Source organism: Pseudonocardia sp. EV170527-09 (genome assembly GCF_008369905.1).
Lineage (GTDB): Bacteria > Actinomycetota > Actinomycetes > Mycobacteriales > Pseudonocardiaceae > Pseudonocardia.
The window spans coordinates 1-44,596 of the sequence record NZ_VRMC01000050.1 but is presented as its reverse complement, the minus strand read 5'-3'; the positions used below and the strand labels follow the sequence as shown (position 1 = coordinate 44,596).

Genomic DNA, 44,596 nt, shown 5'->3' with positions numbered 1-44,596 from the left:
ACCGCGTGCACGGTCGAGGCGGCCATGCCCAGGCGCCCGGCGATCTGGACCGGGCCCAGCCGGTGCCGCCAGCGCAGCCGTACGATTCGCCGCACCAGACCGACACGGGTCTTCGTCGGTGAGGACCTCGGCCGTGAGCTGCGGTCGGCCATCCCCGCCGGCCCCTCGGCCCGGTAGCGGTCGGACCACTTCTTGGCGGTCCGCGCGGAGACCATGAACATTGTCGCGGCCGCGGTGTGGGTCCAGCCGTGCTCGACGACGAGTTGAGCGAGCCGCAGCCGGGCGCGCGGGGTCAGAGCGGCGTTAGCGTGGGACACGAAGGCCTCCGGTGGGTGAAGCGGTTCCTCGACAGCTCCACTTCACAACCGGAGGCCTTCGTCTGTCAGCCAGACTCACCGCCCCCGGACGGGACAACCTCCCTGGACATCACACGTAGGCGGTCTCCTCCAGGAACACGAGCAGCTCGCGCATGCCCTGGCCCGCACCGCCGTAGGCCTCCGGGGCCGCGATGCCGACCCAGCCCAGCTCGGCCATCTTCCGGTACAGCTCGTCGGAGTGGGCGTGCCGGCCGCCGTCGGTCAGCTCGTCCCGGCGCTCCTTGGAGCCGACCTCCCGGCGGCAGAACTCGCCGATCGCGGTGGCCAGGGCGGTCTGCTCCTCGGTCAGGGTGACGGGCATCAGATGACTCCTTCGTCGTGGTGGGTCCACATTCCCGTGCGGTCCAGGTGTGCGAGCAGCAGGTCGCGGCCGTCGAGGACGTGTCGGCGCATCGCAGCCCGTGCCGCGTCCGGGTCGGCGGCGCCCAGTGCGTCCAGCAGGACGACGTGCGCGTCGACCGCGCCGGTCCGCCAGGCGGGCGAACCGGTGTAGAAGTGCGCCGGCAGGTAGTGCGACGAGCGCCCCACCAGCCAGGCGAGCTTGCGCGACCCCGCCGACCGGTTGATCTCGGCGTGCAGCCGGTGCTCGGCGGACACGAGCGGGTCCAGCTCGGCCGGGTCGTGGGTCTCGGGGGTGCGTTCGCACAGCCGGGCGATCCGGTCGGCGAGCTCGCGCAGCGGTGCGAGGTCGGCGGGGGACAGTCGCTGCGCGGCACGCGCGGCCAGCGTCCCGGTCAGGTCGGCCTGCACCTCGAACAGGTCCGCGACGTCGTCGCGGGTCAGCTCGGCGACGACGAACCCGCGCCGCGGCACCGCGTGGACCATGTCCTCGGCGCGCAGCGACTGGAGCGCCTCGCGGACCGGGGTGTGGCTGACGCCGAGGTCGGCGGCGATCCGGTCCATCCGCAGGAAGGTGCCCGGTCGGAGCTCGCCGGACAGGATGCGGTCCCGCAGGACGAGCGCGATCCGGTCGGGCAGCTGGGGGGTGCGACCCGGTGAGAGGTCGAGCACGGAGTCGGCCGTCGACACGACGACTATCATATACGATTCTGTCGAACCTGCGTCACCGACGACCGAGGGAGAACGACGTGCCAGGTCAGAGCTCTGCCGAGGACTTCCGGCTCACCGACATCCTGGCCGATCCGGCCCGTGCGGACCTCGTCGCGCTGTCGGTCGACGGCGTCGCCACGACCTACGGCGAGCTGGAGCAGCGGGCCGGGCGGACCGCGGCGGCGCTGCGCGACCTCGGCCTCGGCGCGGGGGACCGCGTCGTGTGGATCGGGAAGAACCGGCCGGAGTTCCTGGAGCTGCTCTTCGCCGCCCCGCGGATCGGCGCCGTGTCGGTCCCGCTCAACACCCGGCTCACGGAGGCCGACCTGCTGGCGCTGGTCGACGACGCCCGCGCCGGGCTGGTGGTGCTCGGCCCGGACTTCGCAGGGCTGCGCGGGGCGTTCGGGGAGCGGCCGGTCGTCGTCGTGGGGGAGGACCACGCGGCCTGGCGCGATGCCGCGACCACCGTCCTGCCACCGTCGCCGCCCGCCGGATCCGGCCCGGACGACACGGTGCTGCAGCTCTACACGTCCGGCACCACCGGCCTGCCCAAGGGTGTGCTGCTCGCGCACCGGCAGTTCAGCGCGCTGCTGCTCGCCGCCGGGCACTGGTCGATCGACCACACGTCGTCGGCGCTGGTCGCGATGCCGCTGTTCCACATCGGCGGGGTCGGCTACGCCCTGGTGTGCCTGGCCGCCGGCGCGCGCTGTGTGCTGGTCGCCGACATCGTCCCCGGCCCGCTGCTCGACACGATGACCGACGAGCGTGTCACGAACGCCTTCCTCGTCCCCGCCGTGCTGCAGATGCTGTCCGCGGTGCCCGGTGCCGCCGACCGGGACTGGTCGGCGCTGCGGTCGATCGCCTACGGTGCCTCGCCGATCACGGTCGGCGCGCTGCGTGCGGTCGTCGAGACCTTCCGGGCGCCGCTGTTCCAGGTCTACGGCGCGACCGAGACCACCGGTGCGATCACCCAGCTCGATCCGGCCGACCACGACCCGGACGGCCCACGGGCACACCTCATGCGCTCGGCCGGGCGGCCCTACCCGTGGGTCGAGCTGACGATCGTCGACCCGGCGACCGGCCGTGTACTCGGACCGGGCGAGGTGGGAGAGGTGCGGATCCGCTCCGACCAGGTCACAGCCGGCTACTGGAACCGGCCCGAGGACACCGCGGCCGCACTCGGCGACGACGCCACGCTGCGCACCGGCGACGGCGGCTACCTCGACGCCGAGGGCTATCTGTTCCTCACCGACCGGATCAAGGACATGATCGTCACCGGCGCGGAGAACGTGTATCCGATCGAGGTGGAGAACGTGCTGTCCGATCACCCCGACGTCGCCGACGTCGCGGTGATCGGGGTGCCCGACGAGCGCTGGGGCGAGGCGGTGAAGGCCGTCGTCGTGCCGCGGCCGGGGGCGACGGTCGATCCGCAGGCGCTCATCGAGTGGTTGCGGCCACGGATCGCCGGCTTCAAGCGGCCCCGTTCGGTCGACGTCGTGGAGGCGTTGCCGCGCAACCCCAGCGGCAAGATCCTCAAGCGCGAGCTGCGCGAGACCTACCGCAAGGCCTTCACCTGACCGAGATCATCGGTTAGCCTCGCCTCAGTACCGGTGAGGGAGGGCTTCCATGTCTCTGCGTCTGCCGACCGGCAGCATCACGGTGCTGCTCGGACCGTCGGTGCAGCGTCGCCGCACGATGAACCGGCTCGACGACGCGAGTGGTCGGTGCGCGGACGGGCACGATGCCGTGGTGCGCAGGCTCGGCGCGCGGGCGACCGAGTCGGCGGCCGACCGGTTGGCGTCGGTGGAGGCGGTCCGTCGGGGCCCCACCGCGATGGTCCTCGCCGACCGCCTGACCGACGGTCTCGACGCGCACGACCGCAGCACGGTGCTCTTCGCGCTGCGGTCGGTCGCCGCGGACGGGGTCGCCGTCCTCGTCGACGACATCGACCCCGTCGCGGCCCTCGCCGTGGCCGACGGCGCGTTGCGCGTCGACGAGCGCGGTGAGGTCCGGATGGAGGAGCTGGCCTACTTGGCCTCGTAGGTGAGGCAGTCGGCGGCGTCGGCGCCCGCGCCGATGTTCACCGACGACGCGGTGCACTCGAGCTTCTCGTTGAACCGACAGTCCGAGCGGTGGCAGGCCCCGACGAGACCGTTGCCGCTGCCACCGCGGAACGAGATCTCGACGAAGGTGCCGCAGTGGGCGTGCTCACCGGAGATCGTGATCGCCCCCGCACCGCAGCTGGAGTCGGAGTTGTAGGAGCAGCTGGTGGCGGCGCACTGCTGAACCTGGGGCATGTCCTGAGCCGTGGTCATGGCGGTCAGGTTGTCGGGGTCGCGTGCCGCGCGCCAGGCAACAGAGGCTCGCCTGACCGGCGGTGCGGGCCGCCTCACTTGCGCCCCCGACCTGGGCGTTCGCTGCGGCACACCTCTCAGTCGAGTGATGCGAATCACATTGCGCGCCCGTCGGATGGGTGATCCGCGGGGGTCGTGGAGATGGCCGGACGATGGCTGGCACCTGACGGCCGGCCTGCGCCGATCCACGGACGCGAACCGTGGCGCGGTGACGCCCGTGGTCAGGCTGTCGCCGGGCGTGGAGCGGTCCGTCCGGCGCCGTAGGTGAGGCGGCGCAGCAGGGCCTCGGCCGGGCCCCGTCGGCCGGCGCGGTCCAGGGCGGCGGCGATGACCACGGTGGCCACCCACGTGGCGACGGCGACGGCGGCGGCCGTGGCGGCGCCGAGTCGGCCGCCGAGGTCGAGCAGCGCCGGCTCGGTGGCGACGAACCACACCGGCGACTGCGCGATGTAGAAGGTCATCGACCGGCGACCGCAGGCGACCAGCGCGTTCGTGACCGGTCCGCGCCGCTGACCGAGCCGGTCCGCGACGAGGGCGATCGCGGCCATGTAGGCCAGCCCCCCGGCGACCCTGGTCGCCGCGAACGTCGCCTCGGCCAGTGCGCCGGCTGTGGCCGAGCCCGGGGTCCACACACCCACCGCCTGCAGCGCGACCGGCTGTGCGCCCAGCACCGCGATCGGGAAGCCCACCAGCACGACCCGGGTCAGGAGCCGCCGGAAGCGGGCGGGCTGCTCGAGCAGCCGCATCCGGCCGGCCCAGACCCCGATCAGTACCGCGGGCGCGACGCTCAACCCGGCCAGGGGCAACACGGCGAGTGCGGACGTGCGCAGCACCATGCTGTCGAGCAGGGTCGGCCCGACTGCGAGCGGAGCATCCGCGGTGACCAGCTGGAGGGCGGTGGCTGCGGCGATCCCGAATGCGAGCGTGACCGCGAACACCGTCCACAGTCGGCCGCCCGACCAGGTCACCACCCCGGCGAACAGCAGGGCGAACACGCCGTAGGAGCCGATGATGTCACCGCTGTAGAGCAGGACGACGTGGGCGATGCCGAACACGATCAGCCAGGCACCGCGCCGGCGGATCAGTCGTCGTGCGTTGGCCGGGTCTCCGCCGGGGCCGGTCTGTCGCCGGGTCATCTGCACGAGGCCGTAGCCGAACAGGAGTCCGAACAGGGGTGCGGCCCGCCCGTCGACGACGGAGGTCAGGAGCCACTGGACGGCGATGTCCACCGGTCCGCCACCGGCAGGCCTGGCGAGCAGGTTGCCGCCCGCGTGCAGCATCCGGGAGTGGGCGAGGGCGATGAGCAGCAACATCACCCCCCGCGCCAGGTCCGGCGCCAGCAGGCGCTCGGAGACCGGTGTCGGCGAGACCCCACCGACCGCGGGCCGACCACGTCGCGACATGGAACGGAACGGTATGGACCCAGCCGGTGCCGCACATCGGTCCGCAGGAGGGCTCCGCTCCTCCGGAGGGCGGAGTGTGCGTCGCCGTTCGACCCGTCCTCCGGAGGACGGAGCCGTGCGCGACGGTCGAGCGGCGGTGGGCGATGATCCAGTCTCCGGACCCGGTGGACCGTGCCCGGAGAGGGAGGCGACGTGGACGAGGACCTGATGGGCCGGCTGATCCGGTTCGCCGACCTGACCGCCTGGCCGGCGTTCGCGGCGCTCGGGGTGCAGGAGGAGTCGATCGACCGGCTGCTCGCGACGACCGCGGGCCTGGACCCGTCGGCCGTCGCCGGGGTGCGTGCCGGGCTCGCCGCACGAGTCCGGTCCGCGGCGCGGGCACTGCGGAACGAGCCGCCGGTCGCCGACGGGCTGCACCGGATGGGGCTGCGTCCGGGCGAGCGGGTCGTGGTCGTCGGCGACTCCCTGTCCGCCGACCGGCTGAGCTGGGCACGGCTGCTCGCCGAGCTGGTCCCGATGGTCGAACCGGAGACGACGGTCGAGGTGCTCGCGCTGTCCGGCCGGACCAGCTCCGAGGCGCTCGCGCTCGGCCCGGTCCTGGTCTCCCGGGTGCCGACCCGGGTGCTGGTCATGCTGGGCACCAACGACATCCGCCGGGAGGGTACGACCACCGGGATCCGGATGGTGTCGATCAGCGAGACGGCACGGAACCTGCGGGCGCTGCGCCTGCTGCTGGAGACCGAGAGCGGCGCCCGGGTGCGGTTCGTCGTCCCGCCGCCGGTCGACCCACGTCGGGTGGCCGCCACCCGCGAGCTCACCGGCGAGTGGTGGGACCCGGCCGACGTCCCCGGGCTCGTCGCGACGGTCCTGGAGGTCGACCCGGATGCGGTCGACCTGTCCGGGATGCCGGTGCGGCCCGACTTCTGGGAGGACGACGGTCTGCACCCCAGCCCGATCGGCCAGGTCGCGATCCTGCGGGCGGTGCTCGCCCGGATCTGACCGGAGCGCCCGTTCCCGCCCCCCCCGGCCGGACCTCGGTGTCCGGTCGGGTCGGGTGCGCCGTCGGATCAGCCGCGCAGCGCGGCGACGGCGGCGCGGGCCGCGGCGGCGACGGCGTCCTCGCCGCGCTGCTCGTCGGCCGGGTCGGCCGGGAGGGTGAACACCGTCAGGACCAGCGGTGCGCCGTCCGGCGGGTAGAGCACCCCGGAGTCGTTGCGCTCCCCGAGCGGTCCGGAGCCGGTCTTGTCGCCCACGCCCCAGTCCGCCGGGACCGCCGCGCGGATCTGCCGGTCGCCGGTGGTGTTCGCGCGCAGCCAGCCGGCCAGTCGGTCGCGCTGCGGGGCCGGGAGCGCGTCGCCGAGGACGAGGGTGCGCAGCGTGGACGCCAGCGCGGCCGGGGTCGAGGTGTCGCGCTCGCCGTCGCGGTCGTTCAGCGCGGTCTCGGCCCGGTCGGAGCGGGTGACCGTGTCGCCGGTGGTGCGGAGCCAGGCGGTCAGCTCGGCGGGGGAGCCGACCTCGCGCAGCAGCAGGTTGTGGGCGGTGTTGTCCGAGACGGTGACGGCGGCCTCGCACAGCTGGGCCACGGTCATCCCGGTCGCGAGGTTCCGGGTGGTGACGGGCGCGTACTCCAGCAGGTCCGCGCGTCCGTAGCGGACCGGGCGGTCGAGGAGGCCGGGGTCGGACAGCGAGCGGTGCAGCGTGAACCCGGCCATGAGCGCCTTGGTCACCGAGCACATCAGGAAGCGGTCGCCGTCGCGGTGCCCGGCGCTGCGGCCGGTGCCGGTGTCGAGCACGTGCACCCCGATCGTGCGGGCGTAGGTGCGCTCGACGTCGGCCATCGCGGGGATCGGCGCGGTCCCGGTGCCCGGGGCCGGCGGAGCGGATGCGGGCGGAGCGGATGCGGGAGGCGCGGGCGGTGCACAGCCGGTCAGCGCGGCGCTGCCGAGTGCGGTGCCGCCGAGTGCTGCGCCGGCGAGGAGCAGGGAGCGACGGGAGATCGTCATGGGCGCACCGTGACCGATCCGCGGCGATAGCGCGAATATGATCGAGCTGCGCGTGTGATACCCGTTCGATATGAGGCGAGGCCGGTGGACCTGCTGCGGCACCTGAGCTTCTTCGTCGCCGTCGCCGAGGAGCGGCACTTCGGCCGCGCTGCCGCCCGGCTCGGCATGGCGCAGCCGCCGCTGTCGCAGGGCCTGCGCCGGCTCGAGACCCGGCTCGGGGTGGTGCTGTTCGACCGCGGACCCGGTGGCGTCGCGCCGACAGCGGCCGGGCGCGACCTGCTGCCCCGTGCCCGCGCGCTGCTGGAGGACGCCGATGCGCTCGTCCTGGCCGCCGTCCGGCACGCCGAGGCCGCCCGGGTGCTGCGGCTCGGGGCCGTCGCCGACCTCGGGCCGGCCGCGACCGCACGGCTGGCGGCCCGCGCGGCGGCGGTGACCGGGCTGCGGGTGGCCCCCACCGTCGCCACCACGGTGGCCCTGGTCGACGCGGTGTCGGACGGGACGCTCGACGTCGCCGTCGTCGCGCACCCGGCGGTGCTGGAGTCGGCGCGCGCCGGTCCGGTCGTGGCGCTGCCGACCACTCTGCTGCTGCCCGCCGGGCACTCGGCCGCCGCGGGGCCCGGGCCGGTCGTGCTGCGGACGCTGCGGGGCCTGGAGCTCGCGACCGCGCCGCGGGCACATGCCCCGGCCGCCCATGACCTGCTGCTCGACACCCTCGACGTCCGTGGCTGCCCGGTCACCGCGGCCGGGGCCGCGTCGCCGTCGGAGGCGCTCGCGCTGGTCGCGACGGGTGCCGCGTTCGCGCTCACCCCCGACCCCGGCCTGGGCGCCGAGGGCGTCGCCCGCCGGCCGGCGGCGGGGGAGCCGGTGCCGTTCCGGGTCCGGCTGGTGCACCGCACCGGGACACCGGAGGGCGTCGTCGACGCGCTCGTCGCCGCGCTGCGGGAGCCCGGGTGAGCCCCGCCGACGAGGTCCGCGCGGTGTTCCGCGACGCCGGGGTGCGCGGCTGGCTGCACGCCCGCCCGGTCTCCGGGGACGGCCCGCACCACTCCGCCCGCGACGTCGACGCCGGCGCCCACGCACCCGTCGTGATGGCCTCGGTCTACAAGCTGTTCGTGCTGGTCGCCTACTGCCGGGAGGTCGACGCGGGCACGGTCGACCCGCGGGAACCCGTCGTCGTCCCGGTGCCGCGCACGCCCGGGCCCACCGGCATCTCCGCGCTCGCCGACCCGGTGACGATGAGCTGGCGGGACCTGGTCACGTCGATGGTGACGGCCTCGGACAACGCCGCGGCCGACGTCGTGCACAGCCGGGTCGGCCGGGACCGGGTCGCCGCGCTGCCCGCCGAGCTGGGCCTGTCCGGGACCCGCATCCGCGGCGGCACCGACGACGTGTTCGCCGACCTGCTCGCCGACACCGGCACCGACGACGTCGCCGCGGCCTTCGGCGTGCTCGCCGACAACGACGTCCCGGTCGAGGTCCGCGCGCTCAGCCCGGTCTACGGGTCGGCCACCACCGCCGCGGACGTCACCGCGCTGCTCGCGCTGCTGTGGCGGGGCGAGCTCGCGTCGGAGGCGTCGACGGCGTTCGCCCGCCGGCTGCTCGGGGCCCAGATCTGGCCGCACCGGCTGCGTGCCGGGTTCCCCGCACCGACGCAGGTGGCCGGCAAGACCGGCACGGTCGGCGCGGTGCGCAACGATGTCGGGGTCGTGACCTACCCGGGCGAGCACCCGGTCGCCGTCGCCGTGTTCACCCACTCCGCCCGCAGCGACACCACCGTCCCGCGGGCGGACGCCGCGATCGGCGCCGCCGCCCGGGTCGCGGTGCACGCGCTGCGGGCTCCCGCGCTCTGAGCCGCCGCCTCAGCCCACCGGCAGCCACTCCCGCGCCGCCGCGACCAGCGCCGCGACCCCGACCGACAACGTCGGCTCGATCACCGGCGCGTAGCGGGGGGAGTGGTTCGACGGCAGCGACGCGCTCCGCTCCCGGATCTCCGCGACGCCGGCCGCGCCCTCGAAGGCGCCCGGGTCGGCCCCGCCGAGCAGCCAGAACACGCACGGGACCCCGGCGGCGACGGCGAACCGCCCGACGTCCTCGCTCCCGGTCACCGGCCCCGGGTCGACGACCGGGAGCGGGGTGACGGTGGCCAGCGCGGCCCGGGTGCGCTCGGCCGCGTCGGCGTCGTTGACCACCGGCGGGAACGACTCCAGCAACCGGACCTCGGGGTCCCTCGGTGCCCCGGAGGCCGCGGCCTCGCCGCGCACGGTCCGCTCGATCCCGGCGAGCACCCGCCCGCGCACCGACGGGGTGTACGAGCGCACGGTCAGCCCCAGCTCGGCGGAGTCGGGGATGACGTTCTCCTTGGTGCCCGCCCGCAGCATCCCGACGCTGAGCACCGCGGTCTCGGTCGCGGCGATCTCGCGCGGGACGACGGTGTGCAGCCGCAGCGTCGTCGCCGCGGCGAGCAGCACCGGGTCGACGGTGGTCTCCGGGCGCGCCCCGTGCCCGCCCACGCCGTGCAGGGTGATCCGCAGGCTGTCGCTGCCCGCGAAGGCCGGCCCGGCGGCGACGGCGAGGAGCCCGGCGGGCAACGGCGCGACGTGCTGGCCGAGCACGACGTCGGGGGTGCCGAAGCGGTCGTAGAGGCCGTCGTCGAGCATCGCGTCGGCCCCGGCGCCGAACTCCTCGGCGGGCTGGAACACCACGAGCAGCGTGCCCCGCCAGGTGTCGCGGGCCGCGGCGAGCTCGGCGGCGGCACCGACCAGGCAGGTCACGTGCATGTCGTGCCCGCAGGCGTGCGCGACGGCGGTCTCCGCGCCGTCGCGGCCGACGGCGCGGACGGTGCTGGCGTAGTCGAGGCCGGTGTCCTCGGCGACGGGCAGTGCGTCCATGTCGGCGCGCAGCAGCGCGGTGGGGCCGTCGCCGTTGCGCAGCACACCGACCACGCCGGTCCGCCCCACGCCCTCGGTCACCTCGTAGCCGCACCGGCGCAGCCGTTCCGCGGCGATCCCCGCGGTGCGGGTCTCGGCGAAGGAGAGCTCGGGATGGCGGTGGAGGTCGCGGTACAGGTCGGCGAGGCCGGCGCCGGGGTGACTGTCGCTCACACCCGGCGAACGTAGTCCGGAACCCGTTCGAGCGACACGGGCGGCGCAGTGGAGTGATGGCGACACCCTCACCCGATGTGGTGAAACCGCCATCCCGGGGACAACCGGATGACCGGTCGGGTTAACGGTTTGTTCAAGTTCGCCCTAGGATCAGCCCATGACGCAACCGGCTGGAGCGCATCGATGACACTGGAACAGGTCCGTCCGACCGGTCCGGACACCGGTGACCGGTGGCGCGGCCTGGCCGTGTTCGTGGTCCGCTCCGCGGCCGCTCCGCTGCTCGACGAGGCCGTCGCGGGGGTGGCCCGCGGGCTGGAGATCCTCGACGTCGTCGTCCTCGACGACCCGCAGGTCACCCGGGTCCGGGGTCAGGTGCCCGCACCGCCCGCCCGGCCGGTCCCGGCCGGCGCGCCGTACGCGCTCGTGGTCGCCTGCGACGTGGTCGCCCCGGTCGGCACCTCCGGGGTGCGGGCCACCCAGGACCGGGTCGCCGCCGTCCTCGACTACACGGAGAAGAGGGTGCTGCGCCGTGTTCCGCCGCGCGAGCACTACCTGCCGGTGCAGGCGTCGTCGTCGCCGGAGCACGCCCTCGCCCTGCTCGACGCGCTCGGGGACCCGGGGATCCTGCACCGCATCGCCGGCCCGGTCGCCGATCTCGGCCGCCGGTGCGCGATGCCCTTCCCGGTCGTGCGGATGCTCGGCGGCACCTCGCCCGGGTTCCGCGCCCGTGTCGCACTGGTCCGCCACCCGGTGCACGGGCCGTCGGTGTGCAAGGTGTTCCGGCCCGGGGCACGCGAGGCGTTCGAGCGCGAGCTGCGTGCCCGCCTCGAGCTCGGTGATCTCCCGGAGGTCCCGGAGCTGCTCGAGCGCGGGGAGAACTGGCTGCTCACCCCGTTCTACGGCGACACCGGCCGGCACGTCGTGCGTCGGCTGCCGGGTGAGCTCGCCCAGCTGCGCCCGGAGGTCGTGCGGACGCTGCTGCGGTTCTGCCGCGACCTGCACGAGCGCGGCCGCTTCGTGCTCGACCTGTCCCCGCACAACCTGGTGTGGGACGAACGCGCCGGGCTGAAGGTCCTCGACCTGGAGTTCGTCCTCGACTACCCGGGCGAGCCGCCGTCGTGGTCGGACTGCTGGAGCCTGCGCGGCGTGCCCGCGGAGTACCGCGCGTCGGTGGAGGGACTGCCCGACCTGGTGCTGACCCGCGGCGTCGGGAACTCGGTGTTCCATCCGGCGATCTCCGGGATGAACCGCGCCCGGCTGCTCGCCGAGCCCCGTCGTGGCGACGCCGCACACAGCGGGGCCACCCAGCTCGCCTGGTACAGCGCGCTCGGTACCGTCGGTCGGTTGCATCCCGCACTCCGCGGGAAGCGGCACTGACGGCGCGCCCTCCGACGCGCCGACCCGCCCCGACGACCGGAGGACCCGCGTGACCGGACCCGGCGGCGACCTGCCCGACGACCCGACCCGCCCCCTGCGGCCCGTCCCGGCCGACCCACCGCCCCCGGGCGGCCCGCCGTCGTCGCCGGACCGGGCATCGGGCGGCCCCTCGCTCACGACACGGACCGCGCGCGGCTTCGCCTGGGCGTTCACCGGCACCGTCGGCCAGGCGGTCCTGCAGATCGGCGCCACCGTCGCGCTCGCCCGGCTGCTGACCCCGGACGAGTTCGGTGCCGCCGCGGCCGCGCTGCTCGTCGTCGGGCTGACCCAGCTGGTGACCCAGCTCGGCGTCGCCGCGTCGCTGGTGCACCGCGAGCACCTCGACGACCGCGGCGTGACGGCCGCGTTCTGGTTCTCGGTGCTGGTCGCGGCGGTGTTCGCGGCCGTGCTCGCGGTCGGGTCACCGGTGCTCAGCCCCCTCGTCGGGCTGCCCGCCGACTCCGGGCTGCTGCCGCTGCTGTCGGTGGCGCTGCTGTTCGCAGGTGCCGCCGCGACGCCGCTCGGGCTGCTGCAGCGCGACCTGCGCTTCCGCTCGATGGCCACCGTCGACCTCGTCGCGGCCGGGCCGGCGCTGATCGGGGTGAGCGTGGCGCTGGCCGCGGCCGGGTTCGGCGCCACCGCGCTCGCCTACGGCGAGATCGCCGCCGCCGTCGCCAAGTGCATCGGCTACCTGGTGCTGACCCGGCCCCGGTTCCGGCCCGAGGGCCCCGCCGCGAGCTGGGCCCGGCTGCGTCCGCTGCTCGGCTACGGCGCCGGCTTCTCCCTCGCCCAGCTCGGCAACTGGTTCGCGCTCAACGCCGACAAGCTCGTCGTCGCCAACGCCCTGGGCACCGGCCCGCTCGGTGTCTACGGCCGCGCCTACAACCTGCTCTCCGAGCCGGCCAACATCATCGGTGGCGCCGCGGACAAGGCGCTGTTCCCGGCGATGGCCCGGGTCCGCGACGACGGCCCCCGGCTGCGCGCCGCCTACGTCCGCAGTGCCAGCCTCGTCGCGCTGGTCACCGTCCCGGCCGCGGTCCTGCTGTGCGTGCTCGCGCCCGAGGTCGTGCACGTGCTGCTCGGCGACCAGTGGGACGCCGTCGTGCCGCTCGTGCAGCTGTTCGCGCTGGTGCTGCTGCCGCGCACCTCCTACAAGATCAGCACCTCGCTGACCCGGGCCACCGGCGCGGTCTACCGGGCGGCCTGGCGGCAGTGGCTCTACGCCGGCTACGTCGTCGTGCTGACCGTGACCGGCGGGCTGCTGTGGGGCCTGGTCGGCGTCGCGGCGGGGGCCTCGCTCGCCATCGTGATCCACTTCCTGGTGATGCTGCAGTTCTCCGCACGGGTCTCACCCGGCCTCATGGGCGCGGTCCTGCGGATGTACCTCAAGCACGTCCCGGCGCTGGTGCTGACCGTCGCGGCGACCTGGGGCGTCGCGACGCTGGTCCGCCCGCTCGGGATCGACCTGGTCACCCTCGCCGTCGCCGCCCTGGCCGGCGGGATCGCCACGCTCGGGACGCTGGTCGTGCTGCGCGGACGGTTCGCCGCCGAGCTCGGCGTGGTGCGCAGCCTGCGCGGGGGCGGGGCTCCCCGCGGGCCGCGTCCGGCCGGCTCCGGACCCGGCCCCGTCGTTCCCACAGCCCCCGCAGGCCCTGCGGCGACTGCCGGGCCCGCGCTCCCGACCGGGCCCGCCGCTCCCGCGGCCCCGGTGGACGACGCCACCGTGCAGCTGCCCGCCGTCGGCCGCGGTGACGCGCCGCGGACGGTCGGGACGCCCGCCGACCGCCGCTGAGCCGACGCCCCGCGTGCGCCCGGACACGCCCTGCGGGCAGGGTTGTGCACGGTCCGACGACGACGGAGGTCGTCGGCCGTCGGCGTCCCGGAGATCCCGGGACGCGTGCGAGGGGAACGAGGTGCTCATGGAGCGCGTAGGCGTCGTCGGCTGCGGCCAGATGGGATCCGGGATCGCGGAGGTCGCGGCACGGGCCGGGTACGGCGTGCGGGTCGTGGAGACCTCCGCCGCCGCCGTGGAGGCCGGCCGGGCGCGGCTGGAGTCGTCGCTGGCCCGGGCGGAGAAGCGCGGCCGGATCGACTCGGCGGAGGAGGTCCTGGCCCGCATCGAGGTGATCGAGGGCCTGGACGCGCTGGCCGACCGGGAGCTCGTCGTCGAGGCGATCGCCGAGGACGAGGCCCTCAAGACCGGCGTCTTCCGGGAGCTGGACCGGCTCGTCACCGACACCGGCGCGGTGCTGGCGTCGAACACGTCGTCCATCCCGATCATGAAGCTGGCGGTGGCGACGAAGCGGCCGGAGAAGGTCGTCGGCATCCACTTCTTCAACCCGGTGCCGGTGCTGTCGCTGGTCGAGCTCGTCCCGAGCCTGATGACCGCCGACGACACGCTCGCCGCCGCCCGCACCTTCGTCGAGGAGGGGCTCGGCAAGAAGGCGATCGACTGCCAGGACCGCGCCGGGTTCGTCGTCAACGCGCTGCTGGTGCCGTTCCTGCTGTCGGCGATCCGGATGATGGAGTCCGGCTTCGCCACCGCCGAGGACATCGACGAGGGACTGGTCCGCGGCTGCGCGCACCCGCAGGGTCCGCTCGCGCTGTCCGACCTGATCGGTCTGGACACCGTGCAGGCCGTCGCCGAGTCGATGTACGCGGAGTTCAAGGAGCCGCTGTACGCGCCGCCGCCGCTGCTGGCCCGCATGGTCGACGCCGGGCTGCTCGGCAAGAAGGCCGGGCGCGGCTTCTACACCTACTCCTGAGCCACCTGCTCCGCAGCCCCGGTCCCGGGGAGCGCGGTTGTGCTCCCCGGGACAACGGGTGTGCTCCCCGGGCCAAGACCGCAGGTCGTCGGGCGTCCAGTCTCGTGGGCGACGCCATCCCACCACGAGGCGAGGAGCATCCATGACCGCGACGCACGAGGCCCCGGCGACCACCGCGACGGAGAAGGTGGTCAAGGCCGCCTGTCCCCAGGACTGCCCGGACACCTGCGCGATGCTGGTGACCGTCGACGGCGAGGGGAAGGCCACCTCGGTCGTCGGCGACCCGGACCACCCGTACACCAACGGCGGTCTGTGCGTGAAGGTCAACAACTACCTCGACCGGGTCTACGACCCGGGCCGCGTGCTGTTCCCGATGCGCCGGACCGGACCGAAGGGCAGCGGCCGCTTCGAGCGGATCAGCTGGGACGACGCCGTCACCGAGATTGCGACCCGGTTCCGGGCGATCGCCGACGAGCACGGCGCCGAGGCCATCATGCCGGTGAGCTACCTGGGCACCCAGGGCATCCTCAACGGCCTGAACGTCGGTGACCCGTTCTTCGCCAAGCTGGGCGCCACCGTCGCCGAGCGCACCTACTGCGACTCCGGTTCCTGCACCGCCTACGCCATGACCATCGGCGACACCGCCGGCGTGGACCCGGAGAGCCTCGTGCACTCCAAGTTCATCCTGGTGTGGGCGTGCAACATCATGAGCACCAACCTGCACCTCTGGCCCTACATCGCTAAGGCGAAGAAGAACGGGGCGAAGGTCGTCGTCGTCGACCCGGTCCGCACCCGCACCGCGGCCGCCGCCGACCAGCACATCGCGATCCGCCCCGGCACCGACGGCGCCCTCGCGCTGGCCATGGCGAACGTGATCATCGCCGAGGGCCTGACCGACGACGACTACATCGCGAACTACACCGTCGGCTACGACGAGTTCGCCGAGCGCGTGTCCCGCTACACCCCCGAGTGGGCCGAGTCCGAGACCGGCGTGCCCGCCGAGACCATCCGCACGCTGGCCCGTGAGTACGCCGGCGCCCAGCCGTCGGTGATCCGGATCGGCGTCGCCGTCGAGCGGCACGCGGGCGGCGGCCAGACCGTGCGCGCGCTGTCCTGCCTGCCCGGCCTCGTCGGCGCCTGGCGCAAGCCCGGCGGTGGGATCCTGCAGCTGCCGCTGTGGGCGTTCCCGGTCAACTGGGGTGCCTTCATGCACCCGGAGATGCTGACCCCGGGCACCCGCGTGATCAACCAGTACCGGCTCGGTGCCGCGCTTTCCGGTGACGTGCCGGCCGGGCCGCCGATCAAGGGCCTGTTCGTCTACAACTCCAACCCGGTCGTCACCACCCCCGACCAGGACCGGTTGATCGCGGGGCTGCAGCGCGAGGACCTGTTCACGGTCGTGTCGGAGCAGTTCATGACCGACACCGCGGAGTACGCCGACATCGTCCTGCCGGCGACGACGCAGCTCGAGCAGGACGACATCATGTTCTCCTGGGGCCACCTCTACGTGACCTACAACCACCAGTCGATCGAGCCGCTCGGCGAGGCCGTCCCGAACACCGAGATGTTCCGGCGGATCGCGGCCGCGATGGGCTTCGACGACCCGGTCTTCCGTCGCACCGACGCCGAGATGATCGCCGAGGCGTTCGACTGGTCCCACCCGCACATGGAGGGGATCACCGTCGAGTCGCTGAAGGAGCAGGGCTGGCAGCGGCTCAACGTCCCCGCCCCGGACGCCTACGCCCCGCACGCGGAGGGCGGTTTCCCGACGCCGTCGGGCAAGGTCGAGTTCGTCTCCTCCGCCGCGGCGGGCGGCAACTTCGTCGTCCCGCTGTTCCGGCAGGGCTCCAACGACCACCAGCCCGGCCAGCCGGTCGACCCGCTGCCGCACTACATCCCGCCGCGCGAGTCCGCTGCGGCGGACCCGGAGCTGGCGGCGCGCTACCCGCTGAACCTGCTCACGCCCAAGTCACACGCGTTCCTGAACTCCAGCTTCGGCAGCCACGAGTTCCACCGCCGCGTCGCGAACGAGCACACGCTGATCGTGCACCCGGACGACGCCGCCGCCCGCGGCATCACCGACGGCTCGCCGGTGCGGGTGTTCAACGACCGCGGTGAGTTCACCGTCCTCGCCTCGCTGCAGGACACCGTGTCCCCCGGCGTGGTCGTCAGCCCGATGGGCGGCTGGCGGAAGAACTCCAAGGCGGGCTCCACCCTCGCCGCCGTCAACCCGACGGTGTTCGGCGACCTGGGCAACGCACCCACGTTCTCCGACACCCTCGTCGAGGTCGAGACCGCCTGAGCCCCGCGGCCCGGCCGGAGCCCCCCTCTCCGGCCGGGCCGCCCACCCACCTGACACCACCGTCCACATCGGAGGAAGACCCCGTGGCCTACGTCGTCACCGAAGCCTGCATCGACGTGCAGGACCGTGCCTGCATGGAGGAGTGCCCGGTCGACTGCATCTACCCGGGGGAGCGGATGATGTACATCCATCCCGACGAGTGCGTCGACTGCGGCAAGTGCATGCCCGCGTGCCCCAGCGAGGCCATCCACTGGGAGCACAAGATGCCCGCCGAACAGCTCGACTTCGTCGAGGCGAACGCGCTGTTCGTGCGTGAGCAGGGCTTCTCCGGCGGTGGGGAGGACGCCGACCCCGCCGACGGCGACCACCCGATCGTCGCGCAGCGGAAGCCCCGGTGAGCGGCGAGCTCAGCGCGGACCTGGTCGTCGTCGGTGCCGGACCGACCGGGCTCTACGCCACCTACTACGCCGGCTTCCGTGGGCTGTCGGTGGTCGTGGTCGACGCCCTGGACCAGCTCGGCGGGCAGATGTCGGTGCTCTACCCGGAGAAGCCGGTGTTCGACGTCGCCGGCTTCCCCCGGGTCCGCGCCCAGGACCTGGTCGACTCCCTGATCGAGCAGGCCGCCCTGGCCGAACCGACCTACCTGCTCGGGCACGACGCCGTGGGGCTGGAGCAGTTCGACGACGGCGTTGCCGTCACCACCGACCGCGGCGTGCGGATCCGGGCGGGCGCGCTGCTGGTCACCGGCGGCATGGGCCGGTTCACGCCGCGCCCGCTGCCCGCGGGCGGCGACTACGCCGGACGCGGGCTGCGCTACGCGGTGCCGCGCCCGGCCGAGCTGACCGGCAGGGACGTGCTGATCGTCGGCGGCGGGGACTCCGCGGTGGACTGGGCGCTGTGCCTGGAGCCGCTGGCCGCGTCGGTCACCCTGGTGCACCGGCGCGACGCCTTCCGCGCGCACGAGCGCAGCGTCACCGAGCTGCGCGCCTCCTCGGTGCGGATCCTGACCCCCTACGAGGTCGCCGACGTCCGCGGCGACGACCGGGTGGCCGAGGTCGACGTCGCCGGCCCGGACGGCGTCGAGACGCTGAAGGTCGACGAGCTCGTGGCCGCGCTCGGCTTCAAGGCCGACCTGGCCGCGCTGTCGAGCTGGGGGATCGGGATGAGCCGGCGCCACATCGCCGTCGACCGGTCCATGCGCACCACGCTGCCGCGGGTGTTCGGGGCCGGGGACATCACCGACTTCGAGGGCAAGGTCCGGCTCATCTCGGTCGGGTTCGGCGAGGCCGCGCTGGCGGTCAACAACCTCGTCCCGCTGGTGCGGCCGGACCTCCCGGTCGTGCCCGGCCACTCGAGCGACGCGGCATGAGCGCCCCGGCCGCGGGACCCGGCGGCGGGTGGTCGCCGGGCACGGTCGGGCGGGCGATGATCGGCTGCCCGAAGACCTGCGGGCGCACCACCACGGTGCACCAGGCACGCGAGGCCCTGCGCGACGGCCACGTGCACGCGCTGCTCGTCGTCGACCGGGGGGTGCTGCTCACCGTCGTCGAGCGGGCCGACCTGGAGGGGCGCCCCGCCGCCGCGCCGGTGCGCTGGCTCGGTGGGCTCTCCGGCCGGACCGTCGCCCCGGCCACCGACGCCGAGTCCGTGCGGGGAGCGATGGCCGCGGCCGGCCGGCGGCGGCTGGCCGTCGTCGACGACCGGGGCCGGCTGTTGGGCCTGCTCTGTCTGAAGCGCTCCGGGGCCGGGTTCTGCACGGAGGAAGGGGTCCGGGCGCGCGCCGCGGAACGTGTTCCTCACATCGGAGCTACACGATCGTGACGTGTGCGTGCGATGCTCGGGTATGGCTTTGGTCACGCTCGACACCACCACCGTGGCCGAGACCGACCGGTTGGACTTCTGGCGCTCGACGGTCTGCGACCAGTTCGTGCCCCTCGACGTCAGGCCCTCCACCGGCGGCCTGGTCTCCGGACGAGTGACGGCGGCGTCCGTCGCGGGTACTCCTCTGCGGCGGATAGCCTCGGTTCCGCACCGCTTCGACAGAACTGTACGGCAAGTTCGTTCCGCAGACGAGGATTTCCTTCAGATCGCGCTCGCCCGCCGTGGGCGCACCCTGGTCGTCCAGGACGGGCGGGAGGCGGTGATCGGCCCCGGCGAGTTCGTGATCTACGACAGCAGCCGGCCGTTCACCTTCGTCACCTCGGACTGCTTCGAGTACCAGGTCTGCCTGCACCCGAAGGGCGCCCTGCCGCTGTCGGCCGCCGAGACCGCCGCCGTCACCGCGATCACCTTCGACGGGCGGCGCGGCATCGGCGCGATGCTCCCGCCGCTGCTGTCGTCGCTGAACCGCGCGATCGGCGACGACGTGCCCGAGGCCGCCCAGGAGGCCGTCGCCCGCACCATCGGGGACGTGTTCGTCGCGCTGGTGCGCAGCGCCGTGCCGGCGGCCGCTCCGGAGAACCTGCACGTCACCCGGGCCCGCGGGTTCATCCGCGAGCACATCGCCGACCGGGACCTCGACCCCGCCGGGGTGGCGGCCGCCTGCGCGATCTCGGTCAGCTACCTGCACAAGCTGTTCGCCGAGGAGGGGACCACGGTGGCCGGGGCGATCCGGGAGGAACGGCTCCAGGGTGCCTGGGCCGACCTGCGCCGCCCCGAGCTCGCGCACGTCGGGGTCGGCGCGATCGGCGCCCGATGGGGCATGCCGGACCCGGCGGCGTTCAGCCGGGCGTTCCGGACCCGGTTCGGGCGGTCCCCGAAGGCGCACCGCGAGTCCTGAGGGCCGGCCGGGCGGGGAGGCCCGCCCGGCCGCTCCGCTCACATCCGCTGTTCGCCGAGGAACCCGGTGAACAGCTTCGTCAGGTCCTCGGGCCGCTCCAGGTGCATGCAGTGGCTGGACCCCGGACCGGTCACCAGCTCGAAGCGGGCGCCCGGGATGCGCTCGGCCACCGCGCGGGACTGCCAGGGCGGAGTCAGCAGGTCCTGCTCGCCCACCGCGACCAGCGTCGGCGCCGTGATCGCGTCCAGTCGGTCGAGGGTGTCGTGGCCGAGGTCGGCGTCCCACTGCTCGACGGTCACCTGCATCTGGGCCTCGTCCTGCGGGAACGCCGGCAGCAGCGCTTCCAGCAGCGCGCCCACATTCGGGTCGTCGAGTGCCTGCGGGGAGAACGCGAGCCCCGACGCGGTCAGCGCGGACTCCATGTCGCGGTGCACGTAGGGCAGGCGCAGCGCGCTCAGCACCGCGCGCTGGAAGCCGTCGGTGCGTCCCCAGGTGCCGTAGAGGACCTGCGAGGCGACCTGTCCGGGGCGGGCCAGCGCGATCTCCTGCGCGACGGCCGAGCCCAGCGACCAGCCGAGCAGGTGCGCGCGCGGGATCTCCAGGGCGTCGAGCAGCGCGGAGGTGTCGGCGGCCATCGACCCGACCGTGATCGGCCCGGACCCGCGGTCGCTGCCGCCCAGTCCCCGGTTGTCGAAGGTGATGACCCGGTGGGTCTGGGCCAGCCGGTGCGCGAGCTCGCCCCAGAGCGGGATCGCGCCGGACGTCCCCATGATCATGAGCAGCGGGTCGCCGTCGCCTGCGATCTCGTAGTGCAGCTCGACGCCGGTGGACACGGTGATGCGGGGCACGGTGGGTCTCCTCGGGGTGTGCGGTCGGGGTGGGGGTGCTCAGCGGTGCTCAGCGGTACTGCAGGCCGTCGTCGAGGTCGGCCTTCGGCAGCTCGACCCGGTCGACGTCGTGCTCGTGCATGTGGGTCCACGGTTCGCGGTCGCCCTGGCCGAACATCCGGTGCGCGGACCGCCCGATGTAGCCGGGGTTGAAGTTCTCCTCCGAGACCCACGGCAGGCGCGGCATGTCGGCGTCCTGCGGTGCGACGGTGGGGACGACGACCTGGTGGCCGCGCTCGTCCATCCGCGCGAGGATGCGGCCGATCAGGTCGTTGACCAGGTCGATCCGCAGCGTCCAGCTGTGCCGGAAGTAGCCGAAGGCGTAGGCCATGTTCGGGATGCCCTCGATCATCAGCCCGCGCCAGGTGACGTGGCGGGTGAAGTCGACCGGCTCGCCGTCGACGGCGAAGGGGATGTCGCCGAACACGGCCAGGTCGAACCCGGTCGCGGTGACGACGATGTCGGCCTCGATGACCTCCCCGGAGTCCAGCTCGACGCCCTTCTCGGTGAAGCGGGCGATGGTGTCGGTGACGACCGACGCCTTCCCCTCGCGCATCGCGGCGAAGAAGTCGCCGTCGGGCACGAACGCGATGCGCTGCTGCCAGGGGCGGTAGCGGGGGACGAAGTGCTTCTCGATGTCGGTGCCCTCGGGGAGCAGCGGCCGGATCGACTCGATCAGGAACTCGTGCAGCGCGTCCGGGTCGTCGCGGCCGGTGGTGGCCAGCCAGTCGAGCTGCTGGACGTAGGTGCGGCGCAGGATCTCGTGGGTCCACTCGGCGGGCAGGTCGAGGGGCTCCAGCATCGTCGCGAGGTCGTGCACGGTCGGCGCGGGGAACCAGTACGACGGCGAGCGCTGCAGCATCGTCACGTGCTCGGCGGTAGCCGCCGTCGCCGGGACGACCGTCGCCGCGGTGGCACCGGACCCGATGACCAGCACCTTCGCGCCGGTGACGTCGAGGTCCGACGGCCAGGACTGCGGGTGCACGACGGTCCCCGCGTACTGCTCGAGGCCGGGCCACTGCGGGGTGTAGGGCTCGTCGTGGTTGTAGTAGCCCTGGCACATCCACAGGAACGACGCGGTCATCGACAGGGTCTCGCCGGTGTCGGTGCGCGTCACCTCCGCGGTCCACCGGTTCTCCGCCGACGACCAGCTCAACGCGGTGACGCGGTGGTGGTACCGGATGTGCCCGGCCAGGTCGTCCTCCGCGATGACCTCGTCGAGGTAGGCCAGGATCTCCGCGCCCGCGGCGATCGACGGCCCCGTCCACGGCTTGTGCCGGTAGCCGTAGGTGAACAGGTCGCTGTCGGAGCGGGCCCCGGGGAAACGGTGGGTCCACCAGGTCCCACCGGGGGCGTCCTGGGCCTCCAGCAGCACGAAGCTCCGGTCCGGGAATTCCTCGTGGAGCCGGTGGGCGGCGCCGATGCCGGACACCCCGGCCCCGACGATCAGGACGTCGACGTGCTCGGTGGTCGTGGCGGCCATGGGTCCTCCGGGTGCAGGTGTGACGGCGGTCTCTCGACGCTAGGGCGGCCGGCCCGGTCCCCGGGTGTCCGAACTTCGGACACCGGGGGGTGTTGACCGGTGCCGCATCATGTGATGACGAGCACAGAGAGGTGCGTCGATGGGGGATCTGCTCGCACGCCGTCGCGAGCTCGTGTCCGCGCGGGCCGAGCTGCTCGACCGGCCCGACGCCGCACCGCCCGGGGTGCCCGGCCACGTCGTCGCGTCCTGGCGGCGCAGCATCGCGGGTGGGGTGGACCCCGCGACGATCGTGAACCGCTTCCACCCCGACCTCGACACCGGTTCCCGGCTGGTCCGCTGCGCGCGCCCGGTCATGGAGCAGCTGGCCGAGCAGGTCGCCGGGATCGGGGTGTGCGTCGCGCTCACCGACGACCGTGCCCGACTGCTGGTGCGCCTCGACACCGACGCGGTGATCGCCCGGTCCGCCGACGTCAACGCGTTCGCCGCGGGCTTCGGCTACGCCGAGGGCGCGGTCGGCACCAACGGGGTCGGGACCGTGCTGGAGTCCGGCCGGCCGGTGCACATCGTCGGCGCCGAGCACTTCGTCGAGCAGCTGCACGACTACGCCTGCGCCGGCGCCCCCGTGCGCGACCCGGCGACCGGGCGGGTCGAGGCGGTGCTGGACCTGTCCTGCCGCGCGGAGCACTCCTCGCCGCTGCTGCTGTCGCTGGTGCGCTCGGCGGCCGGCCGCATCTCCGACGCCCTGCTGCACGACCGCGACCCCGCCCAGCAGGCCCTGTTCGACGCCTACGCGCGCACCGAGTCCCGCACCCGGCGGGCGGTGCTCGCCGTCGGACGCCGCACGGTGCTGGCGAACACCGCGATGCAGACGTTGCTCGACGCGGACGACCACGCCGCGCTCACCGACCACGCCCGGTACCTGCTGCTGCGCGGTCCCGGCGTCGACGACCGGGTGGAGCTGCCGTCGGGGACGCGGGCGCGGCTGCGCGGCGCGGTCGTCCCGGCAGGCGGGTCGGTCGCCGGCCTGGTGGCGGTGGTGACGCTGCTGCGCGAGCCCGACGGCGGCGACCCCACCGGACCGGTCCCGGTGACCCCCCGGCCCGCCGCCGACGGGCTGAGCCCGGCCTGGCGGACGGCGCGGGCCGCCGTCGTCGCGGCGCTGGGGGCGGGGGCACCGCTGCTGGTCACCGGCGAGCCCGGCGCCGGGCGGGCGCGCCTGGTCACCGACTCCTGGCCCGGCCCGGTCGTCGAGGTCGGGCCGGACGACGACGGCGCCGACCTCGACGACCGCGTCGGGCGGGCCGGGGCGCGGGCGCTGGTGCTGCTGCGCGACCTCGACCGGCGCGACGCCGGTGTGCCGTCCGCCGTCGCGCGCGGGGACCTGCCGATCGCCGGCACCCGCGCGGACGCCGTCGTCCCCGACCCCGTCCGGGACGCCGTGCTGGCCCGGTTCCGGGTGTCGGTGCCGGTCCCGCCGCTGCGCGGCCGCCCCGGTGACCTCCCCGGTCTGGTCGCCGCGCTGCTCGCCGAGCTCGCGCCCGGCCGCGACGTGCGGCTGTCCGCCGGGGCGCTGCGGACGGTGAGCAGGCACCCGTGGCCGGGGAACGTGACCGAGCTGCGCGACGCGCTGACCGCGGCCCTGGGGCGTCGGCCGGTCGGCGTGGTCGAGGCGACCGACCTGCCCGAGTCCTGCCAGAGCGCGCCGTCCGCGACGCTGCGGGCGGTGGACCGGGCCGAGCGGGACGCGATCGTCGCCGCGCTGCGGGACACCGACGGGAACCGGGCCGCTGCGGCCGCGGTGCTGGGCGTGGCCCGGTCGACGCTCTACCGGAAGATCGCGCAGTACCGGATCACGGACTGAACCCCCGCACCCGTCACCGGGTCAGGAACGCCGCCAGCTCGCGCGCCACCTCCTCCGGCCGCTCCTCGGGCAGGTAGTGGTCGGCGTCCAGGGCCGCCCCGCGCACGTCCGTGGCGTAGCCGGCCCACACCGCGGGCACGTCGTAGGACCGGCCGACGAAGGAGTGCGCGCCCCACAGAGCCAGCAGCGGTGCAGTGACCCGGCGGCGCGCGTCGGCCTCGTCGTCGACGCGGTCGACCCCGGCCGCGGCCCGGTAGTCGGCGCACGACGCGGCGATCGCGGCCGGGTCGGCGAAGCAGCGGACGTACTCGGCGACGGCGCGCTCGTCGAACGGGGTGCCGCCGTGGTGGCGCGAGCGCATCCGCGCGGTGACCCAGAACTCCGGGTCGCCCGCGATGAGGCGCTCCGGGATCCCGGCCGGGGCGGTCAGGAAGAACCAGTGCCAGTAGCCGAGCCCGAAGGCGGCGTCGGCGGTGTCGAACGCGTGCCGGGTCGGGACGATGTCGAGCACCGCCAGCGCTGACACGGCGTCCGGCGCGTCCAGGGCCAGCCGGTGCGCGACCCGTCCGCCGCGGTCGTGCCCGGCGACGTCGAACCGGTCGAACCCGAGCGCCCGCATGACGGCGAGCTGGTCGGCGGCCATGTCCCAGTAGGGCATGGTGATCGCGATGCCGTTGGACTTGGTCGCCGAGGTGAGGTGCCGGTTCGGGTGGCGGCGCGCGAGCTCGAAGGCGTAGCGCAGGATCCGGTCGACCCCGGTACGGGTCATCACGGTCTCCTGGATCACCACCTCCCGGTCGGTGCCCTCGAACATCCGCCCGCCCACCGAGGAGTACTCGCCCTCGGTGTTCTCCCGGACGATCAGCATGTCGATGTCGCCGGGTGAGCGGCCGGCCAGCGGCGCGGCGACGCCCGGCAGCAGCCGGGCCGGGCGCAGGTTGACGTACTGGTCGAAGCGGCGCCGGAACTGCAGCAGGCTGCCCCACAGCGACACGTGGTCGGGCACCACCTCGGGCCACCCGACGGCACCGAAGAACAGCGCGTCGAAACCGGACAGCTGCTCGAACCAGTCCTCGGGCAGCATCGTGCCGTGCTCGAGCCAGTGGTCGGCGCTCGCGAAGCCGAACTCGGTCAGCTCCAGCTCGATCCCGAAGCGCTCCGCGGCCGCGGTCAGCACGCGGACGCCCTCCGGGACCACCTCCTTGCCGATCCCGTCCCCGGGGATGACGGCGATGCGGTGCGCGGTCATGTGTCATGTCCTCCTCGACTCGGTTGCTTCTATCCTGATCGGCGAACCGGACGCGAAGAATCGTCGTGTCCACCCGACAGACTTTCCTCAGGGGAAAGGAGTGGGTGTGGAGCTGCCCGAGTTCGACGACCTGAGCTTCTTCGCCGGGGTCGCTGCCGCGGGCACGCTGACCGAGGTGGCGCGCCAGTGGGGTGTGTCGGTGTCGGCGGTCAGCAAGCGGCTCGCCCGCCTGGAACGACGTCTGGGCGTCCGCCTGGTCAACCGGTCCACCCGCCGTCTCACCCTGACCGACGAGGGCCGCCGCTACGCCGAGGGCGCCCGCGACGTGCTGGGCCGGATCGACGACCTGGAGGACGAGATCGGCCGTCGTCGCTCGGGGTTGCACGGACGGATCGCGGTGCACTCGTCGATGGGGTTCGGCCGGGCGCACGTCGCGCCACTGCTCGGCGCGTTCGAGGCGGCCAACCCGGACCTGCGCATCGATCTGGAGCTGTCGCACCTGCCGGTCGCGATCGGCGGCTCCGGCTACGACTTCGCGGTGCGCGTCGGACCGTTGCCCGACTCGCGGCTGCACGCCCGGGTGCTGCACCGCAACCGGCGCGTGGTGTGCGCGGCGCCGTCGTACCTGGGCCGTCGTGGCGCCCCGCGCACCCCTGCCGACCTGGCCGGACACGACTGCATCGTGATCCGGGAGAACGACACCGCCTACGCCCACTGGCGCTTCGGGACCGACACCGACGCCGTCGGGGTCCGCGTGACGGGCGCGATGACCTGCAACGACGGCGAGGTCGCGACGGCGTGGTGCCGGGCCGGGCGTGGGCTGGTGATGCGCTCGCTGTGGCAGGTCGCGCCGCTGCTCGCATCCGGTGAGTTGGTGCAGGTGCTGGCGGACATCCCGACGCCGTCGGCGGACCTGCTGGCGGTGCACGGGGCGGACCCACCCCGCCGGGTCCGCGCGGTGCTCGACCACCTCGTCGACGGGCTGGCGTGGCGGCTGCCGATCAGGCCGGTTCCCGCTCCCGCCGCCGCGTCCAGGGCCACGTGATCACCGCCCACCCCACCGCGACCAGCACGAACTCGACCACCAGGTAGACAGGCCACGGCCCCAGCAGGTCCAGCGCGGAGGCGTTGGTCGGCTTGTGGGCGAGGAAGCCGTAGTTGGTTCCCGCGGCCAGGTTGAACGGCAGCACCACCGCCGCCCAGGCGATCGTCGCCGCCAGCGTCACGCCCATCCCGCGCCAGCTCGGCCGCACCCCGGCACCCCAGGTCAGGTACACCGCCGCCCAGGTCACCAGCAGGTGCAGCGCCCAGAAGTGCAGGAACGCCGCGTGCGGGAAGTCGGGGGAGTCGGTGGCCGGGGTGAGCAGCGCCTGCGGGGTCAGCGTGAGACCCCAGTAGTACAGCGGGGCGCACGCCCACCAACGACGCGTCCACAGGGCGACGGCGGCGGTGACCCAGGACAGGTCCGACAGCTGCAGCGGCAGCGAGATGTGGACGTCGAAGGTCTGCGGGGTCAGCAGCCGCAGCTGCAGCGGGACCAGCAGCACGACGACCACCACGGCGAACGCCCGGGAGACGCGCAGCTCGGCCGGGGTGCCACGCAGTCGGCGTCCGAGCACCACCAGCGCGACGCCGCCGAGGACGCCGACGGTCAGCGCGGCCCAGTGGGTCGCGCCGTAGGGCACGAAGACGCCGGTGTCTCCCATCGCCCGATGATGACCGACCCCGCCCGATCGTGGCGGACCGGGGATCAGGCGTCGGCGGTCCCGGCGGCGTCGTCCTTCGTCCTCCGCTTCGGGATCAGGTGCGCCACGGCGACGATCACCGCGCCGACCACGACCCCGAGGATCGCCGAGCCGATGGTGTTGGTGAGCCAGCCCAGGAACCCGCCGAGCGCGCCGGTCGCGTCGGCGACGGCCACCTCCAGGTGGTGCACCAGATCGTAGATCGGGGAGAAGCCCAGCTCGTCCATCCCGACCAGCAGGATGTGCCCGCCGACCCACAGCATCGCCGCGACGCCGACGACCGAGAGCGTCGTCAGCACGATCGGCATGGCCTTCACCAGCCCGCGCCCGAACGACGCGACGGGGCCGGACCCGCGTTCGGCCAGTGCCAGGCCCACGTCGTCCATCTTCACGATGAGCGCGACGGCGCCGTAGACGAGCGCGGTGATCGCGACGGCGACCACGGCCAGGATGATCGCCCGGGGCACGATGCCCTCGGACGCCACCTCGTTCAGCGCGATGACCATGATCTCGGCCGAGAGGATGAAGTCGGTGCGCACGGCGCCGGAGACGACCCGGCGTTCGTTCTCCGCCGGGTCCGCGGCGACCTTCTCGTCGCGCTCCTCGGGGTGCTCGGAGTGCCCGGAGAAGTACTCCCAGAGCTTCTCCGCGCCCTCGTAGGCCAGGTAGCAGCCGCCGACCATCAGGATCGGGGTCAGCAGCCACGGCGCGAACTGGGAGAGGATCAGCGCGACCGGCAGGATGAAGACGATCTTGTTGCGCAGTGAGCCCTTGGCGATCCGCCAGATGATCGACAGCTCGCGCTCGGGCTTGAGGCCCTGGACGTAGCGGGGGGTGACGGCGGCGTCGTCGACGACCACGCCGGCGGCCTTGGCCCCGGCCCGCCCGGCCGCGCCCGCGATGTCGTCCAGCGATGCCGTCGTGAGGCGGGCCAGGGCCGCGATGTCGTCGAGCAGGGCGAAGAGTCCGCTCATCGGGTCACCGTCCGTTGCAGGGCCGAATCCGTGCGCACGCGCGGAGCCTACGGCCCGGAGCGGACGAACGGGACCGAACCCGCACCGATGTCGGGCTTGACCGTGCCGCGACGGCACGGTGTCCACTCGGGTGCATGGACGAGGACGCCATCGCCCCCACCACCGCCCCGGCCGTCGACCCGGCCGACCCGGTCGCCGCCTTCTCCGGGCTGCGCGAGGTGGCCGCGGTCGTCGAGATCCCGCTGGAGGTGCCCGGCCGACCCACCCAGCAGGGGCTGCTCGTGACCCGGGACGCCGAGGTCCGGGCGCTGCTGACCGACGACCGCTTCCGGCTCGACGCGGCCGCGGTACCGCAGGCCGAGAACTTCCTGCGCAACGCCCAGACCGGGATCATCGGGCTGCCCGAGGACCTGGAGCTGCTGCGTCGCCCGATGCTGTCCCGGGACGGCGAGGACCACGCGCGGCTGCGCCGGCTCGTCTCGCGGGCGTTCACCGTGCGCCGGGTCGCCGGGCTGCGTCCGCGGGTCGAGGCGATCGTGTCCGGTCTGCTCGACGAGATCGCCGCCGCCGGGGCCGACGGCAGCCCGGTCGACCTGGTGGAGACGCTGGCCTACCCGGTGCCGATCACCGTGATCTGCGAGCTCGTCGGGGTGCCCGAGGACGACCGCGACCGCTGGCGGGAGTTCGCCCGGCTGCTGATCCACCCGGACCCGGAGCGGATGCCGGACGTCGCGCGGGGGATGGTCGCCCACGTCAGCGCGCTGATCGAGGCCCGTCGCCGTGCGCCCGCCGACGACCTGCTGTCCGCGCTCGTGACCGTGCACGACGACGACGGCGACCGGCTCTCGGAGCAGGAGCTGCTCGACATGACGGTGAACCTCACCGTCGCCGGGTTCGAGACGACCGCACACGTCCTGGCCAAGGGCACGCTCGCGCTGCTCAGCCGGCCGGGCCGGCTCGACGCCCTGCGCGCCGACCCGCAGCTGTGGCCGACGGCGGTGCACGAGCTGGTCCGCACCTGCGGCCCGGTCCCGGCCGGCGCGCCCCGGTACGCGGCCGAGGACACCGAGATCGCCGGTACCGCGGTCCCGGCCGGGACGGCGGTGCTGCCCGGGCTGCTCTCCGCCAACTTCGACCCACGTGTCGTCGACCGACCCGACGAGCTCGACGTCCGCCGCCGACCCGCCCGCGGTGAGGGGCATCTCGGGTTCGGGCACGGCGTGCACTACTGCCTGGGTGCCGCGCTGGCCCGCCAGGAGGTCGAGGTCGTGCTGTCGGCGCTGGTCACGCGCTTCCCGGGCCTGCGGCTCGCCGAGCCGGCGGACGGCCCGTCGCGGCTGGGTTTCGAGCGGCTGCCCGCTCTGCCCGTCCACGTGGACCGCCCGCCGGCGGAGCGCAGCCCCTCAGCGCGCGGCGCGGGTCTCGTAGAGCCGGCGTGACCACAGCACGCTCCCGACGGTGATCACCAGGCACCAGCCGACGGCGAGTGCGGCGTCGGTGCCGAGCCCGGCGCCGCTGCCCGGGCCGGCGCCGAGCAGCCCGCGCAGGGTGTCGATGACCGGGGTGAACGGCTGGTACGCCGCGAACCACCGGAGCCCGGTCGGCATCGACTCCACCGGCACGAACCCGCTGCCCAGGAACGGCAGCAGCATCAGGAACATCGGAGTGTTGCTCGCCGTCTCCACGCTGTCCGCGGCCAGCCCGAGAGCGACGGTCAGCCAGGTCAGCGCGACGGTGAGCAGCGCGAGCATCCCGGCGACGCCGAGCCAGGCCAGCGGCCCGGCGTCGCTGCGGAACCCCAGCGCCGACGCCACGCCGAGCACGACGACCAGACCCAGCGCGGTCTGCACGAACGCCCCGGCGACGTGCCCGGTGAGCACGCTGGAGCGGGCGATCGCCATCGTCCGGAAGCGGGCGACGACGCCCTCGGTCATGTCGGTGGCCACCCCGATGGCGGTGCCCATCGCGACGCTCGCGACGGTCAGCAGCAGCACCGCCGGGGTGACGTAGGCCAGGTAGTCGTCGCGGTCCCCGCCCAGCCCGGCGCCCATCGTGCCACCCAGGACGTAGACGAACAGCAGCAGGAACACCAGCGGCTGGGCGATCAGCATGATCGTCAGCGACGGGTAGCGGCGCAGGTGCCGGATCCGCCGGCGCAGCATCGTCGTCGAGTCGGCGAACAGCCGGGGGCGGTCGGCCGGGCCGAGGGTCGCGGTGCTCATGCCGCCACCTCCGCGGTGCCCGGGTGCCCGGTGAGGGCGAGGAAGACGTCGTCGAGGTCGGGGGTGTGGGTGGTCAGCCCCTCGGGGTCGACGCCGGCGTGGTCGAGCCGGTCGAGCAGCGCCCGCAGGTCGCGCGGACCGGTGGCGGGCAGCTGCAGCGTCAGCACCGCCGGGTCGGCGACGGCGTCGGGCAGCGCGGCGTGCGCGGCGGCCAGCGCGTCCTCGTCGGCGAGGTGCAGCAGCACGTGCCCGCCGGGCACCCGGGCCTTGAGCTGCGCGGGCGTGCCGCGGGCGACCAGGCGCCCGCCGTCGAGGACGGCGACGGAGTCCGCGAGCTGGTCGGCCTCCTCCAGGTACTGGGTGGTGAGCAGCACGGTGACGCCGCGGCCGACGAGCTCGCGCACCGCGGCCCACAGGTCGCGGCGGCTGCGCGGGTCCAGCCCGGTGGTCGGCTCGTCGAGGAACAGCACGTCCGGGTCCGCGACCAGGGTCATGGCCAGGTCGAGTCGGCGCCGCATCCCGCCGGAGTAGGTGCCCGCCCGCCGGTCGGCGGCGTCGGCGAGGTCGAAGCGCTCCAGCAGCTCCCGGGTGCGGGCGCGGCCGGTGGCGCGGGGCAGGTGGTGCAGGTCGACCATCAGCCGCAGGTTCTCCGCGCCGGTGAGCAGGCCGTCGACGGCGGAGAACTGGCCGGTCACCCCGATCGCGGCCCGGACGCCGTCGGGATCGGACGCCGGGTCCCTCCCGGCGATCCGGATCCGTCCGGAGTCCGGCCGCAGCAGGGTGGACAGGATGCGGACCAGCGTCGTCTTGCCTGCGCCGTTCGGGCCGAGCAGGGCGAGCACGGTCCCGGCGGGGACGTCGAGGTCGATGCTGCGGAGCACGGCGTGGTCGCCGTAGGACTTGTGCAGGGCGGCGACGGCGATCGCGGGCGGGGGTGTGGGCACGGTGGTTCCTCTCGTGGACGGGATCGCGGACGGTGGGTGTCAGGCGCGGCGGACGACGATGTCGCCCTCGCGGGAGCGGGCGTGGACGGTGACGGTGTCGCCGCCGTCCGGGGCCTCGCGCGGGTCCAGTGCGTTGCCGATCCGGCCGGTGGTGTCGAGGTCGAGCCAGGCGGCGCTGCCCTCGGCGACACCGACCTCCAGGCGGCCGTGCGTGCTGGTCAGCGACAGCTCGCCGCGATGCACCCGCCTGAGGCGGACGTCGCCGTAGGCGGTCCGGACGCGGGCGCCCGCGCCGAGCTCGCCGACGTCGATCGGGCCGTGGGTGCTGGTCACCTCGACGTCGCCGGCCAGCTCGTCGGCGCGGACGATGCCGTGCTTGCTGCTCAGCGTCGCGCTGCCGCCGACGCGGTGGATCTGCATGCCGCCGTGGTCGGAGCGGACCGTCGCGTCACCGGTGACGGTGCCACCGATCCGGACGTGGCCGTAGGCGGTGCCGAGGTCGGCGGAGGCCGCGTCGTCGATGCGGACGTCGCCGTAGCGGGTCGTCGCGGTGCAGTCGCCGAGGGCGCCTTCGGCGACGACCGAGCCGTAGCCGGTGCTCGCGGTCAGGGCGGAGCCTGCCGGCAGCGCGATCTCGACCTCGACCGTGCGGCCGGGGGTGCCCGGGGTGAACCTCTGCAGCAGCCCGAGCCGCGGGCCGGTGACGCGCAGCTCGCGGCCGGCCAGCTTGACCCGGACCTGGTCCGCGTGGGCGCGGTCGGCCGCGGAGCTGTGGATCTCGACGACGGTGTCGGCGCGGTCCGAGGCGATCACGCGCAGGTCGCCGATCGCGAGGTCGACGATCGCGGTGACGGGCTCGGGGGTGTCGTAGCCGGGCATGGGGCATCGCCTCCTCGGCGTCGCGGTGACGCCGTGGGTCAGGTGTGGGTGAGGTGTGGGTGAGGTGTGGGTGAGGTGTGGGAGAAGGGAATCGGTCGCGGCTCAGCCGAACCAGCCGACGCGGCCACGGCGGGTCGCATCGGGACGGTCGGGCGTCGCGGCCGGGCGGTCCAGCGCGGCGGCGGCCACGCGGGTCAGCCAGGTGTTCACACTGAGGCCGTCCCGGCCGGCGGCCTCCTCGATCCGGGTCTTGAGCGCCTCCGGCGGCCGGAAGTTGATCCGGGCGACCGGCCCGGACTCGCCGTCGGTGCCCGCCGGCGCCGATGGCGCCACGGGTGGCGCCTCCGTCGCCACCGGGGGTGCCGACGGCGCGGCAGGTGCACCGGTGACGACGAACTCGGGATCGCTGCCGCGCAGCCGCACGTGCACCGACCCCGGAGCGAGCTCGAGGGTGATCTCGTCGGCCGCCTCGGCCAGCGCCTCCAGCAGGATCAGACGGGTCGTCGAGTGCAGGGGGGCGAGCAGTCGCTCCGCGACCGCCCGGGTCTCCTCGCCTGCTGCCTCGCCCAGGGCGGAGAACTCGGTGCGCAGGCGGTCGACATATCCGTCCAACTCCATGGCGCAACTATGGCGCATAATGGCGCCATCGTCAACAGTGTGGCGCCAGCTCTTGACCGTGCCGCGACGGCAGGGTTTCCGCTGGGTCCGGCGAGCCACCCGTCACGAGGGGAGAACGACGTGGACCGGAGCACCGAACGCCGCACGACCGGGGAGGGCTGCCCCGTCGCGCGACTGGGGCGGCTGCGGGAGCAGGGACCCGTGGTGCCGTTCGACGACACCCCGATGGGGCCCGCGGTGCTGGTCACCCGGCACGACGACGTCCACGCCGTGCTGCTCGACCCGCGCCTGCGCAGCGATCCCGCCGCGGTACCCGGCGCCGGTCGGGGCATCGCGGGGGTGTTCGCGACGCTCGGGTTCCCCGACGAGCTCGCCCACCTCGGGCGGGGGCTGCTCGTCCGTGACGGCGAGGACCACGCCCGGCTGCGTCGGCTGGTCTCGCGCGCGTTCACCGTGCGCCGGGTCCGCGAGCTGCGTCCGCGGATCGAGGCGCTCACCGACGGCCTGCTCGACGACATCGCCGCCGCCGGCGCCGACGGCACCCCGGTCGACCTCGTCGCCGCCCTGTGCCACCCGCTCCCGATCGCGGTGATCTGCGAGCTGGTCGGCGTACCGGAGGAGAGCCGGGAGGTCTGGCGGGCCCTGGCCCGGCTGCTCGTCGCCCCCGACCCCGCGCGGATGCCCGCGGCGGCCCACGCCGTGCACGACCAGGTGCACGAGCTGATCGCGGCCCGGCGCGCGGACCCGGCCGACGACCTGGTCAGCGCCCTGGTCGCGGTGCACGACGACGGCGACCGGCTCGACTCCGACGAGCTCGCGGTGCTGCTGTTCGACCTGGTGCTGGCCGGGTTCGAGACGACCGCGCACGTCCTGTCCCGGGCCGCGCTGGTCCTGCTCACCCGGCCGGAGCAGCTCGCCGTGCTGCGGGACGAGCCGGAGCGCTGGCCGACCGCGGTGCACGAGATCGTGCGGACCTGCGGCGCGGTCCCCACGGCCGCCCCGCGCTTCGCCGCCGCCGATCTCGTGGTCGGCGACACGACGGTCCCGGCGGGCAGCACGGTCGTCGCCGGGTTGGTGACGGCCAACTTCGACCCGCGCCGCCACGACCGGTCCGAGGAGTTCGACGTGACCCGCGACCCGGGCCGCGGCGAGGGGCACCTCGGCTTCGGGCAGGGCGCGCACTACTGCCCGGGCGCGGCCCTCGCCCGCACCGAGCTCGAGATCGGGCTGCGGGCACTGGTCGCCCGGTTCCCCGCCCTGCGCCTCGCCGAGGTCGTCGAGGGTCCCACGGACCTGGGGTTCGTGCGGGCGGACGCGGTCGAGGTGCGGGTGGACGCGCTCCCCGCCCACGACCACCCTGCCGGAATGGGCGGTGTGGGCCAGGATGTCCGGTGTGACCCGTGATCGCATCGCCTCCCGTGTCCGCCGCGCCGGGACGGCGGTGGCGGCGGTCGTCCTGATGGGCGTGGCGGGCTGCGGCGCCGCGTCGCCCGCGGCACCGGCCCCCGCACCGCCCGCACCGCCCTCGCCGTCCCCGGCCCGGACCGGGGACGGCGGTCTGCGGGTCACCCCCGTGGCGGGCGGGTTCTCCCACGTCTGGAGCGTCGGTGCGCTGCCCGACGGGCGCGCGCTGGTCACCGAGCGGTCCGGGCGCCTCTCGCTGCTCGCCTCGCTCGACCCGGGCACCGCGGTCACCCCGGTCGCCGCCGACCTCGGCGACGTGTTCGCCCGCGGCGAGGGCGGGCTGATGGGGCTGGCCGTGCACGCCGACTTCGCGACGTCGAACCGGTTCACCACCTGCCAGACCCACGCCGAGAACGGGAACCCGGTCGACGTCCGGCTGGTCACCTGGACGCTCTCCCCGGACGGCGCCACCGCGACCCGGGTCGCGGACCCACTGGTCGGCGGGCTGCCGATCGCCTCGGGCGGACGCCACTCGGGCTGCCGGATCGCCGTCGACGACACCGGGGCGCTCGTCGTCGGGACCGGAGACGCGGCGATGCCCGCCACCCCGCAGGACCTCACCTCGCTCGGCGGCAAGACGCTGCGGGTCGACCCGGCCACCGGTGGGCCCGCGGCCGGCAATCCCTTCGCCGACGTCGCCGACCCGGCCCAGCGCCTCGTCCACACCTCCGGACACCGCAACGTGCAGGGCGTCGCGGTCGAGCCGGGCACCGGGCGGATCTTCACCGCCGAGCACGGCCCCACCCGCGACGACGAGGTCAACCTGCTGCGCCCGGGCGCCAACTACGGCTGGGACCCCTCGCAGGGCGGCACGGTGACCACCTACGACGAGTCGGTCCCGATGACCGACCGGGACCGCTTCCCCGACGCCGTCCCCGCCGCGTGGGCCTCCGGCAGCCCGCCCGAGGCGCCGGCCGGCGCCGCGTTCCTCGACGGCGACGCGTGGGGCCCGCGGAACGGGATGCTCGCCGTGGCCGCGTTGCGCGGACAGAAACTGCTGCTGATGCGCGTCGGCCCGGAGGGCACCGACGGCGCGGTCTCCGACGTCGAGATCCCGGCGGAGCTCGACGGGGAGTTCGGCCGGCTGCGCGGGGTCTACTCCGCGCCGGACGGGGCCCTGCTGGTCACGACGTCCAACGGCGACGACGACCGGGTCCTGCGGGTCGACCCGAGCTGACCTGCGCCGGGGCCGACCCGGACCGGGGTGACGACGCGACCAGGACGGAGGTCTGAACCGTCCGGGACCGGGTACGCGGCGCGGATGGTCGTGTTCGAGGAACCCGTCACGGTGTCGCTCCCGGTGGCGGCCGCCCTGTCCGGGCTGTCCGCCTACGACGTCTGGGTCCGCTACGCCGGACTCGGCGGCACCGGCACCGAGCACGACGTCGCTGCCATGCTGGTCGACCCGGCCGTGACCGCCCCTGCCGACCGGGTCCTGCTCGCCCGTGTGCTCGACGCGCACCTGGTGGTGCTGGGGTGCCGTCGCCGGGTCGGCCCGCACACCGGCGACGACGCGGCCCCGCCCGCGGTGCCCTGAACCGGCCGGGTCAGCCGCGCACAGACCGGGCGAAGCCGACGACGTCGCGCACGGCGTGGGCGTAGACGTCGGGCATGGCGTCGCGGAACAGGATCATGCCGACGTGGCAGAGCCCGGGGTACACCAGCCCGACCGAGGGGACCCCGGCGGCGAGCAGTCGCCGGTGGTGGGCAAGACCCTCGTCGCGCAGCGGGTCCAGCTCCGCGCAGGCGATCACGTGCGACGGGAGCCCGTGCAGGTCCTCGGGCCGGGCGGCCGCGGCCCAGCAGGTCGGGTCCTCGGCGTGCGTGGAACCCGGGTCGTAGACCTCGGCGAGCAGCGGGAACAGCTCCCGGTTGAGCCAGTAGCGGTCGTTCTCCCACAGCGACGCCAGGTCCGCGGGCGCCCGGTCCCAGGACCCCAGTACGTACGGGCACTGGGCGTACACCCCGGCGATCCGCCCGGCCCAGCCGTCGCGGCGGGCCCGGACCGCCAGCCCGAGCGCGAGGTTCGCGCCGCCGGAGTCCCCGGTGACGACGACGTGCGTCCCGCCCAGCTCCGTGAGGTGCTCGTGCACCCAGTGCAGGCCGGTGACGCAGTCGTCGAGACCCGCCGGGAACGGGTGCGACCCGAGCCGCCCGCCGCCGTTGCGGTACTCGACCCCCACGACGACGGCGCCCTCCGCGGCCAGCTCGTCGCGCCACCGCACGTACAGCGGACCCTCGGCGGCCAGCATGACCATCCCGCCGCCGTGCACCTGGTAGATCACCGGCAGCGGCCCGTCCACGCCGGTCGGGCGGTGGACGTACAGGGTGATCTCGTGGCCGTCGGCCCCGGGCACGGTCCGGGTCGTGCGGTCGATGCCCGACATCGGCGCCCAGCCCGTGGACAGCGCGGCGAAGAATCCCTCGAAGCCCTCCTCGGCGGCGTCGACGAAGCCGAGCAGCGCCGGGCGGCCCGCGGTGCGGTCCAGCGGGGCGTCGTCGGCATGCCCGGTCAGTCCGAAGCCCTCCAGCACCGCGACCATCCGCGGGTCGGCCCGCGGGTCGTCGCCGATCGTCATCGACGGGTTCCCGAGCCGGCCGGGTGCGCGGGTGGGGACGACGGCGTCGGTGCTCACGTGGGCTCCTCGGGCGGTGGGTGACGTCGATCGTGTCCTGAGTCACACCCGTCCGTCAACCGAGTCGTCGCGGCGCGCCGGGACCGCAGGTTCGAGCAGGTGGACCTCGCGTTCGAGGTCGCCCATCCGGTCCCGCTTCACCGGCGGCGGCTCGGGCACGGGGCCGCCCTCGCGCAGGACCCGCACGGTGTCGGCGAGCCGGTCCACCCGGCGCAGGATGCCGTTGCGGTGCAGGAACCAGGCCAGGAACCGGGTCAGCACGGCGACCGCGAGCGCGATGCCGACCGACAGGTAGTCGCGGACGCGGATCTGGTTGATCTCGGCGATGCGGTCGTCGAGCAGCTGCCGCTCGCCGGTCCGCATCTGGTCGACGCGGCTGCGGATGCCGTCCATGAGGTTCTTGCCGTAGGCCAGGTCCCCGCGGATCTCGCCGCCGGTGTTCCCGCCCGCGGCGACGACGTCGCGCTGGCGGGCCAGGTCGGTCATCTGCTTCGACGTCAGGTCCTGCAGCTCGGCGATCCGGGCCAGCTTGTCCGTGCGCGGCTTCTCGCCGGGCTCCGCCGCGGCCAGCGACTCCAGATGCCCCAGGACCGTCGGGAGCTCCGCCGACGCGTCGGTGAAGGGCTCCAGGTACTCGGTGCGCCCGGTGAGCTGGTAGCCGCGGACGCCGGTCTCGGCGTCGACCATGAGCGTGGTGAGGTCACCGAGCGTGCCGGTCATCTCGAACTTGCGCTGGATGTCGGTCTCGATGTCGACGCGCTGCAGGTTCCCGGTCAGGGCCAGCCCGGCCGAGACCAGCACGGCCAGCAGCGGCAGCCCGATGGTGATGCGGCTCTGCACCCGCATGGGCAGGCCGTCCCAGTACCGCAGGACGGGTCGCGCCGGAGCGCTCAGGGTGTCGCGAAGGCTCCTGGCCACCGACGGAGTGTACGGAGGTGCCACCCTGGCCTGCCCGTCCGAGCGATCGTGGCCGGACCGGTCGTCCCGGGACGGGGCAGCCGGGCTACGGCTCGGGGGTGCGGTCGGCGGCATCGGGGGCCGGGGTGGCGCGGACGACCGCCAGGACGGCGTCGACCAGCCGCGCGGTGTCGTGCTCGGGGTCGAGGGGCGCGCCGAGCTGGGCCCACAGGTACGCGGGGGCGATCACGAGCTCGACGAGCTGCATCCCGCTCACACCCGTGACACCGGCCGCCTCCAGCATCGCCCGGAAGTCGTCGACCCGCGGCTGCACGATCGCCATGACGTCGTGCGGGTCCGTCGACGCGCGGGTGGCGGCGAGCAGCGCCCGGAGCATCCCGAGCGCGTGCGGGCCGCTCAGGCTCGTCAGGAGCCGGCCGACGTACTCGGTGAGGTCGGCACGCAGGTCGCCGCTGGCCGGCACCGGCGACGAGGTCCGCACGTCGCCGACCACGACCTCCAGCAGCAGCGACTCGATGGTCCGCCACCGTCGATAGACGGTGGTGGGGTGCACCCCGGCGCGCTGGGCGACCGCGGGGATGGTGAGTTCCGCGTCCGGTTCGCCGAGCGTCTCCCGGACGGCGGCGAGCACGGCCTCCCGGGTCCGCGCGGTGCGTCCGCCCGGGCGTATCGATCCTGCGGTCTCGGGCACCCGCACATCTTAACGCATTGATAGTTGCGTTTGTCGACGCCGTCGGCCTACGGTTAACGCAATTCGAGTTGCATGAGTGAGGAGCACGCTGATGGCACACGCACTCGTCGTCGGGGCCGGGATCGCCGGCGAAGCACTGGCGGTCGCCCTGGCCAGGGACGGATGGCGGGTCACCGTGGTCGAAGTCGCGCCGGAGATCCGTACCGGCGGTCAGACGGTCGACCTGCGCGGTGACTCCCGTCAGGTCCTGGTCGATCTGGGGCTGATCGACGAGGTGCTGGCGCACCTCGTGCCGCAGCGGGGGATCGCGTGGATCAGGGCCGACGGCAGCCGGATGGCCGAGATGCCGGTCGAGGCCTTCGGCGGCCGGGGGCTGATCTCGTCCGAGGAGCTGCTCCGGTCCGATCTCGCCCGGGTGCTCCACGGGGCGGCGGGTGCCGCGGGTGTCGAGTACCGGTTCGCCGACACCGTCGAGCAGCTGACCGACACGACGGAGGGCGTGGAGGTCCGGTTCCGCTCGGGGCCGGTGGAGGTGTTCGACGTCGTCGTCGGGGCGGACGGGTCGCACTCCCGCACCCGCTCCCTGCGGTTCGGCCCGGAGTCCGCATACCGGAAGCCGCTGGGCCTGGCCCACGCCTGGTTCACCCTGCAGGAGGGTCCCGGGACACCGTTGCTGGACGGGTGGGCGCTGTCGTACAACGAGCCGGGGCGTCGCGGACTGACCGCGCGCCCCGGGCACCCGGGACAGCAGGAGATCGGGATGACGTTCGCCGCCTCGACCGTCCCCCGTGCGCACGACGCGCGCCTCGCCGTGCTCGACGACGCCTTCCACGGCGCCGGGTGGCGTGCCGCGGAGTTCCTCGCCGCCGCACGCACCGCCCCTGACCTCGCACTCGACACCTACGACCAGATCCACATCGACCGAGGGTGGTCCGACGGGCGGGTCGTGCTCGTGGGCGACGCCGCCTGGTGCGCGAGCCCGCTGAGCGGACTCGGTACCGCGCTGGGGTTGCGGGGAGCCGCGGAGCTCGCGGAGGCGCTGCGACGGCACGGGGTGTCGGCGGAGCCGACCGCGGAGCGGATCCGGGCGGCCTTCTCGAGCTTCGAGCAGGTGATGCGTCCCCGCGCGGCTGCCGCGCAGAAGCTCCTTCCCGGACGGGTCCGCATGGTGGCGCCGAAGACCCGGCGGGGCATCCGGGCCAATGCCATGGTGATGCGCGTCGTGCAGGCGCCCGCCTTCCTGCGCGTCGTGCGGTTCCTCGCCGGTGGTCGCGGCCACGACGACGGCGCCGGTCCCGAGCCGTCCCGCCCCGACCGGTCCCGCCAGGCCGGGTGAGGGGTCTCAGACCCGGCGGTCCGCGAACGCCCCCGCGACGAGTGCGACGGCCCGGTCGGGGTCGGCGGCGAGGCGGCGCAGCGCGTCCCGCGGGCCCGGTCCGGGCAGCTCGACCAGGGCCTGCGCGACCCGGATGCGGGCCGCGGGGTCGGTCCCGTCCAGGTCGTCGTTGAGCGCGCCGAGGATCCGCCCTGCGCTCGCCGGGTCCGTGTGTGCCAGCTGTGCGAGGACCTCCGCGGCCTCGACGTCGTCGTCGCCCGTGCGCACCATCGCGACCAGCTCCGGGACGGCGGCGACGGCCCCGGCCCGTCCTGCGGCCGTCGCCGCGCGGCGGCGGACCCGGGGGTCCGGGTCGGCCAGGGCGTCGAGCAGCGCCGCGGTCGCCGACGGGACCGGTGCGGCGTCGGCGAGCGCGTCGACCGCGCGTCGCCGGACGGCCGGGTCGTCCGAGCCCAGACCGGCCGCGAGCGCGGCCGCGGCTGCGGCGTCCGGGTCGCCCGCCCGCTCCAGCGCCGAGCGCAGCGCCCACCGCAGCGCCCCCGCGACGTGCGGGTCGGACTCGGCGAGGAACGAGCGGGCCAGCAGCTCCGCGGGCAGCGCCGGGCCGTCGGCCGTGGCCAGCGCGGCCTGCTGTCGACGCCCCGCGATCGGCGACCCGAGTGCCCGCAGCAGCCCGACGACGTCGACGACCTCGGTCCAGGTGCCCGCCCCGGCGGCGTCGACGGTGCGCAGCCGCGTGAGCAGCTCCCGTTCCCGTTCCAGGCGTTCTTCGGTGGCCCGGACCAGGTCCGCGACCAGCCCGGACGGGTCGAACCCCGGGTCGCGGAGGGCGTCGGCGACCTGGGCCAGGGACAGCCCGAGTGTCCGCAGGCCCTCCACGTGGAAGAGCCTGCGGACGTCGTCGGGGGGAGTACTCGCGGTAGCCGCCGACGGTCCGCCCGGTCGGCCGGAGCAGACCCACGGCGTCGTAGTGGCGCAGCATCCGCACGCTCACCCCGCTGCGGCGCGCGACCTCACCGATCAGCACGCGGTCGCCTCGCGCCCCGGGCCGAGCGCGACCACCCGGCGCGCCTGTGCCACGGCGTCGTCGAACCCGGTGGTCGGGTCCTCGCGCAGCACCATCGTCGCCCGGGCGTGCGTCGCGACGTCCGGGTCGGGCCCTGCCGCAGCCCGGTCGAGGACGGTGTCGGCCGCCGCGCCGAGGTCGGCCAGCGCCCGGGACAGGCTCAGCCGCACCGCTCGGTCGCCGCGGCCCAGCTGCCGGCCGAGCTCCTCGGCGAGCCCGGCGCGACCGGCCTCGGGAACGAGCACGACGGCGGTGCGCCACGCGGTGCGGGCCACCTCGTCGTCGGGGTCGCGCAGCAGGGCGGGCGTGACCCGGTCCGCGGTCGCCGGGTCGGCGATCTTGGACAGGGTGTGCAGTGCCTGGGCCCTGGCCTGCGCCGACGACGAGCCGAGCTGGGCATCGAGCCGCGGCAGCACGTCCGCGGCCGGGAGCCGGGTCAGCGCCCAGGACAGCATGTCCCGGACGAAGAAGTCCGGCTCCTCCCCGCAGCGGCGCACCAGAGTGTCGAGCAGGGCCGAGTCGGGGGCCGACCCGGCGGCGAGCGCTGCCCGCAGCCGGACCGACGGGTCGGCGGCGGACAGGGATGCGGTGATCTCCGGTGGTGTCATGACCACCACCCCACTGCCTGTCACGGTGTCAGGGTCAAGCCCGTCGTTCCGTGGGCGCAAGGGGTGGCGACGACGACCACCGCTCGGGGCCCCGGCGCGGGCGGGGCCCCGGTAGCGACGTCAGGCCGGGGTGATGACCACCTTGAGCGCCTGGTTGGCCGCGGCGTTCTTGAACACGTCGTAGGCCTCGTCCATCTGGTCGAAGGTGAACGAGTGGGTGCCCATCTTCTCCGCCGGGATCCGCTCGCCCGCGACCATCTTGAGCAGCGTCGGGATGGACACGGTGTCGACCAGGCCCATGGTCAGCGTGACGTTGGAGATCCACATGTCCTGCATCGGCAGCTCCACCGGGGTGCCGTGGACACCCACGTTGGCGATCGTGCCGCCCGGGCGCACCAGCGACGCCGCGGTCAGCAGCGTCTCCGGGTAGCCGACGGCCTCGATCGCGACGTCCACGCCGAGTCCGTCGGTCAGCGCGGTCACGTCCGCGACGGTGCCCGGTCCCACCTCGACGCTGTCGGTGGCGCCGAACTCGATGGCCTTCTCCAACCGGAACTTGTTGGAGTCGATCGCGATGACCTTCGACGCGCCCCACAGACCGGTCGTGAGGATCGCCGAGAGCCCGACCGCACCCGCGCCGACGACGGCGACCGTGTCGCCCGGCCGCACGTTCCCGGCGAGCACACCGACCTCGTAGCCGGTCGGCAGCGAGTCGGCGAGGAAGATCGCCTGCTCGTCGGTGACCGACTCCGGCACCGCGTAGAGCGAGGTGTCGGCGTAGGGGACCCGTACGTACTCGGCCTGGGTGCCGTCGATGAGGTGGCCGAAGATCCAGCCGATCCCGCCGACCGTCTGGCAGTGCGACGGCATGCCGCGCTGGCAGTAGTCGCAGCGGCCGCACTTGGTGATCGCCGGGACGAGGACGCGGTCGCCGACGGCGAAGCCGGACACGGCGTCACCGACGGCGGTGATCGTGCCGACGGCCTCGTGGCCGAGGATGCGGCCGTCGGTGACGGCCGGGACGTCGCCCTGCAGGATGTGCAGGTCGGTGCCGCAGATCGTGGTGGTGTCGACCTTGACGATCACGTCGGTGGGGTCCTGGATCGTCGGGTCCGGGACCTCCTCCCAGGACTTGGCGTCCGGTCCGTGGTAGACGAGTGCCTTCATCTGCTCACTCCGTTGGTCGCAGGGGGTGCCGAGGGCGTCGGCGGACCCGACGCTAATGCGGGAGTGCGCATGTGACTGTCCCGTTCTGGGACGACTCCGCGGGCGACACGAGCCTCGGCGACGGCCGTGTGTCCCGGCCCCGGGACACCTCAGCCGATGTAGCTAGCCGATGTAGCTGATCCCGAACGCGTCGATCTTGCGGTAGAGCGAGGACCGGGCGATCCCCAGCAGCTCGGCGGCCTGGTAGCGGTTGCCGCGCGCCTCGTAGAGGGCCTGGATGATCACGTCGCACTGCGCCGCCTCCAGCATCGACATCCGCGGTGCGCCGCCGGTGAAGCACGACGACGGCAGGTCCGGTGCCTGCACGACGCCGACCGGCTTGCGGGCGATGACGTAGCGCAGGACGTCCTCCAGCTCGCGCAGGTTCCCTGGCCAGGCGTAGCCCTCCAGGACCCGCACCACCTGCATGCTCAGGCTCAGCGACCGGCCGCCGGACAGTGAGTGCAGCACCGACCGCGCGAGCTCCCCGAGCTCGTCGGCCCGGTAGCGCAGCGCGGGCACCCGGACCGTGTCGTGGAAGTGCCGCAGCAGCAGCCCGTACGGCCGAGTGGCGTCGACCGAGGGCGTGTCGATGCAGCCGACGACGGTCGGTGCCGCGGGCGTGGACACCAGGAGCCGCAGTGACTCGTCGAGGCGCCGCGCGGCGACCGACCCGAGCATGGCGAGCCGGCGCAGGACGAGCAGCCGTGGCCGGTCCCCGTCGGTGCCGCGGACCGTCGGCAGGAGGGGGCCACCGGACTCCGCGATCCGCGCGCAGTCGAGCACCTGCACCGTCCCGGCCGGGTGGCTGCGGCGGAACTGCTCGACGGCCAGGGTCTGCTTCCCGACGCCCGGCTCGCCGACGAGGAGCAGGTGTCTGGTCCGGGCGGCGACGGCGGTCGCGACGTCGCGGCGGGCACGCAGGTAGGGGCTGAGGAGCTCCCGGTTCGCGCGTCGCCGCACCTCGGCGGCGGCGCCGTCGGCGTGCGCGTCCCTGAAGTCGGCCGCGAAGTCCCGGCGGGCGGTCGGCGCGACGTGCGAGCCCTGGCGACGCATCGCGTCCGTCGTCCGGGACCCGGCCGGTACGCCCACGCTGCGCCGCCCGGCGCTGATGTGGCCCACGACGGCGCCGCCGTCCCGGACGACGGAGGTGGCGACGTCGTCGCGGCGGCCCGACGGCAGGTCGGCGGTGGACCCGGCGGGCGGCGGCTCGGCGAGGGCGGCGTCGGCGAGCGCCCGGTCGAGGAGGTGGTCCCGGTCCTCGCGGGGCAGGGCCCGGAACCCGGGACTGCACAGGGTCGCCCGGCCGTCGGTCGCGACGACCCACTCCGCCCCGGAGCGTTCGCAGACGTCGTCGAAGCGGGCGTGCAGCATCCGCCCGGCCCGGTGCGCGCGGTCCCGGACGTGCTCGCCGATCTGGCGGGCCAGCTCCGCGGCGACGGCCGCGCGCAGTGCCGAGCCGCCGCCCGGCGCCGACAGGTGCGCCACGACCACCACCGTCTGCGGGTTCGCGTCGCTGTCCGACGGCACCGGTGCGGCGGCCTCGGTCAGGCAGGCGAGGTCGGGGTGCAGGTGCTCGGGGCCGTCCACCCGGGCGGCGCGACCGGTGGCCCGCACCAGCGCGGACGCCGTCGTCGCCACGTCCTGCTCGGCGATCCGGAAGCCCGGTGCGACCAGGACGGCATCGAGCAGCGTGGCGAGGTCCGGGCAGGCGTCGCGGCGGACGCGGACCACCCCGTCGCCGTCGACGAGCAGCACCGAGCAGCCCAGGTCCTCGGCGCCGGCGAGGAAGCGGTCGAAGACCTCGTCGGCCTCGGCGACCGCGGCGGGCCCCGGCTCGTGCCCGACGTAGGTCGCGGACCGGGCCAGGTCGACGCCCAGGTCGAGCGCCCGCTGCCAGGACTCCGCGACGACCGGGCGGACGTGGGCGCCCGCGGTACCGACATGCCGGGTGTGCCGCGCCCGCCGGGCGGCGGCCTCCACCCCGGCGCCGGTATCCACGGGCCGAGCGTAGCCAGCCGGCGCCACGCTCCGCGAGGACCGCCGGCAGCCGGCGTCCGTCGGCCACGCTCACCGGCCCTGGCAGTACGACCTCGTGGGGCAGCCCGGCTACGCAGGGAAATCGGCGCTGCGCGACAGGTCTTCGTTCCTCCGGATCTCGGCCAGATCCTTCTCCAGAGTCTCGACCACGGCGTCGTATCCGCTGTTGCCCAGGACCAGCCGGCGGGGCGGCGGGTCCTGGGACATCGCCGTGATCAC

The 44,596-nt window shown here is 74.6% G+C and carries 43 protein-coding genes; 20 read left to right on the top strand and 23 right to left on the bottom strand.

What is annotated here, in order from left to right; all coding sequences use genetic code 11:
- The 3 genes from FVA95_RS16835 to FVA95_RS16825 all read right to left on the bottom strand — a co-directional run.
- Positions 1-317, bottom strand: a 317-nt coding sequence (locus FVA95_RS16835) for a leucine zipper domain-containing protein (protein WP_149664620.1), incomplete at its 3' end; no start/stop codon positions are given.
- 109 nt (positions 318-426) lie between these two features.
- Positions 427-678, bottom strand: coding sequence for an acyl-CoA dehydrogenase family protein (locus FVA95_RS16830; RefSeq protein ID WP_240051547.1), 252 nt, complete (start codon positions 676-678; stop codon positions 427-429).
- Positions 678-1,406 carry a GntR family transcriptional regulator gene (locus FVA95_RS16825; protein ID WP_020624915.1) on the bottom strand — a complete coding sequence of 243 codons (729 nt, stop codon included), beginning with the start codon at positions 1,404-1,406 and terminating at the stop codon, positions 678-680. The genes FVA95_RS16830 and FVA95_RS16825 overlap by 1 nt, the downstream gene beginning before the upstream one ends.
- 59 nt (positions 1,407-1,465) lie before the next feature.
- On the opposite strand from FVA95_RS16825, the gene FVA95_RS16820 reads away from it, so the two are divergent.
- Together FVA95_RS16820 and FVA95_RS16815 are read left to right on the top strand one after the other, a co-directional pair.
- The gene (locus FVA95_RS16820; protein ID WP_149665068.1) at positions 1,466-3,004 is read left to right on the top strand and encodes a long-chain-fatty-acid--CoA ligase; all 1,539 of its coding nucleotides are present in this window, start codon (positions 1,466-1,468) and stop codon (positions 3,002-3,004) included.
- A 49-nt stretch (positions 3,005-3,053) separates the two neighbouring features.
- Positions 3,054-3,470: a hypothetical protein gene (locus FVA95_RS16815; RefSeq protein ID WP_149665067.1), complete on the top strand. Its 417-nt coding sequence runs from the start codon at positions 3,054-3,056 to the stop codon at positions 3,468-3,470.
- On the opposite strand, the gene FVA95_RS16810 is transcribed toward FVA95_RS16815, so the two are convergent.
- A complete protein-coding gene (locus FVA95_RS16810) occupies positions 3,455-3,742 on the bottom strand; it encodes a DUF1540 domain-containing protein (RefSeq protein ID WP_043279421.1) in 288 nt (95 codons plus the stop codon). The two genes, FVA95_RS16815 and FVA95_RS16810, sit on opposite strands and share 16 nt — an antisense overlap.
- A gap of 260 nt (positions 3,743-4,002) precedes the next feature.
- The gene (locus tag FVA95_RS16805; RefSeq protein WP_149665066.1) at positions 4,003-5,184 is read right to left on the bottom strand and encodes a DUF418 domain-containing protein; all 1,182 of its coding nucleotides are present in this window, start codon (positions 5,182-5,184) and stop codon (positions 4,003-4,005) included.
- 192 nt (positions 5,185-5,376) lie between these two features.
- Between FVA95_RS16805 and FVA95_RS16800 the strand changes: the two genes are divergently transcribed.
- Positions 5,377-6,183 (top strand): SGNH/GDSL hydrolase family protein, encoded by an 807-nt coding sequence (locus tag FVA95_RS16800; protein ID WP_075308556.1) that lies wholly within the window; start codon positions 5,377-5,379, stop codon positions 6,181-6,183.
- A gap of 68 nt (positions 6,184-6,251) precedes the next feature.
- Here the strand turns inward: FVA95_RS16800 and bla are convergent, their stop codons facing one another.
- Positions 6,252-7,187: a class A beta-lactamase gene (gene bla, locus FVA95_RS16795; RefSeq protein ID WP_149665065.1), complete on the bottom strand. Its 936-nt coding sequence runs from the start codon at positions 7,185-7,187 to the stop codon at positions 6,252-6,254.
- Positions 7,188-7,271: 84 nt separating this feature from the next.
- Between bla and FVA95_RS16790 the strand changes: the two genes are divergently transcribed.
- Positions 7,272-8,141, top strand: a complete 870-nt coding sequence (locus FVA95_RS16790) for a LysR family transcriptional regulator (protein WP_161992334.1) — start codon at positions 7,272-7,274, stop codon at positions 8,139-8,141.
- On the top strand, positions 8,138-9,037 hold the full coding sequence (locus FVA95_RS16785; protein ID WP_149665063.1) for a serine hydrolase: 900 nt from the start codon (positions 8,138-8,140) through the stop codon (positions 9,035-9,037). The genes FVA95_RS16790 and FVA95_RS16785 overlap by 4 nt, the downstream gene beginning before the upstream one ends.
- A gap of 9 nt (positions 9,038-9,046) precedes the next feature.
- Here FVA95_RS16785 and FVA95_RS16780 read toward each other — a convergent pair whose 3' ends face one another.
- On the bottom strand, positions 9,047-10,288 hold the full coding sequence (locus tag FVA95_RS16780; RefSeq protein ID WP_240051546.1) for an amidohydrolase: 1,242 nt from the start codon (positions 10,286-10,288) through the stop codon (positions 9,047-9,049).
- A gap of 183 nt (positions 10,289-10,471) precedes the next feature.
- On the opposite strand from FVA95_RS16780, the gene FVA95_RS16775 reads away from it, so the two are divergent.
- From FVA95_RS16775 to FVA95_RS16740, 8 genes are all read left to right on the top strand, one after another.
- The gene (locus tag FVA95_RS16775; protein ID WP_149665061.1) at positions 10,472-11,665 is read left to right on the top strand and encodes a hypothetical protein; all 1,194 of its coding nucleotides are present in this window, start codon (positions 10,472-10,474) and stop codon (positions 11,663-11,665) included.
- A 49-nt stretch (positions 11,666-11,714) separates the two neighbouring features.
- A complete protein-coding gene (locus FVA95_RS16770; RefSeq protein ID WP_161992333.1) occupies positions 11,715-13,496 on the top strand; it encodes a lipopolysaccharide biosynthesis protein in 1,782 nt (593 codons plus the stop codon).
- A 127-nt stretch (positions 13,497-13,623) separates the two neighbouring features.
- Positions 13,624-14,469 (top strand): 3-hydroxybutyryl-CoA dehydrogenase, encoded by an 846-nt coding sequence (locus tag FVA95_RS16765; RefSeq protein WP_020626597.1) that lies wholly within the window; start codon positions 13,624-13,626, stop codon positions 14,467-14,469.
- Positions 14,470-14,611: 142 nt separating this feature from the next.
- The gene (locus FVA95_RS16760) at positions 14,612-16,771 is read left to right on the top strand and encodes a molybdopterin-dependent oxidoreductase (protein ID WP_149665059.1); all 2,160 of its coding nucleotides are present in this window, start codon (positions 14,612-14,614) and stop codon (positions 16,769-16,771) included.
- An 83-nt stretch (positions 16,772-16,854) separates the two neighbouring features.
- Positions 16,855-17,169: a ferredoxin gene (gene fdxA, locus FVA95_RS16755; protein WP_149665058.1), complete on the top strand. Its 315-nt coding sequence runs from the start codon at positions 16,855-16,857 to the stop codon at positions 17,167-17,169.
- Positions 17,166-18,140, top strand: a complete 975-nt coding sequence (locus tag FVA95_RS16750; protein WP_149665057.1) for an NAD(P)/FAD-dependent oxidoreductase — start codon at positions 17,166-17,168, stop codon at positions 18,138-18,140. Before fdxA ends, FVA95_RS16750 begins: the two co-directional genes overlap by 4 nt.
- Positions 18,137-18,592, top strand: coding sequence for a CBS domain-containing protein (locus tag FVA95_RS16745; RefSeq protein ID WP_149665056.1), 456 nt, complete (start codon positions 18,137-18,139; stop codon positions 18,590-18,592). The genes FVA95_RS16750 and FVA95_RS16745 overlap by 4 nt, the downstream gene beginning before the upstream one ends.
- Positions 18,593-18,614: 22 nt before the next feature.
- Positions 18,615-19,550: a helix-turn-helix domain-containing protein gene (locus FVA95_RS16740; RefSeq protein WP_149665055.1), complete on the top strand. Its 936-nt coding sequence runs from the start codon at positions 18,615-18,617 to the stop codon at positions 19,548-19,550.
- Positions 19,551-19,588: 38 nt separating this feature from the next.
- On the opposite strand, the gene FVA95_RS16735 is transcribed toward FVA95_RS16740, so the two are convergent.
- Positions 19,589-20,398, bottom strand: a complete 810-nt coding sequence (locus tag FVA95_RS16735) for an alpha/beta fold hydrolase (protein WP_149665054.1) — start codon at positions 20,396-20,398, stop codon at positions 19,589-19,591.
- Between the two features lie 49 nt (positions 20,399-20,447).
- Positions 20,448-21,920 (bottom strand): NAD(P)/FAD-dependent oxidoreductase, encoded by a 1,473-nt coding sequence (locus FVA95_RS16730; RefSeq protein WP_149665053.1) that lies wholly within the window; start codon positions 21,918-21,920, stop codon positions 20,448-20,450.
- Between the two features lie 139 nt (positions 21,921-22,059).
- Between FVA95_RS16730 and FVA95_RS16725 the strand changes: the two genes are divergently transcribed.
- Positions 22,060-23,781 (top strand): sigma-54-dependent Fis family transcriptional regulator, encoded by a 1,722-nt coding sequence (locus FVA95_RS16725; protein ID WP_149665052.1) that lies wholly within the window; start codon positions 22,060-22,062, stop codon positions 23,779-23,781.
- Between the two features lie 13 nt (positions 23,782-23,794).
- Here FVA95_RS16725 and FVA95_RS33710 read toward each other — a convergent pair whose 3' ends face one another.
- A complete protein-coding gene (locus tag FVA95_RS33710; protein ID WP_149665051.1) occupies positions 23,795-25,030 on the bottom strand; it encodes an isocitrate/isopropylmalate family dehydrogenase in 1,236 nt (411 codons plus the stop codon).
- Between the two features lie 106 nt (positions 25,031-25,136).
- Here FVA95_RS33710 and FVA95_RS16715 point away from each other — a divergent pair, with 106 nt between their 5' ends.
- Positions 25,137-26,075: a LysR family transcriptional regulator gene (locus FVA95_RS16715; RefSeq protein ID WP_205015881.1), complete on the top strand. Its 939-nt coding sequence runs from the start codon at positions 25,137-25,139 to the stop codon at positions 26,073-26,075.
- On the opposite strand, the gene FVA95_RS16710 is transcribed toward FVA95_RS16715, so the two are convergent.
- Together FVA95_RS16710 and FVA95_RS16705 are read right to left on the bottom strand one after the other, a co-directional pair.
- Positions 26,032-26,736 (bottom strand): TIGR02206 family membrane protein, encoded by a 705-nt coding sequence (locus FVA95_RS16710; protein WP_149665049.1) that lies wholly within the window; start codon positions 26,734-26,736, stop codon positions 26,032-26,034. The two genes, FVA95_RS16715 and FVA95_RS16710, sit on opposite strands and share 44 nt — an antisense overlap.
- Before the next feature lie 44 nt (positions 26,737-26,780).
- A complete protein-coding gene (locus FVA95_RS16705; protein ID WP_149665048.1) occupies positions 26,781-27,749 on the bottom strand; it encodes a DUF808 domain-containing protein in 969 nt (322 codons plus the stop codon).
- A gap of 134 nt (positions 27,750-27,883) precedes the next feature.
- Between FVA95_RS16705 and FVA95_RS16700 the strand changes: the two genes are divergently transcribed.
- Positions 27,884-29,188: a cytochrome P450 gene (locus FVA95_RS16700; protein WP_149665047.1), complete on the top strand. Its 1,305-nt coding sequence runs from the start codon at positions 27,884-27,886 to the stop codon at positions 29,186-29,188.
- On the opposite strand, the gene FVA95_RS16695 is transcribed toward FVA95_RS16700, so the two are convergent.
- The 4 genes from FVA95_RS16695 to FVA95_RS16680 all read right to left on the bottom strand — a co-directional run bounded on the left by FVA95_RS16695 (position 29,153) and on the right by FVA95_RS16680 (position 32,412).
- The gene (locus tag FVA95_RS16695; protein ID WP_149665046.1) at positions 29,153-29,971 is read right to left on the bottom strand and encodes an ABC transporter permease; all 819 of its coding nucleotides are present in this window, start codon (positions 29,969-29,971) and stop codon (positions 29,153-29,155) included. The genes FVA95_RS16700 and FVA95_RS16695 overlap by 36 nt on opposite strands.
- Positions 29,968-30,915, bottom strand: coding sequence for an ABC transporter ATP-binding protein (locus FVA95_RS16690; RefSeq protein ID WP_149665045.1), 948 nt, complete (start codon positions 30,913-30,915; stop codon positions 29,968-29,970). The genes FVA95_RS16695 and FVA95_RS16690 overlap by 4 nt, the downstream gene beginning before the upstream one ends.
- 39 nt (positions 30,916-30,954) lie before the next feature.
- The gene (locus FVA95_RS16685; RefSeq protein ID WP_149665044.1) at positions 30,955-31,794 is read right to left on the bottom strand and encodes a DUF4097 family beta strand repeat-containing protein; all 840 of its coding nucleotides are present in this window, start codon (positions 31,792-31,794) and stop codon (positions 30,955-30,957) included.
- 102 nt (positions 31,795-31,896) lie between these two features.
- The gene (locus tag FVA95_RS16680; protein WP_149665043.1) at positions 31,897-32,412 is read right to left on the bottom strand and encodes a hypothetical protein; all 516 of its coding nucleotides are present in this window, start codon (positions 32,410-32,412) and stop codon (positions 31,897-31,899) included.
- 120 nt (positions 32,413-32,532) lie between these two features.
- Here FVA95_RS16680 and FVA95_RS16675 point away from each other — a divergent pair, with 120 nt between their 5' ends.
- From FVA95_RS16675 to FVA95_RS16665, 3 genes are all read left to right on the top strand, one after another.
- Positions 32,533-33,816, top strand: coding sequence for a cytochrome P450 (locus FVA95_RS16675; protein WP_149665042.1), 1,284 nt, complete (start codon positions 32,533-32,535; stop codon positions 33,814-33,816).
- Complete coding sequence (locus tag FVA95_RS16670) at positions 33,797-35,053, top strand: sorbosone dehydrogenase family protein (protein WP_149665041.1); 1,257 nt, start codon at positions 33,797-33,799, stop codon at positions 35,051-35,053. Before FVA95_RS16675 ends, FVA95_RS16670 begins: the two co-directional genes overlap by 20 nt.
- Positions 35,054-35,143: 90 nt before the next feature.
- The gene (locus tag FVA95_RS16665; RefSeq protein ID WP_149665040.1) at positions 35,144-35,413 is read left to right on the top strand and encodes a hypothetical protein; all 270 of its coding nucleotides are present in this window, start codon (positions 35,144-35,146) and stop codon (positions 35,411-35,413) included.
- Positions 35,414-35,423: 10 nt separating this feature from the next.
- Here the strand turns inward: FVA95_RS16665 and FVA95_RS16660 are convergent, their stop codons facing one another.
- The 3 genes from FVA95_RS16660 to FVA95_RS16650 all read right to left on the bottom strand — a co-directional run bounded on the left by FVA95_RS16660 (position 35,424) and on the right by FVA95_RS16650 (position 38,121).
- Entirely contained in the window at positions 35,424-36,512 is a 1,089-nt protein-coding gene (locus FVA95_RS16660; RefSeq protein ID WP_205015880.1) for an alpha/beta hydrolase fold domain-containing protein, read from the bottom strand.
- Between the two features lie 42 nt (positions 36,513-36,554).
- Positions 36,555-37,430 carry a CHASE3 domain-containing protein gene (locus FVA95_RS16655; RefSeq protein WP_161992332.1) on the bottom strand — a complete coding sequence of 292 codons (876 nt, stop codon included), beginning with the start codon at positions 37,428-37,430 and terminating at the stop codon, positions 36,555-36,557.
- Between the two features lie 85 nt (positions 37,431-37,515).
- Positions 37,516-38,121, bottom strand: coding sequence for a TetR/AcrR family transcriptional regulator (locus tag FVA95_RS16650; RefSeq protein ID WP_161992331.1), 606 nt, complete (start codon positions 38,119-38,121; stop codon positions 37,516-37,518).
- A gap of 91 nt (positions 38,122-38,212) precedes the next feature.
- On the opposite strand from FVA95_RS16650, the gene FVA95_RS16645 reads away from it, so the two are divergent.
- Positions 38,213-39,457: an FAD-dependent monooxygenase gene (locus FVA95_RS16645; protein ID WP_149665037.1), complete on the top strand. Its 1,245-nt coding sequence runs from the start codon at positions 38,213-38,215 to the stop codon at positions 39,455-39,457.
- 6 nt (positions 39,458-39,463) lie between these two features.
- On the opposite strand, the gene FVA95_RS16640 is transcribed toward FVA95_RS16645, so the two are convergent.
- From FVA95_RS16640 to FVA95_RS16625, 4 genes are all read right to left on the bottom strand, one after another.
- Entirely contained in the window at positions 39,464-40,336 is an 873-nt protein-coding gene (locus FVA95_RS16640; protein ID WP_368667331.1) for a HEAT repeat domain-containing protein, read from the bottom strand.
- 141 nt (positions 40,337-40,477) lie between these two features.
- A complete protein-coding gene (locus FVA95_RS16635; RefSeq protein ID WP_149665070.1) occupies positions 40,478-41,131 on the bottom strand; it encodes a HEAT repeat domain-containing protein in 654 nt (217 codons plus the stop codon).
- Between the two features lie 120 nt (positions 41,132-41,251).
- Entirely contained in the window at positions 41,252-42,298 is a 1,047-nt protein-coding gene (locus tag FVA95_RS16630) for an alcohol dehydrogenase catalytic domain-containing protein (RefSeq protein ID WP_149665036.1), read from the bottom strand.
- 162 nt (positions 42,299-42,460) lie between these two features.
- On the bottom strand, positions 42,461-44,338 hold the full coding sequence (locus FVA95_RS16625) for a helix-turn-helix domain-containing protein (RefSeq protein WP_149665035.1): 1,878 nt from the start codon (positions 44,336-44,338) through the stop codon (positions 42,461-42,463).
- Between the last annotated feature and the right edge of the window lie 258 nt (positions 44,339-44,596).

What these genes read in the sequence shown, in the direction of transcription:
- FVA95_RS16830 (WP_240051547.1), bottom strand. Translation starts at nt 678, where the DNA reads ATGCCCGTCACCCTGACCGAGGAGCAGACCGCCCTGGCCACCGCGATC.
- FVA95_RS16815 (WP_149665067.1), top strand. Translation starts at nt 3,054, where the DNA reads ATGTCTCTGCGTCTGCCGACCGGCAGCATCACGGTGCTGCTCGGACCG.
- FVA95_RS16810 (WP_043279421.1), bottom strand. Translation starts at nt 3,742, where the DNA reads ATGACCACGGCTCAGGACATGCCCCAGGTTCAGCAGTGCGCCGCCACC.
- FVA95_RS16805 (WP_149665066.1), bottom strand. Translation starts at nt 5,184, where the DNA reads ATGTCGCGACGTGGTCGGCCCGCGGTCGGTGGGGTCTCGCCGACACCG.
- bla (WP_149665065.1), bottom strand. Translation starts at nt 7,187, where the DNA reads ATGACGATCTCCCGTCGCTCCCTGCTCCTCGCCGGCGCAGCACTCGGC.
- FVA95_RS16775 (WP_149665061.1), top strand. Translation starts at nt 10,472, where the DNA reads ATGACACTGGAACAGGTCCGTCCGACCGGTCCGGACACCGGTGACCGG.
- FVA95_RS16765 (WP_020626597.1), top strand. Translation starts at nt 13,624, where the DNA reads ATGGAGCGCGTAGGCGTCGTCGGCTGCGGCCAGATGGGATCCGGGATC.
- FVA95_RS16760 (WP_149665059.1), top strand. Translation starts at nt 14,612, where the DNA reads ATGACCGCGACGCACGAGGCCCCGGCGACCACCGCGACGGAGAAGGTG.
- FVA95_RS16745 (WP_149665056.1), top strand. Translation starts at nt 18,137, where the DNA reads ATGAGCGCCCCGGCCGCGGGACCCGGCGGCGGGTGGTCGCCGGGCACG.
- FVA95_RS16740 (WP_149665055.1), top strand. Translation starts at nt 18,615, where the DNA reads ATGGCTTTGGTCACGCTCGACACCACCACCGTGGCCGAGACCGACCGG.
- FVA95_RS16730 (WP_149665053.1), bottom strand. Translation starts at nt 21,920, where the DNA reads ATGGCCGCCACGACCACCGAGCACGTCGACGTCCTGATCGTCGGGGCC.
- FVA95_RS16725 (WP_149665052.1), top strand. Translation starts at nt 22,060, where the DNA reads ATGGGGGATCTGCTCGCACGCCGTCGCGAGCTCGTGTCCGCGCGGGCC.
- FVA95_RS33710 (WP_149665051.1), bottom strand. Translation starts at nt 25,030, where the DNA reads ATGACCGCGCACCGCATCGCCGTCATCCCCGGGGACGGGATCGGCAAG.
- FVA95_RS16710 (WP_149665049.1), bottom strand. Translation starts at nt 26,736, where the DNA reads ATGGGAGACACCGGCGTCTTCGTGCCCTACGGCGCGACCCACTGGGCC.
- FVA95_RS16705 (WP_149665048.1), bottom strand. Translation starts at nt 27,749, where the DNA reads ATGAGCGGACTCTTCGCCCTGCTCGACGACATCGCGGCCCTGGCCCGC.
- FVA95_RS16700 (WP_149665047.1), top strand. Translation starts at nt 27,884, where the DNA reads ATGGACGAGGACGCCATCGCCCCCACCACCGCCCCGGCCGTCGACCCG.
- FVA95_RS16695 (WP_149665046.1), bottom strand. Translation starts at nt 29,971, where the DNA reads ATGAGCACCGCGACCCTCGGCCCGGCCGACCGCCCCCGGCTGTTCGCC.
- FVA95_RS16685 (WP_149665044.1), bottom strand. Translation starts at nt 31,794, where the DNA reads ATGCCCGGCTACGACACCCCCGAGCCCGTCACCGCGATCGTCGACCTC.
- FVA95_RS16680 (WP_149665043.1), bottom strand. Translation starts at nt 32,412, where the DNA reads ATGGAGTTGGACGGATATGTCGACCGCCTGCGCACCGAGTTCTCCGCC.
- FVA95_RS16670 (WP_149665041.1), top strand. Translation starts at nt 33,797, where the DNA reads ATGTCCGGTGTGACCCGTGATCGCATCGCCTCCCGTGTCCGCCGCGCC.
- FVA95_RS16645 (WP_149665037.1), top strand. Translation starts at nt 38,213, where the DNA reads ATGGCACACGCACTCGTCGTCGGGGCCGGGATCGCCGGCGAAGCACTG.
- FVA95_RS16635 (WP_149665070.1), bottom strand. Translation starts at nt 41,131, where the DNA reads ATGACACCACCGGAGATCACCGCATCCCTGTCCGCCGCCGACCCGTCG.
- FVA95_RS16630 (WP_149665036.1), bottom strand. Translation starts at nt 42,298, where the DNA reads ATGAAGGCACTCGTCTACCACGGACCGGACGCCAAGTCCTGGGAGGAG.